Source organism: Pseudoalteromonas carrageenovora IAM 12662 (assembly GCF_900239935.1).
In the GTDB taxonomy this organism is placed as follows: Bacteria; Pseudomonadota; Gammaproteobacteria; order Enterobacterales; family Alteromonadaceae; genus Pseudoalteromonas; species Pseudoalteromonas carrageenovora.
The window spans coordinates 250001-296844 of record NZ_LT965928.1; the positions used below are offsets into that span (position 1 = coordinate 250001).

Consider the following 46844-nt stretch of genomic DNA (forward strand, 5'->3'; position numbering starts at 1 on the left):
CGTAACTATAACGGTCCTAAGGTAGCGAAATTCCTTGTCGGGTAAGTTCCGACCTGCACGAATGGTGTAACCATGGCCACGCTGTCTCCACCCGAGACTCAGTGAAATTGAAATCGCAGTGAAGATGCTGTGTACCCGCGGCTAGACGGAAAGACCCCGTGAACCTTTACTACAGCTTGGCACTGAACATTGAACCTACATGTGTAGGATAGGTGGGAGACTTTGAAGATGAGACGCTAGTTTTGTTGGAGTCGTCCTTGAAATACCACCCTTGTAGTTTTGATGTTCTAACGTTGGCCCCTGAATCGGGGTTACGGACAGTGCCTGGTGGGTAGTTTGACTGGGGCGGTCTCCTCCCAAAGAGTAACGGAGGAGCACGAAGGTTGGCTAAGTACGGTCGGACATCGTACGGTTAGTGTAATGGTAGAAGCCAGCTTAACTGCGAGACAGACACGTCGAGCAGGTACGAAAGTAGGTCATAGTGATCCGGTGGTTCTGAATGGAAGGGCCATCGCTCAACGGATAAAAGGTACTCCGGGGATAACAGGCTGATACCGCCCAAGAGTTCATATCGACGGCGGTGTTTGGCACCTCGATGTCGGCTCATCACATCCTGGGGCTGAAGTCGGTCCCAAGGGTATGGCTGTTCGCCATTTAAAGTGGTACGCGAGCTGGGTTTAGAACGTCGTGAGACAGTTCGGTCCCTATCTGCCGTGGGCGTTTGAGAATTGAGAGGGGTTGCTCCTAGTACGAGAGGACCGGAGTGAACGAACCGCTGGTGTTCGGGTTGTCATGCCAATGGCATTGCCCGGTAGCTACGTTCGGAACTGATAAGCGCTGAAAGCATCTAAGCGCGAAGCAGGCCTCGAGATGATTTCTCACTAGACTTTTAAAGTCTCTGAAGGGCCGTTGAAGACTACAACGTTGATAGGCAAGATGTGGAAGTGGTGTGAGCCATTAAGCTAACTTGTACTAATTACCCGTGAGGCTTAACCATACAACGCCAAACGCGTTTTGTGACAGTGAAAGCGACAGAAGTTAATAACTAAAGTAGATATTACTTAAAGAATTAAAAAATATTATCAGATATTTTCCAAATTTATGAGGTGACTCTTAGCGCGCAGCGTTAACATTGAGGCACCTTGCGTAAAGGAAAAAGAAGCACTACGTGCTTATCATTAATCCTTTGCACCAAATTTGCTTGGTGACAATAGCGTTTTGGACCCACCTGACTCCATGCCGAACTCAGTAGTGAAACGAAACAGCGCCGATGATAGTGTAGCATTTGCTATGTGAAAGTAGGACATTACCAGGCTTCAAATTGTAGAAAGCCCGACTAGCAATAGTCGGGCTTTTTTACGTCTGCAGAAAAGTAGAATACGCACAATTAATACACATTCATCCAGCATCAATTACGTAATTTGGGAGGGCCCGACGTTAAAAGCATATTTAAAGACGTCGATACTACTTAATATTTCAGTTAGTAATAGAGCAGTATTTCACTTTAACTATCCACCGCTTTGGCTTCATGACACCACAATAGTTCAGATAAGAGAAACCCGTTACAGTACTGTGATGCTTTTTTACTATAAATACTAGAAACCATGGCGAACTCAGTCATGGCCGCTTCTATGTACTTTTATTATAGATAATGTGGCATTAGTTATTTCTAACACGATATTAAGAAGTGTTAAAGTACAGTTAGAAAATCTTTGTCTATCGCCACAATAAGTGAATTAAAGTGACATCATTAGCTTGTTTTAATAAAGGTACTCAGAGTGTTGTTAAGGCTATTTTAGCTTGTATTACTTCGTTAAAATCATACAAGCTTTCATTACTGGCTGTAACTTCTTGTAAGGGTAATCCTATAAATTTATAACTTAGTTAATAGTTATTAATTCTTCTTGTTTTAAGTAGCCATCTATATAGTCCAAGGCTAAAAAGTAAGGCGTTTGCTATACCCGATAATACCCATAAAACTCTAAGGGGATGGTTTCCAATAGTCCCATCATGAAGAGGGTGTAGCCAATTTTTGACTTTAGTCGCTGGGCTTTTATTATCAACGTTAAATACACTTATGATTTCAGCTGAATTTGCATTTATTTCGACATAGCTGTGGGGAAAACGATGAGATGGGTCATTAGTTGTTTGTAATCTAAATCGATATACAGCGTTACTAGATGAAGGTGTTTCAATCCAAGCAAGCCTTGCGCTAGGCATAGCTTTTTGTGCTAATTCAATTGCATCGGATAGCAATATATAGTTTTTTGGTTTTATTACTGTTGTAGTAGGTTTTTCAATTTTACCTAATAATGCTGTGATTATCGGGTCGGTTTGATTTGGTATCGCTAGCATAATGCCAGTAATGGTTAAAACGAGTAGAGGTAGAATAAAGCATAACCCTATAAACTTATGCCAATCATATAATAGCCCAAGCTTAGTGCTACGGGCTTTGAATTTTAACGATCTAGCCCAGTAGCCTCTTTTTGGCCACCATGCCCACAATCCAGATAAAATAAGAATGAGAGTTCCTATTCCTATATAGCCAACAATTAATGTCCCAGTACTGCCTGTAAGTAATGAAAAGTGCAGGTTATATACCCAGGTTACAAAGTAATTTCCCCAAAAATCATCACGAATGATCTGTGTACCTATAGGGTTAAGCCAGACCATTAATGGAGCAAATGCTTGGCCTTTTGTCTCAATTGGTTTGTAGTATCGTGCAGGTATTACAGAGCCTGTAGCTGTATTTTCTAATCGCCAAGAGCCTAGTCTGCCTGGATACTTATATTTTAAAGTCGCGTAGGCTTCATCCCAGTTAATAGTATTACTGCTTTGAACACTTAATTTATTTAACTGTCCGTCAAGCTCTGGATAATAAACGAGTATAGAGCCTGACAAGGCGATTAATGTTAATAAGGCACCTATGGATATACCTAAATATAGATGTACTCTTCTAGCTATTTTTCGCCACGACAAGCTAAATATCATAAAACAACACCATATATGTACATGCTCAGAATAATTTAAATATTTGGCTATTTTATCGCGTTTTATGCGCATGAAGTGCGACATTATGTCGCAGTTTTTGATTGTATCTTAAAACAAAAACGCCAGCACTAGGCTGGCGTTTTAAAAGGCTTAAAGGCTAATTATGCTTTAGGGCCTGCATTTTTTATATCATCTGATACATCGTATTTAGCGAAGTTCTCAGTGAAGTCAGCCGCTAGTTTAGCTGCATATTCGTTATACTTTGCTTTATCTTCCCATGTATTAATTGGGTTAAGTAAGTTTGTATCAACACCTGGCACAGCTACAGGCACGTCTAAATTTAAAACATCAATATGCTGAGTTTCAACGCCAGCTAACTTTCCAGATACGATTGCATCGACTACTGCTCGTGTAGTTGGAATGTCAAAGCGCTTGCCTGTTCCGTAAGGACCACCGGTCCACCCTGTATTTACAAGGTATACTTTTGCGCCAAATTCACGAACTCGCTTCATAAGAAGCTCTGCGTATACACCTGCCGGGCGTGGGAAGAATGGTGCACCAAAACATGTAGAAAATGTTGATTCTATATCGCTTGTTGAACCGATTTCAGTAGAGCCTACCTTTGCTGTATATCCACTTAAAAAGTGAAAAGCTGCCGCTTCTTCTGATAATACAGATACAGGAGGTAATACACCGCTTACGTCACAGGTTAAAAATACGACTGCTTTAGGTTCGCCAGCGCGGTTTTCTACTTTACGTTTTTCTACGTGTTCAAGCGGGTAAGCTGCACGGCTATTTTGCGTTAAGCTAGTATCATTAAAATCTGGTATGCGTGACTCGTTCAATACTACATTTTCTAAAATAGTACCAAAGCGAATAGCATCCCAAATCACTGGCTCATTTTTTTGTGAGAGGTCGATACATTTTGCGTAACAGCCACCTTCAATATTAAACACGCTACCTGGTGCCCAGCCGTGTTCGTCATCACCAATTAAAAAGCGCGTTGGATCTGCTGAAAGTGTTGTTTTACCTGTACCAGATAAACCGAAGAATAATGCTGTATCACCAGCTTCGCCCACATTAGCCGAGCAGTGCATTGGTAATACACCTTTAGCTGGTAGTAGGAAGTTTTGAACAGAAAACATCGACTTTTTCATTTCACCGGCGTAGCGCATACCAGCTAATAAAACTTTACGCTGCGCAAAGTTAATAATAACGGTACCGTCGCTGTTTGTACCATCACGCTCTGGCTCACATACGAATGACGGTACGTTCATTACTTGCCATTGCGGTACATTAGAAGCGTTATAGTTTTGTGGTTCAATAAACATGTTTTTGGCAAAAATATGGTGCCACGCTGTTTCTGTAGTAACAACTACAGGTAGATAGTGTTCAGGGTCTGCGCCAACTTCTAGGTGAGAGGTGAAGTGGTCATTACTTTGAACGTGTGCTTCTACGCGAGCCCATAGAGCGTCAAATTTGTCTGCATCAAATGGGCGGTTTACGTTGCCCCATTGTATGTCATCTTGAGTAGATGCTTCTTGTACAATAAAACGATCTTTTGGTGAACGACCAGTTCGTTTTCCTGTAATTGCAACAAAAGCACCATTTGCGGCTAAAGTACCTTCGCCGCGGCGGATCGCATGCTCGACAAGTTCAGCTGCGGTTAAATCGACAAAACGTGTAGCGCCTGTAGTCATGTTTATACCTAACTATAATGTGTGAGAGTTTGAACGGGATAGCTCTGGGGTTATCAGTGCCCTTAAGCTGAAATTATAGTAACAGAAGGTTTTGAGATATTCGAGCCCGTAAAGCCCCTAAAAACACATATATTTGCTAAAAAACATGAATAATTTCAATGATACCGGTGTCAGTAAATTAACAAAATTCATGACACCGGTATCATCTTTTTATAATATAAAACCGCATATTTTTCGGCTTTGTATTTAGTTGTGGGATGAAACAGCTTATTTAGTTAAAAATATTTTTTACGTCTTGCTCATCAAAAATATATTCTTTTAAACAATAGTGACAGCTTATACTAACTGAGCCATTTTTAGCGACATCATCAAGTAGCGCTTGTTGCCCTACATTAACTAGCGCCGTAATTGTTTTTTCGCGGCTACAACCACATTTAAATGTAATTGCTTGAGGTTCGAATACACGAGGGTTGTCTTCATGATATAGACGCGTGAGTACTGTATTGGCATCAAGTTCTAATAACTCTTCATCTTTGATCGTGCTACTTAGTGCTTCTAAGTGGGCAAAGTCATCAATCGACTTTTGTTTATCTACTGGCAGTACCTGCAAAAATAAACCACACGCTTTAGCGTTACCTTCGCTAGTATCTGTTGCAAACCAAAGGCGCGTTTTTAGTTGCTCTGATTGCTCAAAGTAGCTTTCAATACACTCGCTTAAAGTATCATGCTCAAGAGGAACTATACCTTGATAACGCTCCCCATTTGTTGGAGTAATGGTAATGACCATATACCCTTTGCCTATCAATTCTTTTACCGTAGAGCCTGTTACTTCACTTTGCATACGGGCAATTCCGCGCATGTTTTGTTTATCGTCGCCATTAATTACTGCATATTTAACCGGGCCGTCACCTTGAAGTTGTACGGCTATCTCACCTTCAAACTTTAAGGTGGCTGTTAATAAACACGTTGCAACGAGTAACTCACCTAATAATGCCTTAACTGGCTGAGGGTAGTTATGATTGGCAATCATTTCGTTATAGGCGTTTTCGATTTGTACGAGTTCGCCACGAACATCGAGGTTGTCAAATAAATAACGGTGAAGTAGATCTTGTTGCATGAGCGGCTATACCTAACTTGATTTCATTTTTAAAAGTTCTCGCCTTTGCTTTTTATCTGGTTTTCTATCCGGATGAGGAGCAAAGAAGCTGTTATTTTTGCGAGCGATGGCGTTTTCTTCGCGTTTAGCAATACTTGCATCAGATTCTTGATACATGGTCTGTGCAATGGGGGCGCTTTGACGTTTTTCAAGCACAGAGAGTATAGTAATAAGCTTTTCATCTACGCCTTGAGCTAACTTTATTACTGCCCCAGGCTCAACTATTTTACTGGCCTTAGTACGTTGCCCATTATAATGTACTTTACCGCCTTGCACCATTTCGCGAGCAATAGCGCGTGTTTTATAAAATCGAGCGGCCCATAACCACTTATCTAATCGAACTTTTAGCACGTCAGTATGGTCTGAACCCGTATTAGCGTTACTTTTTTTACTCATAAGGTATTTTCCCACGTTTTTATAGCTTAAAATTTATCATGAAATCATCGTAGGATGAAGGTATTACACCACCCGTTTGTTTTTTGTACACTCTTGTAAACTAAATTTATTCTGTTTACAAAGTTTAATATTAGTGTGCTTGTTGAATGAAAAATGAAAGGGTACTATGGGTACGCGCTAACGCAGTAAATTAAAATAAGAACACTATATATGGAACAGCAACTCCAACAACTAAAACAATTTTTAACTCGTTTACCGCATGCTAAGTTAAGCGCATTGGTAACATTGTTAGTTGTTGTTTACCTTGCATTTTTATTATCAAAATTAGTTTGGCTTTTATGGCCTAGACCACCAGTCTCTCTGTTAACGCCTACTCATAATATTAATCAAACTTCGGGGACGAGCAACCGCTCAGTCCAGCATATTATTGAGCAATTTTTATTTGGTAAAAAAACTGTAACAAACAACAATAATACTGCGAAGCAATCGCAAGTGATCAACGATGCGCCAGAAACTCGCTTAAGTATAAACTTAACCGGTATTGTTGCTGTGAGTAACGATGATAAAGCGGGAGTCGCTATTATAGAGTCACAGGGTAAGCAAGTAAGTTACCTTGTGGAAGAGGTTATACTTGGTACGCGTGCAGAAGTAGCACAAATTTTGCCCGATCGCGTAATTTTAAGTGTGAGCGGTCGTTTTGAAACATTAATGTTAGACGGGCTCGATTTTACCAAAAAAGTGTCTATGCCAGTACTCGCTGCGCGCGAGGAGGCAGAAATGGGCCCGCAAAAAATACAGCCAAGTGAATTACAAATAGATGCTACTGCCGACCCTGAGGTAAAAGAAGCAATTATAGAAACACGTGAAGAGCTATTAGAAGAGCCAGGTAAGTTATTTGATTACATACGTGTTTCGCAAGCAATGAGCGACGGTGAGCTTATTGGTTATCGCTTAAGTCCAGGTAAAGAGCCTGAGCTATTTAAGCAAATGGGATTAAAAAATAACGATTTAGCTATTTCAATTAATGGCTACCAATTAACAGATTTAAAACAGGCCATGTCAGCCATTAATGAGCTGCGTAATAGCACAGATGCCAATATCACAATTGAACGTGATGGCGAACAAATAGATGTGCAATTTAGTCTGCAATAACTTAGCTTTGGAGTTTTAACATAATGGTTCAGGTGCTACACCTCAAAAAAATTAAAAAAGGGTTAGCTAAGTACGCAGCACTTTTTTTGGCGGCAAGTATTTCTTTGTCTGTTTCTGCTGTTGAATACGCTGCAAACTTTAAAGGTACAGATATCAACGAGTTTATTAATATTGTTGGTAAAAACCTAAATAAAACAGTGATCATTGACCCTAATGTACGTGGCAAAGTAAATGTACGTAGTTATGAGTTAATGGATGAGGCGCTTTATTATCAGTTCTTTTTAAATGTATTAGAAGTTTATGGCTATTCTGCTGTTGAAATGGACAACGGCATTATTAAAGTAGAAAAAAGTTCTGATGCTAAAAAATCAAATGTTCCCCTAATTACTGAAAATAGTGAAGCATCTGGCGATATGATGATCACCCGTGTTGTGCGCGTAAAAAATGTAAGCGTGCAAGAGCTAGGGCCATTAGTTCGTCAATTTAGTGATCAAAAAGATGGCGGCCATGTTGCTAACTTCAACGCGGCTAACGTAATGATGCTTACAGGGCATGCAGCGTCGGTAAATCGCTTAGTTGAAATTATTCGTTCAGTGGATCAAGCCGGTGACAAGCGCGTAGACATCGTTAAGCTTAAATATGCAACGGCAGATGATGTGGTTTCTGTTGTTGAAAACATCTACAAAGACAGTGGGAAAGGCAGCGTACCTGAATTCTTGATCCCTAAAGTAGTGGCTGATGGTCGAACCAATAGCGTAATTGTGAGTGGTGAAGGACAAGCTCGCACTCGTGCAATCGAGCTAATTAAGCGCCTAGATGGCGAACTTGAAAGCCAAGGTAATACAAAAGTATTTTACTTAAATTACGCAAAAGCCGAAGATTTAGTAAAAGTATTACAGGGCGTAAGTAAATCACTTGTTGATGATGCTCAAGGTGGAACAACTAAAACGCGCAGCCGTAATAGTAATGAAAGCAGCATAGAAGCACACCCAGATTCGAACTCACTTATTATTACTGCTCAGCCTGATGCAATGCGCTCATTAGAAAGCGTTATTGAAAGGCTTGATATTCGCCGTGCGCAAGTACTTGTTGAAGCCATTATTGTTGAAGTGATGGAGTCAGATGGTGTTAACTTAGGTACGCAGTGGATTTCTGAAGAAGGCGGTATGCTGCAGTTTAACAACGGCTCAACAGTACCTGTTGGGTCACTGGCGGTTGCCGCTGTTGAAGCGCAAGACACAACCACGACTCAAACAGTAATAGGCACAGAAAGTGGCTTAGTTACCAGTTACGATGAAACGTCAGAAGGTGATTATTCCGCACTTGCATCATTACTTAGTGGTGTAAATGGTTTGGCGTTTGGCTTAGTTAAAAACGACTGGGGCGCTATTATTCAAGCCGTATCGACAGATACTAACTCAAACATACTAGCGACTCCTTCAATTACGACCATGGATAACGAAGAAGCATCGATGATAGTAGGTCAAGAAGTACCTATTATTACAGGCTCTCAAACGGGTAGTAATAACGATAATCCATTTCAAACAATTGAACGCCAAGAAGTGGGTGTAAAACTTAAAGTCACTCCGCAAATAAATGATGGCTCAGCGGTACAATTATTAATTGAACAAGAAGTATCAAGTGTTAGTGGTGCAACTGCTGTTGATATTTCTGTTAATAAGCGTGCAATTACTACAACGGTTATGGCCGATGATGGCGGTATGGTTGTATTAGGTGGTCTAATTGATGAAGATGTACAAGAAAGTGTGTCTAAGGTGCCAATTTTAGGCGATATCCCAATTATAGGTCATTTATTTAAATCGACTAACACCACAAAACGTAAGCGTAACCTTATCGTATTTATTCGTCCGACAATCATTCGTGATGGCGTTAATATGAATAAGTTAAGCTTTAATAAGTATAATTTTATTCGCGGCGAGCAAATGAAAGAAAAAGAAGATGGCATAGAGCTTATGCCTAATTCAGATTCTCCTGTACTTCCGTCGTGGGATGATGAATTAATACTGCCGCCGACTTACGAAGAACATTTAAAAGCATTAAGTGCAAAAGAACGTGCAGAGCGTGAAGATGACTAGCGCGATAGAGCAAATAAACGAAGATGTGGTGCACCGTGTTCCAGAGCCACATTCTGACGAGTTATTAACAGCTAACGAATTAGTTGTGTTACCACCAAAGCGGTTACCGTTTTCATATGCCCGTCGGGCAGGTGTGCTACTGAGTAAAAATAACGAACACCCAGTGGTTTATTATCGTGGTGAGCTTGATGTTAACGTTTTATTAGAAGTGCGTCGTATAGCCGGAAGTGGTTTTACTTTAGAGCAGTTGCCAGATGATAAGTTTGAGCTTCTATTAGAGGCCGCCTATCAACGAGATAGCTCTGAAACTCAACAGATGATGGAAGACATTGGTAACGAAGTCGATTTATTTTCACTTGCCGATGAGCTCCCACAAACGGAAGACTTACTTGCAGGCGATGACGACGCGCCAATCATTAAGCTTATTAATGCCATGCTTAGTGAAGCAATTAAAGAAGGCGCCTCTGATATTCATATCGAAACCTTTGAGCAAGAGTTAGTGATTCGCTTTAGGGTCGATGGCGTATTAAAAGAGGTGCTTAAGCCAAACCGTAAACTTGCTTCGTTACTCGTCTCGCGTATTAAAGTAATGGCTAAGCTCGATATCGCTGAAAAGCGCATTCCGCAAGATGGTCGTATTAGCCTTCGTATTGCAGGACGTGCAGTTGATGTTCGTGTATCTACAATGCCATCGAGCTTTGGTGAGCGTGTAGTACTGCGTTTACTTGATAAAAACAACGCACGCTTAAATCTAGAAGATCTAGGCATGACGCCGCAAAATCGTGAATTGTTCGCCGATTTAATTAGTAAACCACACGGTATTATTTTGGTTACTGGCCCAACGGGTTCTGGTAAAAGTACCACTTTGTACGCCGGCATGAGCCAAATAAACTCGCGCGATCGCAATATTTTAACGGTTGAAGATCCAATCGAGTACGAAATTCCAGGTATTGGTCAAACACAAGTAAATACAAAAGTAGATATGACATTTGCACGTGGGTTACGTGCAATTTTACGTCAAGATCCCGATGTAGTAATGGTGGGTGAAATACGTGACCTTGAAACGGCTCAAATTGGTGTGCAAGCATCGCTTACTGGTCACTTAGTAATGTCTACGCTACATACAAATACAGCCTCAGGTGCAATTACTCGTATGGAAGATATGGGCGTTGAACCATTTTTACTTTCATCATCGTTACTTGGCGTACTTTCTCAGCGCTTAGTCCGTACCTTATGTAAATCGTGTAAGGAAGGACACATAGCTGACGAACGTGAATGCCAATTGCTAGGTGTACCGTTTGACAGTCAACCTACCATTTATCGTGCAGTAGGGTGTGAAGAGTGTAATTTCAATGGTTACAAAGGCCGTACAGGTATTCATGAGCTACTAGTTGTAGATGAAGCTATACGTGAAATGATCCACAGCGGTAAGGGCGAGCAAAGTGTAGAAAAATACATTCGCCAAAAAAGTCCAAGCATTCGTCAAGATGGCTGTAGCCGTGTACTTGCAGGTAAAACAACACTTGAAGAAGTACTGCGCGTTACCCGTGAGGAAGCCTAGTTATGGCGGCGTTTGAATACCGTGCGCTTGATAGTCGCGGAAAAGAAAAAAAAGGCATTTTAGAAGCCGATACAGCAAAGCAAATACGCCAAGTATTACGAGAGCAAAAGTTAACTCCGCTCGAAGTTGTACCCGCTGCGCAAAGCGATAAACAAGTTAAAGGCGAAAAAGCGCCACTACTTGGCAGCTTTTTTAAACCGACTATTTCAACGTCAGATCTTGCGCTTATTACTCGTCAATTAGCCACGCTTATTCAATCGGCATTGCCAGTTGAAGGCGCTGTTATGGCTGTTGCTGAGCAATGTGAAAAGCCGCGTTTAAAACGTATGCTCATGTCAGTACGTTCAAAAGTAGTAGAAGGTTATACGCTTGCTGATGGTATGAGCGAGTTTCCGCATGTATTTGACGATTTGTATCGTGCGATGGTAGCCGCAGGTGAAAAGTCTGGTCATCTCGATCAGGTACTTAACCGTCTTGCCGATTACACCGAACAGCGCCAACATATGCGTAGCCAAATAACGCAGGCCATGGTTTACCCCATTATTTTGGTAATATTTGCGATTGGTATTGTATCGGTATTACTTGGTACGGTTGTACCAAAAATATTAAAAACGTTTGAGAAAACCAAACAAGTACTGCCATGGACAACCGAGTGGGTAATGGCTGGCAGTCACTTTGTGCAAAATTATTGGTTTATTAGTTTAATCGCGATTACCGCAATTGCTATTGGTATTAAGCACGCGCTTAAACAGCCTAAAATACGCTTTTGGTGGGATGATAAAGTACTGCACATGCCAGGTATTGGTAAAGTGGCGCGTGGTATTAACACTGCTCGTTTTGCACGTACGTTAAGTATTTTGTCGTCAAGTTCTGTGCCGCTACTCGAAGGCATGCGTATATCAGGCGGCGTATTAGTTAACGAAAAAATTAAAAAAGCAGTCGGCGATGCCTCCGACAGAGTAAGTGAAGGCGCGAGTTTAAGAGCGGCTCTTCAACAAACTAAGTTGTTTCCACCAATGATGCTGCATATGATAGCCAGTGGTGAAAAATCAGGTGAGCTTGAACAAATGTTAGAGCGCGCCGCTAACAACCAAGACCGAGAATTTGAAAGTATGGTTAACGTATCGCTTAAATTACTTGAGCCTGCAATGATTGCCTCAATGGCTGTTATTGTATTGTTTATAGTAATGGCAATACTGCAACCAATAATGGCGATGAACAAAGCTGTAGGGCTTTAATAAGTTTTTATATATTAATGATTTTACCTAAATCATTTTTGCTTAGTGTTTTTAGAATAACGAGGTATTTACGTGAATAAACAATCAGGTTTTTCTTTATTAGAAGTAATGGTGGTACTAGTTATCATCGGGATGATTATGTCAATTGTTGCGCCTAATATTATGGGCCAGCAAGAAGAGGCTGCTATCGATAAAGCGCATTTAGATATTCAACAACTTGAAGATGCTATGAGCTTGTATAAGCTTAAAAATAAAAGCTACCCAAGTACAGAGCAAGGCTTAGAAGCGTTAGTTAATAAAACAAGCATTGAGCCAATTCCTAAACGCTTTCCTGATGGCGGCTTTATTAGCGAGCTTCCAGATGATCCGTGGGGTAATACGTATCAGTTAATTAGCCCAGGCGAAATTGGCAAGTTTGATATTTTTTCTATGGGCCCAGATGGCGAAGTAGGCACTGATGATGACATCGGTAACTGGGATGAAGACAAACAATAATGTCTAAATACGCTTTTATGTATAAATACCCAACTGCTCGAGGCTTGCTATGCAAGTAAGCCTTAAGCAGCTGCATACAAAAGGTAGAGGCTTTAGTTTAATAGAAATTTTAGTGGTATTAGTGATCATCGCTTTTGCCACAAAAATGGTGGTATACAGCTTAGAAGGTGGCGCCGAAGATGAGTTAGACACTCAAGCGCTTAGGCTGCATACCACCATTAATATGGCATCTGAATTTGCAATTTTAAACCAGGTTGAGCTTGGCTTTTTAGTTGAAGAGAATACGTTAGAGTATTTAGTTTTTGATGGCGAAAAATGGATAACTTTTGAACGTGAAGAGCTATTCAAGCCCATAGAGCTAGATGAACGATTAAAGCTCACTTTAAATTTAGAAGACTTAGCATGGGCGCAAGATAACTTATTAGAGCAGTCTAATTGGCGCGAGCTAATGAGCGGCGGCGATGAAGATAGCTTGTTAGAGCTTAAAAAAGTGAAAATCCCACAGGTGCTTATTTTATCATCGGGTGAGGTAAGTGCGTTCCAGCTAATTCTTGAATTAAAAGAGCAAAGTGAACCTGTTTATTACATTGAAGGCGAGTTTACTGCACCAGTTAATTTTCGCCGAGAGCCAGAATAATGAAGTTTAATAAAGGCTTTACGTTATTAGAAGTACTGGTTGCGCTAAGTATTTGTGCGATGGCAGGTATAGCGGCCATGCAAGCAACTGGCGAGCATATACATCACTTAACAACAATTGAAGAGCAAACGTATGCATCTTGGGTCGCTGAAAACGTACTTATTGAGCAGCGTACAAAAGGTGAACAGTGGCAAGGTAAAAACAATGCACGAGGTAGTGAAGTAATGGCGGGTGTTGAATGGTTTTGGCAGCAAGAGGTAGTAGCCACAGCCGATAAAAGCTTTGTTAAAGTAACAATCAATGTATTTACCGATGAAAAGTATGAGAACTCAGCGTATGAGCTTTCGACTTACCTTAACAAAGGCAGTAAGTAAGTGAAGCAGCGCGGGTTTACGTTGCTAGAAGTAATGGTGGCACTGGGTATTTTAGCTTTTGTAATTATTGCCACTCATCAAATACTAGATAGCACCACCAAAGCAAAAGATGCCTCGGACGAAACAATTGCTGAGTTAAACGCGTTACAAACTACCTTTAGGTTAATGGATCAAGACTTTAGCCAAATGACTAAGCGCGCAGTTCGCAATGAGTCGGGCGATGTGCAAGAGCAATACTTACTAGCAGGTCGCTATGTATTAGAAAGCCAATACGATGGCATTGCATTTGTACGCGACGGTTGGATAAACCCTATTAACTTATTACCTCGCTCTGAATTACAAGCCGTTGGTTACAGAGTGCTAGATGATAACCTTGAACGCGTTTACAGGGTATACGTGGACCAGCTTGATAATATGGAGCCGCGTGTACAGCGAATACTTGAAAATGTAGAAGAGCTCAAGTTTGAGTTTTTAGATGATAAAAACGCATGGCAAGAACAATGGGAAATTAAAGCGCTTCCTAAAGCCGTTGCTGTAACACTTCAGCAAATAGAGGCTGAACCTATTCGTCGAGTATTTTTAGTTCCAGGTCAGGGCAAAGTTGTTGCGCCACCAAGTACAACACAAAGTACGAGTGTGGATAATGGGTAAACAGCAAGCGTCACGTGGCGCAGCACTTGTTATTGTTTTATTTATTGTTGCATTAGCTGCTATTTTAGCGGTTGAAATGAGTGCTAATTTGATGGTTCAAGTACAAAAAAGCACTAACCTGCAAGGTCATCAACAAGCTAAGTGGTATGCATATGGGGCAGAAGAGTTAGCTATCAAAGGGCTTATACAAAGCAAGAAAGATGATGCAGATAAAACGTCGCTTGATCAAATTTGGGCAACTCAAGGTAATACTGCATACCCGGTTGATAATGGTACTTTGAGTGGTCAAATTACTGACTTACAAGCCTGTTTAAATTTAAATGCATTAGCACAAGAGCCTGATGTAAGCAGCACAAGTAAAACAAACCCTGCGCATAAAGCGTTATTTGCACTACTTGAAAATATTGAAGATTTACCTGCGGATGAGTCAGAAGAGGCGATGGCCGATAGTGTATTTGATTGGCTTGATGAGGACAGCATTACTTATCGTTCAGGCGCGGAGGAGGATGAGTATTTATCTCGTAAATTTCCGTATATGACTGCAAATAGCTTATTTGCGTCAACTTCGGAGCTGCGTTTAGTGAAAGGGTTTAACCCATTAGTAATGGAAAAAGTATTACCGTATGTATGTGTAATACCAGGCAGCCCCTTATTATTGATTAATGTAAATACACTACAGCCAGAACAAGCTCTTATCTTGAGCGCCATGATTGATGAACTGAGTTTATCTGCTGCTGAAGCTGTTATTGGGGCTCGCCCTGAAACAGGCTTTGACAGCATTGACGAGTTTTTCACTGAGGTGCAGCAACAAGGTGGAGCAAATATAGAATCTGTAAAAGACTTATTTAGTATTAATAGCGAATATTTTAAATTACAAACGCAGGCAAACTTTGTTGAATTGCGTTTTTCGATGACCACATTACTGCACGCTAAAGATGGCGACGTAACGATACTGGCGCGAAAATTTGGAGGCGTACAGTGACAGAAATACTGTTGATCCGCACGGGTCAAACCGAACAAGAACTGCTTAACTGGTTAATATACTTACCACAAGAACAAGAAATAATAGCCAGTGGTGAATTATCCAATGCAAGCCACTTAACTGAGTTAAGTGAAAAAGCACAAAGCAGAGAAGTTATTGTTTTACTACCAAGTGACCAAGTGCAATTAAAGACAGTTGCCTTACCCACAAAGTGGAACCGTAAACTTGAACAAGCATTGCCGTACATGCTTGAAGAAGATATAGCCTGTGATGTAGATGACTTATTTATAGCAGTAGGCGAGCCAACTATGCTTGGCGAGCAACATGCCATACGTGTAGCAATGACCGATCGTGAATGGTTTGAACAATGGCTTGCGTTATTTGCAGAGCATGATTTATCTGTTTATAAAATATTACCAGATGCACTGTTACTCCCTGTGGGAGATGAAGGTGAGGCCACTGCTATTGAACTTAATAACCAGTGGTTATTTAAACAAGGGCAATGGCATATAAGTGCGGTTGAACCAAGTTGGTTAAGTAATTATTTAACGGCTTTAGGCAATCCAAACATTAAGCATTTTAGCCCTGCGAATCATTTTCCTGAAAGTGTTAACCTACACGCACAAACCAATGAATACGACTTGCCTTTAGCTTTATTTGCAAAGCAATTAGATAGCGTTAAATTTAATTTGCGCCAAGGCCTTTATCAGCTTAAAAAGAAAAGCTCATTGTGGTGGGGGTACTGGAAAGGCGCAGCAATTATTGCAGGCGTTGCGCTAGTCTCTACGGTTGCAATTAAATCAATAGAACTGCACCAACTCAACTCGGAACTAGAAATAGCTAAAGCGCAAGTGGTTGATAGATATCAAAAAGCGTTTCCTGGCGTAAAAGTTCGCCCTAACTTAATTAAAAGCCAAATAAAAGGCGCACTTGATAGAGTGCAAGGTTCAAGTGAAGCTGGCTTTTTAGACTTAACCGCAAATTTGGTTGATGTGTTTTCTCAGGTGAGTGAATTTACCCTAGAAACTCTGCGCTACGATAAGCGTCGAAATGAGCTGCGTATTCGCGCTAGAGCAAAAGACTTTCAAACATTTGGTAAAGTTAAAACCATACTCGAAAAACAAGGTTTAACCGTTGAGCAAGGCTCTTTAAATAACGACGGTGATTATGTTGTGGGCGAAATTAAACTGCGAGGTGCGGTATGAAAAAGCAGTTAATGCAATATTGGCGCTCACTAAAAGAGCAAGAGCAGCAATTAGTTATGATCGCTGGTGGCGTATTTATTATTTTTGTTTTAGTTATGGGTATATTTAGACCATTAAATAACGCAATAGAAAAAGCGCAACAGTCACAGATAAAACAACAAGAGCTTCTTGTTTGGGTTGATGAAAGCATAGTAAAGCTAAAAGCGGCGGGTAATACTAACGTAGTGAGCAATACAAACTTAAGCCAAGTTGTTAACTCTACACGTGGTCGTTATCAAATAGATATTAGTAAAATGCAGCCTAGTACGGGGTCACTTCGTTTAACGCTCGACTCTGTAGAGTTTAATCAACTAATCGAATGGTTAGACGAATTGGTAAATCAGCATGGTTTAAAAATTGAAAATTTAGATTTAAGCCGTGACGACAAATCGGGTTATGTACGTGTAAGCCGCTTGGTATTAGAGAATTAATTAATGAAAAAAATAATAATGTTATCGGCTGTATTTTTAGTCAGTTTTATTGTGTTTTGTATTATTAAATTACCGGCGGTTATAGCGCTTGATATAGCAAAACCCTACTTGCCTAAACAGTTAGAAATTGGCCAAACTGTTGGTACTGTGTGGGAAGGGCAAATGATGCAAGTACGCTTTGAGGGCGAGCAACTAAATAATGTACGGTGGGATATAGCAGGCTGGCAATTATTTACTGGTAAGTTAAACGCAAATATTAAATTTGGTAATGCGCGTGAACGTAGTGATATTTCAGGATATGCCGACATAAGTTATGGGTTATTTAATAACAAAGTAAAAGTAACCGATGGTTTAGTTCGCTCAACGGTTGAGCGTGCGATGGGAAGAATACAGCTACCATTGCCAGTAACAGCTAAAGGTCGCGTAATATTAGAACTTGAAGAATATGGCTCGGGTGCACCTTATTGCGAATCGTTAAAGGGTGAGATCGCGAGCCCAAATATTGATGTGCAAGGGTTAAATGGCTGGTTTAATATAGGCCCTCTAGGAGGCAAGTTAAGCTGTAAGTCGGGTGATATAGCTATATTAATTGACCCAGATAATACGTTAGGCCTTGAAGCAGATGCTACACTTAAAGCTAATTTTGATTTTAGTGTCGCCGGTTATGTAAAACCAGATGCCAGCTTACCAAAAGATGTACATGATGCGGTTAAGTTTTTAGGCCGACCAGATAACCAAGGTCGCTACCCGCTCAATTTTTAATTGTTTCAATATAAAGAGTTTTAATGCAAATACCCCAATTTACTGAGTTGCATGCAAAGCAGCTCAGCACGTTTTTAAACACTCAGCCTCAAGCTATGACCCTTGAGCAAAGTGAAGGTTACTTATTTGGCGTTATTTGTTCGCCCAGCCCACTAGATGTGCACGAGTGGCTTGCACAAATACTACCAAACACAGCTAACGACTTAGACGAAGAGATGCTGTTTTTATTCATGGCGCTTTATCATAAAATTAGTGAGCAAGTGTTTGAAACTGGATACAAGTTACCAGTAGAGTTTAACCTTGAGTTTTGTAAGCCGTGGAGTGAAGGTTTTTTAGTGGCGACGAAAGCGTATGCTGAGCCTCTTTTAAATGCTCCCGAGTTAGATGCCGAATTTAAACAAGCACTAGAAAGTGCACTTAGTACGCTTAGCTTTTTTGCACTTGATCAGCAAGCCGTAACACAAATTGCAGCACAAAATAATATGACCTCAGACGCATTGTGCCAATATCAGTATGAATCTATGGGTGATTTTGCATTAGGTTTTGCAGAGCTTATTGAAGTTGTTGCTATTAATAGTGGTTTAATTACAGATGATAGTTGGGACGAGTAATTTGCTTTGCCTTTTAGGCGCTTAATCTAAGCGCCTAGTTCTAAAACAATATCAGTGCAGCCTTGCTTGCACTTTACTAAGCCTTTACCCGATTCGCTGGTGGCTAGATCAAGCGTTAAAACTCCATTACATTTTTCACACTTAAGCGTTTTACCTTGGGCTAATTGCTTGAGCATATTGCGTTGCTTATAAAACGAGTCGCTGGCTTTTTTATTTAGGTTAGAAAAATCCATTACTTAGCTCGCTTTTGCTCTAAAGCTTCAGAGACTATTTTACACACCGTGTTTAAGCGCTCATCGTAAAAATACAAGTTAAGATCGCGCTCACGACAGTAACGTAAATGAAAAAGCTGTACTGAATCATCAGTCGTAAATGTTTTTTCTATGTACTCTTGCTCAGATTCAGAAAGCTTTAACTGAGCGGCTACTCTATTTTTAGCCATGTTTGCAGCAGGGCTTCTGTTTACTTTGCTGGCATCACTTAAAAAACCAATGCCTTCTCCTAATAACTTTTCACGGGGTTCTTTTATTAAAGGATGGTCAATAGTGAAAAAGGCAAGGATCAGCACTACCAATATAATAAATTTTTTCATGGATACGTAAACCTTGATCTAAATAGGGTTAAATTACCATGCAGTGTAATAAACTGCATTTTAAAAGCAAGTAACTGAGATGAATAAATTATTAGCAATCTAAGTCAGTAATTCTAGCCAATATTGTTATAATAGCTAACAGCAGTCAGATATTTCTGAAATATCTGAAACTATTCAAGAGGCTATTTATTAACCTAAATATGCCAAGCATGTAACGTGCACGCTTTAGTTATAGAGTACTTGAGTATTGCTGAATTTTTATTTCCAAGCGGCGTTGAGGAACTTCGATGGACAAGCAAATTAAAGTAAAAAATATACCTGTAGAGGTAAAAATCCAAAAGCCGGATTTAAGCCGAGATGATGACAGGTTTAATCCCCGAAATCGTATTTATGTGCGTGCTGTAAAAGGCCTCCATCAGTTACTCAGGCAGCGTATTGGCTTTTTAGGCATGCTCGCTTTTATGGTATTACCCTGGATCAATTTTAACGGGCAACAAGCTGTATTGTTTGATTTGATTGGCCAAAAGTATAATATTTTTGGTTTAACGCTTTGGCCTCAAGATTTTACTATTCTTGCGTTTATATTTATGTTGGCAGCGTTTGCGCTATTTTTAGTTACCACTTTTTATGGCCGGGTGTGGTGTGGTTATACTTGCCCACAAACCGTATGGACCTTTATTTTTATCTGGTTTGAAGAAAAGTTTGAAGGAACGGCAAATCAGCGTAAAAAGCTCGATCAACGGCCAATGGATTTTGATAAGTTTTGGCGGAAAACAGCTAAGCATTCCAGCTGGATCTTGTTTTCTTTGTATACCGCAATCTCGTTTGTAGGCTACTTTACACCCATTAGAGAACTGCTCCCTGATTTCGTCACTTTTAGCGTCGGTGGTTATGCATTAATAAGTATTATCTTCTTTGCTGCATGTACTTATGCCAACGCTGGCTGGATGCGTGAAATTATGTGTTTACATATTTGTCCGTATTCACGCTTTCAATCTGCTATGTTTGATAAAGATACTTACACCGTAACGTACGATGAGCAAAGAGGCGAAAGCCGTGGTCCACGTTCGCGCAAAGTTGCTCATGAAGACCTAGAAATGGGCGACTGCATAGACTGTAATTTGTGTGTTCAAGTATGCCCAACAGGTATAGATATTCGTAATGGCCTACAAGCTGAATGTATTAACTGTGGTGCGTGTATTGATGCCTGTGATGGTGTGATGGACAAAATGGACTATCCGCGTGGGCTTATTTCATATACGACAGAGCGAAACCTAGAAACACCTGAAAATAAAACTAATCCACTACGAGCTAAAATCATAGGTTATACGGTCATACTTGTTGTACTTACGGGGGCGCTTGTCGCTAATATAGCACTGCGTAAAACCATGGACTTTGATATTATCCGTGATAGAAACCAATTATACCGTGTCGACTTTGATGGTTTGGTAGAAAACACTTACACGTTAAAAGTGATTAATAAAGCGCAATACGAGCAAACCTTTAACATTAAGGTCCAAGGACTTGATAACTTTAAATACTTAGGTAAGCAAACATTTACTGTGCAAGCTGGTCAGTCTCACAATGTACCACTTTCGCTTGTAATGGACCCTTATGATTTAAAAGCACCAATGACCGAGTTCAGCTTTGTGCTTTCGCCAGTCAGTGAACCTGACGAAACGATATCGCAGCCAAGTAACTTTTTTAAAGCACGGTAATATCGGCTTACCCAATAAGTAGTAAGTTATAGCAATTAACAAAAGCGGGTGAATAACCCGCTTTTATTTTATATAAGAAGAGTATGAGTAAATTTAGCTTTATTGACCTAACACCCGACCTAATACTCGATGCTATAGAAACGGTAGGCATTTATGCTGAGTCGGGTTTATTAGCACTTAACAGTTACGAAAACAGAGTTTATCAATTTAAGGCTGAAGATGGCCTGCGCTACGTAGTAAAGTTTTATCGCCCAGAACGCTGGAGCAAAGAGCAAATTCAAGAAGAACATGATTTTGCATTTGAACTAGCAGAGGCAGAAGTACCAGTAGTTGCACCGGTTAAATATAATGGAAAAAGCTTGTTTGAGCACCAAGGCTATTTGTTTGTGTTATTTCCAAGCGTAGGTGGACGCCTATTCGAGGTTGATAACCTAGATCAACTTGACGTGATGGGGCGATTAATTGGCCGTATGCATCAAGTTGCTAAAACCAAACCATTTACGCATAGACCAACACTTACCTGTGAAGAATACTTACATACAGCCAAAGTTCATCTTCAAAAAAGTAACTTGGTACCAATGGGAATAAGTACTGCTTTTTACACTATTTTAGATTTAGTAATAGAGCAGGCACAAACGCAGTATAAAGATACGCACAGTATTCGCTTACATGGAGATTGCCATGCAGGTAACATATTGTGGGCAGGTGATGCGTTAATGTTTGTTGATTTAGACGATAGCCGTCAAGGTCCTGCTATTCAAGATTTATGGATGATGCTCAGTGGCGATAGGGCTACGCAACTGTTACAGTTAGACACCCTTGTAAATGCGTATGAAGAGTTTTGTGATTTTGACCACACTCAACTCAAATTGATTGAACCGCTGCGAGCGATGCGTATTATTCATTACATGGGATGGGTAGCTAAACGATGGAGCGATCCTGCTTTTGTACGGAACTTTTCGTGGTTTGCAGATGACAAATACTGGGAGCAACAAATTTTAGCGCTAAAAGAGCAGCTTGCAGCACTGCAAGAAGCACCGCTTAAGTTATTGCCATAATATTTTATTTAAAGATAAGTACAACGAGATACCAATGCTTAAAAAATTGAAACTGAGTTTATTACTTTTATGTTTACCATTTGCAGCACTTGCTGCACAGTTTGAAGCCGATAACCAATACACAGTGATTGATGTAGATAAAAGCGCGGAGCCACAGGTAACCGAGTTTTTTTCTTACTATTGCCCGCACTGTTTTAAATTTGAGCCAGTTGCTAAAGCAATCGAAAAAAACCTACCTGAAGGTACAGAGTTCATTAAAAACCATGTGAACTTTTTAGGCGGCGTTTCGCCACAAGCACAAAGCAATTTGAGCTATGCCTACTTAATTGGCAAAAAACATGGGCAGGCGCAAAGCATTAGCGATCAAATATTCAAAAGCATTCATGTTCAACGTGCTCCTTTAACGCAAATGAAAGACGTTAAAAAGTTACTTGAAGTTAACGGTATTGATAGCGCGACATTCGATCAAGACATTGCAAGTATGCCAATTATTGCCGCTGAACGTGCAATGCAAGACAAACAAAATAAATACTCGAAAATTGGCGCACTTACAGGCGTGCCTACTTTTATAGTTAACGATAAATATAAAATAAATATTAACACCATCAATAATCAGCAAGAACTTGATGAGTTAGTTGCTTTTTTACTAACACTTTAATCTCGGAGAATAATAATAATGATCAAATTAGTTAAAGCAGGTTTACTTGCAGTATTACTGCCAATGGCAGCAACTAGTTTTGCAGCAACGTATGAAGAAGGCGTGCATTACGACGTGATATCTGAGCGTGCAACTAAAAAACCAGAGATTAAAGAGTTTTTCTCATTTTACTGCCCTGCATGTAATAACATGGAAGCATTAATTGGTGAGTTTAAACCTAAGCTTGATAAAAATGTTAAATTTAAAAAGAGCCATGTGGATTTTGTAGGTGTTCGTGACCCAGAAAATCAACAAATGATGAGCCAAGCGCTAGCGACAGCTGAAGTGCTTCCACAAAAAGATAAAATTGTTTCTGCAATTTTTAATCACATTCATACCAAGCGCGCTAAGTTTAATGAGCTTGCTGATGTAAAAGATATATTTGTAGCACAAGGTGTAGATGGCGATAAGTTTGATAAGCTTTTCAAAAGCTTCTCGGTACGTACGCTAAGCTCTAAAATGAAACGCGATCAAGACTACTTTAAAGAAAAAGGCGCACTACGTGGCGTACCTACATTTATTGTAAATGGTAAGTACAAATTAAACCTTGGCCGAGAGTCGGGTATTACTGAGCCAGAAGACATTGGTAAACTGATTAATTATCTAGCTAGCAAATAAATTTAGCTAAAACTAAAAAAGCTCCTCAGGGAGCTTTTTTGCTTTATAAGGATGTAGCAATGGAAAAAATATTAGTATCGAGTTGCTTGCTAGGGCAGCCTGTTCGTTATGATGGAAAAGGACAAACATTACAGCATCCACAATTACGGGTATGGCAAAGTAATAAGAAAATAGTATCCTTTTGTCCTGAAGTTGCAGGTGGGCTATCTACTCCTAGAGCTCCTGCTGAAATAATACAGGGGAGAGTAATTACTAATTCAGGAGAGGATGTTACAGAGCAATTTCAAACTGGGGCTAATATAGCGCTAGAAGTTTGTAAAAAGAATAAAGTTCGTTTTGCTCTACTTAAAGAATCGAGCCCTTCTTATGGACGAAATACAATATATGATGGAAAGCATCGCGGAGTATAAATCGAAGGTCTAGGTTTAACTGCAGCATTATTTATGAAGAATGGGATTCAAGTGTTTAGTGAAGAACAAATACCAGCACTTATAAAAGTACTGGCACTTTAATTTTGGTTGGCTATTTACGCTGTAAGAAAACACCTGATTCTATGTGATGCGTATAAGGGAACTGATCAAATATCGCAAAGCGCTTAACGTTATGCGTACGAGTTAAATGATCAAGATCACGCTCAAGGGTTTCTGGATTACACGATATATAAATTATATTTTCGTAATTAGCCACTAAATCACACGTTAACTCATCCATGCCTGCGCGCGGTGGATCAACTAATATGGTTTGGCAGTCGTAGCTTTTTAAATCTATGCCCTCTAAACGAGAGAAAGTACGCTCACCATTCATTGCTTGAGTAAACTCTTCGCTCGACATACGTATAATATCGAGATTATCTACATTGTTTTTGGCAATGTTATACTGAGCAGAGTGAACAGACGATTTAGATATTTCAGTTGCTAGTACTTTATTAAAAGAACCCGCCAGTGCAATAGAAAAGTTACCGTTACCGCAATAAAGCTCTAATAAATCATTTTTAAGTGGTTTACATAAGTCTTGCGCCCATTCAAGCATATTAATATTTACTTTAGCATTTGGCTGAGTAAAGCTGTTTTCAACTTGTTGGTAAATAAGCTCTTGGCCGTTAACAGTTAAACGCTCAGTAACAAAGTCATCACCAAGTACTTCTTTTTGTTTGCGGGCACGGCCAATAAAATCAATTTTGTACTTGCTGCTTAGTTTTTCTTTAAGTGCTTTTATTTCAGTTAGCCACTGCTCATCTAGTGGTTTGTGATAAAGCAGGCTCACTAAAATTTCACCGCTTAGGGTTGATAGGTAATCTATTTGAAATAGCTTGCGGCGTAAAATCTCACATGGTTTAAGATTTTCAATCATCACTTGCATGATTTCACCTACAAGAGGTGCCGCAGGATCAAATGTATCTACGCGAATTTTTTCTTTTGTTTGTTGATCAAACATAATATGGAACAGATCGTCGCCATCGTGCCATACTCTAAACTCTGCGCGTTGGCGGTAGTTAGTTGGCTCTGAGCTAAATACTTCTAGCTGCTCCACACCAAAACGTCGAAACTGTGCACTTATACGCTGCTCTTTTTCACTTAATTGCGCTTGGTACTGTGTGGTATCTATTTTAATAACTGCCATTAACGCTACTACCTTATCTAAGATCTGTTTATCGGCGTTATTGTAGGGTGCGCTGTGTATTTGTCTAGTTTTGGTTAGAGTTAATGGTGTTTTTTTGCTCGCTTAACTTTAGTTTTATTTGCGCTGGCCGATAAAGAGCTACGCACGCATAGGAGACAGTTTATGAAAATAGGTAACTATAACTTTACGCCAAACAGTAATGTCAATAAATTCAATAATAAGGCTGATATTCAGCAGCCTACAATTGAGTCTCCTCAAGATAACTATCAACAACGAGGTAGAGAGCTTGCTGCAAAAGTACTCGGCGATAAAATGGCTGAGCAACTAGGCTTACCCGTTCAAGAAAAAAAAGCAGAGAAATCACTATTTGATTTTGATGAAATAGTAAAAAATGTACTCGACTTTGTCAGTGGCGCCGTTAATAAGGCAAAAGCAAACGGCGCTGACGATGACAAGCTTAAGAATATGCTTGGCGAAGCGCGCAAAGGAGTACAAATGGGTATTGATGATGCCGTTGAAGAACTTAAAGGCACTGGTATTTTTAATGACGACATGGAAGAAGGCATTAAAAAATCACAAGAGGGTATCTTCGACGGTATAGATACATTGGAGGAATCGTTATTTAATCCTCAACCTGCCAGTGTAAGTATAAGCCAAGGCCAATATGTAAGTATGAGCAGTGATGCTCAGTACAAGTTTACAACTGCCGAAGGTGATGAAGTAAGCATAAGCTTTGCCGATGCATACGAGTCCCAATCAGCTAGCGGTTATAGCAGAACCAATGATAGCGAATCATATGTAAGTTCGTCATCGCAATCTCGCCAGGTGTCTTTTTCAATGTCGGTTAATGGTGAATTAAACGAACAAGAGCAAGATGCAATTAATGCGATGATGGAAGACTTACAAAATGTAAGCTCAACATTTTTTGGTGGCGATTTAGATAAAGCATTTGAACAAGCGCAAGAGTTAAGTTTAGGTAGTGAACAGCTGGTGGCTTTTTCTATGGATTTACGTCAAACAAAAACGGTCGCAACTGTTAAGAGCTACGAAGAGTATAAGCCTGCTCCAGAAAAAGAAGTGGCTGATACATTAGCACCTTTTAACGATGATCTAAAAAATGCTTTTGAAAAAGCAGGTGAGTTAGGCTTACAAAATCAACTTGCTGGGATCTTACAATGGTTAAACCAAGATCAACAAGAAATCGATAAGCTAGTTGATTACACTAAATCGATGTTTGAAAATTTAAATCAGTTAAACACAGCGGCAGACGATCTCGCTGATTTAGAAACTCAGCAAAGTTAAACTACTTTCTTTTATAAATACCTCATGGCAAACTGCCGTTCTTAACGTTTAGTGGGAACAGTTGTTTGTCAGCGCATATAATGGTTTTTGATTCAGGTATTGGTGGCACCACTGTACTTGAGCATATAAAGCAAAGCATTCCTGATGCTCAGTACAGTTATTTTATGGATAACGCACTACTTCCCTACGGAGCGCAGTCCCAACAAACAATCATTAATCGCTTATATTCATTAATCCATTTTATTAATAGCAATAAGTTGAGTGTTGATTTAATTGTTATAGCGTGTAATACGGCTTCAACTTCGGCACTGAGTGCTGTTCGTAAAATAACCTCTATTCCTATTGTGGGTGTAGTACCTGCAATAAAGCCTGCAGCAGAGCTTACTCGTACTAATCACATAGCGCTATTGGCAACACCTGCTACAGTCACAAGTCGATATACAAAAACTTTAATTACTGAACACGCACGTAATGTAACGGTTAACTTATATAGCAGCGTTAAGTTGGTTGCTTTAGCTGAGCAGTATTTTTACACACAAGCCTTAGACATGCTCAAACTCCATCAAGAGCTTGATAGCCTAAAAGTAGATAAAAATACTGACGTGCTTGTATTAGGCTGTACGCATTTCCCTATATTAGCCAACCCTATTAGGGAGTACTTCAAGGGAGATGTACAGTTGTTAGATTCAGGTCAAGCTATAGCAAATAGAGTTCATTTTTTATTGGCTCAATCAAACCTTCTAGCAAAAAAACCTTCAGACATAAAAAAGCCGCTGCATTACTATGCAACGGCTGATATTAATAGTGATAAACTAGCGATAAAACTAGTTACACTGATTGATCCGTCTCAGTGCGAAGAGCACTAGAATCATCTTCTTGTTTTTGTTTTGCTTCGCGTACTTTTAAAGTACGTTGCTGAAACTCACTGTCGTTAAGCTTAGCAATTGCATTATCTGCATCTGCCTGCGCCATTTCAACAAAACCAAAGCCACGACGCTTGCCTGTATTTTTATCCTTTAATAGGCGTACGTTAAACACTTTACCTTGTTCTTCAAACAAAGCACGAACCACACCTTCGTTTGCACGATAAGGTAGATTGCCAACATAAAGTGTTTTTGTTTTAACTTCGGTTTCTTCAACACCTTCAGATGACATTGCTGCAATAGCAATCGCACCTATTAATAAACCAGCACCAAATAGTAGTGCAGGGCTTAAAGCTAAGCTGCCTAAAGCAAATTCAACAATAACAAAACCAACTACAGCAAGAATAACAGAGAAGATAAAAGATTTTTGATCGGGTAATTTCATTTTAGATCTACCAATAAACAGGAAATAAACATTAATTTAACATTGTGAACTTGCTATCTTAACGTCTTAATTGAACATAGCAATGATATTTGTATTAAATAATAAAGAAGAGTGTAAAAAAGCATCAGCTTATGGCTGTTTTGATGAGGTTTTACCGTGTTTTGTTGTATTTTTGTTCGAACAGTAAAAAGATCTAAAAAAAGGGTTGATCTGTTTTTGGATCTCCCTATAATGCGACCCCACTGAGACGGGAAACGCCGATGCATAGCAAGGCAGCAGCGGCTCAGAGAGTTAAATAAAACTTCGTTTTTGAATCTTCTAAAAAGAAAGTTTAAAACAAAGTGTTGACTCGAAAAATAAAGGGTGTATTATTCGCATCCCTTGAGGCGCTAAAGCGACTCAAAACGTTCTTTAACAATATAAAGCAATCATCTGTGTGGGCACTCGTGCAGATTGAGTTCTAACAGCCAACCTACTTCGGTAGCGAGGCAAACAAATTAGAGTCTCAATTGAAACTGAGTGACCAACAGAATAATTACTTAGGTAGTTATTCAGCACAGTCAATTCAATATCGAAAGATATTAAATAAATTCAGAATTCATTGAGCTGTCGAAAGACATAAAACTTTTTAATTGAAGAGTTTGATCATGGCTCAGATTGAACGCTGGCGGCAGGCCTAACACATGCAAGTCGAGCGGTAACAGAAAGTAGCTTGCTACTTTGCTGACGAGCGGCGGACGGGTGAGTAATGCTTGGGAACATGCCTTGAGGTGGGGGACAACAGTTGGAAACGACTGCTAATACCGCATAATGTCTACGGACCAAAGGGGGCTTCGGCTCTCGCCTTTAGATTGGCCCAAGTGGGATTAGCTAGTTGGTGAGGTAATGGCTCACCAAGGCAACGATCCCTAGCTGGTTTGAGAGGATGATCAGCCACACTGGAACTGAGACACGGTCCAGACTCCTACGGGAGGCAGCAGTGGGGAATATTGCACAATGGGCGCAAGCCTGATGCAGCCATGCCGCGTGTGTGAAGAAGGCCTTCGGGTTGTAAAGCACTTTCAGTCAGGAGGAAAGGTTAGTAGTTAATACCTGCTAGCTGTGACGTTACTGACAGAAGAAGCACCGGCTAACTCCGTGCCAGCAGCCGCGGTAATACGGAGGGTGCGAGCGTTAATCGGAATTACTGGGCGTAAAGCGTACGCAGGCGGTTTGTTAAGCGAGATGTGAAAGCCCCGGGCTCAACCTGGGAACTGCATTTCGAACTGGCAAACTAGAGTGTGATAGAGGGTGGTAGAATTTCAGGTGTAGCGGTGAAATGCGTAGAGATCTGAAGGAATACCGATGGCGAAGGCAGCCACCTGGGTCAACACTGACGCTCATGTACGAAAGCGTGGGGAGCAAACAGGATTAGATACCCTGGTAGTCCACGCCGTAAACGATGTCTACTAGAAGCTCGGAACCTCGGTTCTGTTTTTCAAAGCTAACGCATTAAGTAGACCGCCTGGGGAGTACGGCCGCAAGGTTAAAACTCAAATGAATTGACGGGGGCCCGCACAAGCGGTGGAGCATGTGGTTTAATTCGATGCAACGCGAAGAACCTTACCTACACTTGACATACAGAGAACTTACCAGAGATGGTTTGGTGCCTTCGGGAACTCTGATACAGGTGCTGCATGGCTGTCGTCAGCTCGTGTTGTGAGATGTTGGGTTAAGTCCCGCAACGAGCGCAACCCCTATCCTTAGTTGCTAGCAGGTAATGCTGAGAACTCTAAGGAGACTGCCGGTGATAAACCGGAGGAAGGTGGGGACGACGTCAAGTCATCATGGCCCTTACGTGTAGGGCTACACACGTGCTACAATGGCGCATACAGAGTGCTGCGAACTCGCGAGAGTAAGCGAATCACTTAAAGTGCGTCGTAGTCCGGATTGGAGTCTGCAACTCGACTCCATGAAGTCGGAATCGCTAGTAATCGCGTATCAGAATGACGCGGTGAATACGTTCCCGGGCCTTGTACACACCGCCCGTCACACCATGGGAGTGGGTTGCTCCAGAAGTAGATAGTCTAACCCTCGGGAGGACGTTTACCACGGAGTGATTCATGACTGGGGTGAAGTCGTAACAAGGTAGCCCTAGGGGAACCTGGGGCTGGATCACCTCCTTATACGATTTAGAACTTATTTGTTCGTAGTGTCCACACAGATGATTGTTAATTGTAAAGAGAACAACACTTATTGTTTGGGTCTGTAGCTCAGCTGGTTAGAGCGCACCCCTGATAAGGGTGAGGTCGGTAGTTCAAATCTACTCAGACCCACCACTTCTTCTTAATCTTATCACTAAGCTTAAAATGAAGTCGGTATACAAACAGTAAGACCAGCATATGTGGGGCTATAGCTCAGCTGGGAGAGCGCCTGCCTTGCACGCAGGAGGTCAGCAGTTCGATCCTGCTTAGCTCCACCACTTTACTTCTTAAAAATAAATATTCTTTATCGGGCAGCAAAATCGCCTGAGAATAGAGTGTGTTTAATTTTGAGAAGTTTTTGATTCTCTGCTCTTTAAAAATTTGGAAAAGCTGATAATAAAATTCTGATAAATATTCGTATTTATCAAGAGTTTTCAAAAGTAAAAAAGAATGATAGCAGTATCATTCAGTGCCATTTAATCACTCTTTGAGTTGATTGATTGGTATCTACTTTAGTATTCAATATTAACTTCTGGCGAAGTTAAACTGTCACTAACAAAGACCCGTTTGGGTTGTATGGTTAAGTGACTAAGCGTACACGGTGGATGCCTTGGCAGTTGGAGGCGATGAAGGACGTATTAACTTGCGATAAGCCTAGTCAAGCTAGTAAAAAGCGCTTGAGACTAGGATTTCCGAATGGGGAAACCCACCTGCTTGCAGGTATCGTTAACTGAATACATAGGTTAACGAGGCGAACGCGGAGAACTGAAACATCTAAGTACCCGTAGGAAAAGAAATCAACCGAGATTCCGAAAGTAGCGGCGAGCGAAATCGGAACAGCCCTTAAGCTTATTATGTGTTAATGGAAGGCTCTGGAAAGTGCCACGATACAGGGTGATAGTCCCGTACATGAAAAGACATTTTAAGTGAAATCGAGTAGGTCGGAGCACGTGAAACTTTGACTGAATATAGGTGGACCATCATCTAAGGCTAAATACTCCCAACTGACCGATAGTGAACCAGTACCGTGAGGGAAAGGCGAAAAGAACCCCTGTGAGGGGAGTGAAATAGAACCTGAAACCGTGTACGTACAAGCAGTAGGAGCCTACTTGTTAGGTGACTGCGTACCTTTTGTATAATGGGTCAGCGACTTATATTTTGTAGCGAGGTTAACCGTATAGGGTAGCCGTAGGGAAACCGAGTCTTAACTGGGCGATTAGTTGCAAGGTATAGACCCGAAACCCGGTGATCTAGCCATGAGCAGGTTGAAGGTTGAGTAACATCAACTGGAGGACCGAACCCACTAACGTTGAAAAGTTAGGGGATGACTTGTGGCTAGGAGTGAAAGGCTAATCAAACCGGGAGATAGCTGGTTCTCCCCGAAATCTATTTAGGTAGAGCCTCGGACGAATACTTACGGGGGTAGAGCACTGTTAAGGCTAGGGGGTCATCCCGACTTACCAACCCTTTGCAAACTCCGAATACCGTAAAGTAATATCCGGGAGACACACGGCGGGTGCTAACGTCCGTCGTGAAGAGGGAAACAACCCAGACCGCCAGCTAAGGTCCCAAAGTCATAGTTAAGTGGGAAACGATGTGGAAAGGCCCAGACAGCCAGGAGGTTGGCTTAGAAGCAGCCATCCTTTAAAGAAAGCGTAATAGCTCACTGGTCGAGTCGGTCTGCGCGGAAGATGTAACGGGGCTAAACTATGCACCGAAGCTGCGGATTCAACGTTTACGTTGAGTGGTAGGGGAGCGTTCTGTAAGCCGTTGAAGGTGTGCCGGGAGGCATGCTGGAGGTATCAGAAGTGCGAATGCTGACATGAGTAACGATAATGCGGGTGAAAAACCCGCACGCCGGAAGACCAAGGGTTCCTATCCCATGTTAATCAGGGTAGGGTAAGTCGACCCCTAAGGCGAGGCCGAAAGGCGTAGTCGATGGGAAACGGATTAATATTTCCGTACTTGGTATAATTGCGATGGGGGGACGGAGAAGGCTAAGCAAGCATGGCGATGGTTGTCCATGTGAAAGTGAGTAGGGCGTTTGTTTAGGTAAATCCGGACGAACATTAAACCTGAGACACGAGACGAGTCACCAAGGTGATGAAGTTGTTGATGCCATACTTCCAGGAAAAGCCTCTAAGCTTCAGATTATACCGAATCGTACCCCAAACCGACACAGGTGGTCAGGTAGAGAATACTAAGGCGCTTGAGAGAACTCGGGTGAAGGAACTAGGCAAAATCGTACCGTAACTTCGGGAGAAGGTACGCTCCTATCTGTGATGAGACTTGCTCTCTAAGCGGACGGGAGCCGCAGTGACCAGGTGGCTGGGACTGTTTATTAAAAACACAGCACTGTGCAAAATCGCAAGATGACGTATACGGTGTGACACCTGCCCGGTGCCGGAAGGTTAATTGATGGGGTTATCCTTAGGGAGAAGCTCTTGATCGAAGCCCCGGTAAACGGCGGCCGTAACTATAACGGTCCTAAGGTAGCGAAATTCCTTGTCGGGTAAGTTCCGACCTGCACGAATGGTGTAACCATGGCCACGCTGTCTCCACCCGAGACTCAGTGAAATTGAAATCGCAGTGAAGATGCTGTGTACCCGCGGCTAGACGGAAAGACCCCGTGAACCTTTACTACAGCTTGGCACTGAACATTGAACCTACATGTGTAGGATAGGTGGGAGACTTTGAAGATGAGACGCTAGTTTTGTTGGAGTCGTCCTTGAAATACCACCCTTGTAGTTTTGATGTTCTAACGTTGGCCCCTGAATCGGGGTTACGGACAGTGCCTGGTGGGTAGTTTGACTGGGGCGGTCTCCTCCCAAAGAGTAACGGAGGAGCACGAAGGTTGGCTAAGTACGGTCGGACATCGTACGGTTAGTGTAATGGTAGAAGCCAGCTTAACTGCGAGACAGACACGTCGAGCAGGTACGAAAGTAGGTCATAGTGATCCGGTGGTTCTGAATGGAAGGGCCATCGCTCAACGGATAAAAGGTACTCCGGGGATAACAGGCTGATACCGCCCAAGAGTTCATATCGACGGCGGTGTTTGGCACCTCGATGTCGGCTCATCACATCCTGGGGCTGAAGTCGGTCCCAAGGGTATGGCTGTTCGCCATTTAAAGTGGTACGCGAGCTGGGTTTAGAACGTCGTGAGACAGTTCGGTCCCTATCTGCCGTGGGCGTTTGAGAATTGAGAGGGGTTGCTCCTAGTACGAGAGGACCGGAGTGAACGAACCGCTGGTGTTCGGGTTGTCATGCCAATGGCATTGCCCGGTAGCTACGTTCGGAACTGATAAGCGCTGAAAGCATCTAAGCGCGAAGCAGGCCTCGAGATGATTTCTCACTAGACTTTTAAAGTCTCTGAAGGGCCGTTGAAGACTACAACGTTGATAGGCAAGATGTGGAAGTGGTGTGAGCCATTAAGCTAACTTGTACTAATTACCCGTGAGGCTTAACCATACAACGCCAAACGCGTTTTGTGACAGTGAAGCGACAGAAGTTAATAACTAAAGTAGATATTACTTAAAGAATTAAAAAATATTATCAGATATTTTCCAAATTTATGAGGTGACTCTTAGCGCGTAGCGTTAAAGTAGAGGCACCTTGCGCAAAGGAAAAGCAGCACTACGTGCTTGTCATTAATCCTTTGCACCAAATTTGCTTGGTGACAATAGCGTTTTGGACCCACCTGACTCCATGCCGAACTCAGTAGTGAAACGAAACAGCGCCGATGATAGTGTAGCATTTGCTATGTGAAAGTAGGACATTACCAGGCTTCAAATAAGAGAAACCCGTTACAGCAATGTAACGGGTTTTTTGCTTTCTGGGGTTTAGTAAATAGCCAAGAGCCCATGCCAAACTCAGTAGTGGCCGCTCTCGTACATCCTGTACTCCACGGCATTTGTATTCCTATACATCAAACAAAACAGCTCGAAGGCGAGCCCCACGGAAGGCCGTCCCGACAGGAAGGTAGTGAAGCATTTGCTATGTGAAAGTAGGACATTACCAGGCTTCAAGTAAGACAAACTCAACTTGAAAGCGTCGATCTTTTTTATGCTTGAAGGAAAGAGAGTAATTAACTTTTATTAATTAGCTCCCAAGTACCTCCAGCCAGAAGGTGAGTTTCTACATTTAGTAAATTATATATTGTGTAGACTAATGCCTGAATGTGTATAGCGGGTTATGCTTGTGCATAGTTTGATTTATTGCCTAACCAACGTTGAATGAGTGGCTCTACTAAATTAGGGTGTTGTTTAAGCATTTGTTGAGCGATAGGTCTAACTTGGTTTAGTGTTTGTTTATCTCGTGTTAAATCTGCTATTTTAAATTCTGCTAAGCCTGTTTGTTTAGTGCTAAGTACTTCACCTGGGCCGCGTATCTCTAAATCGCGCTCTGCGATGACAAATCCGTCGTTACTATCTCTTAATACACCTAAGCGCTTTTGCGCAGTATAAGATAGAGGTGCGTGATATAAAAGGACGCAGTGCGATGCTGTGGCACCACGGCCTACTCGACCACGCAGTTGGTGCAATTGTGCTAAGCCTAAGCGTTCAGGGTTTTCTATTATAATTAAACTAGCGTTTGGCACATCTACGCCTACTTCAATAACTGTGGTAGCGACTAAAACGTGAATATTACCCGCTTTAAAATCACTCATAATGGCCTGCTTTTCCGCTGATTTCATGCGCCCGTGCACTAAACCTACATTTAATTCAGGTAGTGCCTCTTTTAATTGCAGAGCGCTATCTTCTGCTGCTTGACATTGTAGAGCTTCAGATTCGTCAATCAGTGTACAAACCCAATAAACTTGCCTGCCTTGTTCGTTACAGGCCAGTTTTACACGCGCAATTATATCGTCTCTACGAGTATCAGGAAGTGCTACTGTGGTTATGGGCGTACGCCCAGGTGGTAACTCGTCTATCACAGAGGTTTCTAAATCAGCATAAGCGGTCATGGCAAGCGTTCGTGGAATAGGTGTTGCTGTCATGACTAATTGATGAGGGTAGCAATCACCAAACTTGCCTTTTTCACGAAGAGATAGACGCTGATGCACACCAAAGCGATGTTGCTCATCAATGATTATAAGCACTAAGTTATTAAATTTAACTTCGTCTTGAAATAAAGCGTGAGTACCTACAATCATTTGGGCTTCACCAGAGGCTATTTTTTCAAGTGTTTCTACGCGCTCTTTACCCTTTGTTTTACCGCCAAGCCAAGCAACTGTTATACCTAGCTGATTAAACCAAGCCGTAAAATTAACACCATGTTGTTCTGACAGAATTTCTGTTGGTGCCATTAAAGCAACTTGAAACCCTTGAGCTATAGCTGTTAATGCACTAAGTGCTGCTACTAGAGTTTTACCTGAACCGACATCGCCTTGCACTAAACGCATCATGGGGTGAGCGTGTTGCATATCACCTTTGATTTCAGCCACTACACGGCTTTGTGCATTGGTTGGTGCAAAAGGAAGTTGTTCTAAAAATTGGCTTTCTAGAGTGTTTACTGGATTTAAAGCTACGGCTTTAACTTGTTGCCCTTGTTCGCGTACTTTTAATAAACTGAGGTTTTGCGCAAGTAATTCTTCAAATACGAGACGTTGCTGGGCAGGGTGAGTACCTTGCTCAAGTGCAGTTACATCAACATCATTTGGTGGGCGATGCAATAACAATAAAGCGTCGCTTAACGCCATACTTGATGGTTGCCATTTTGCAGGTAGTAGCTCTTCTACTGAGTACTTGCTTAGTAAATCAATAGCCTGTTCGCTTAAAGCCCTAATCGATAGCTGTTTTAAACCTTCAGTTGTTGAATAAACGGGCGTTAAGGTTGTGGCTACTGGTTGTTCGCTGGAGGTATCGCTGATGCTATATTCAGGATGGCTCATTTCAAAGCCAACGCGGCCACGGCGTATTTCACCAAAACAACGTATTATTTTACCAGCACCAAATGCGTTTTTTTGCGCTGCGGTAAAATTAAAAAAACGTAGTGTTAGCCTACCTGTACCATCGTTTATTTGAACAACTAACATACGTCTTTTTCCAAATGTAATTTGGCTAGTTTCAATGGTTGCTTCGACACTTACATGACTATGTAGTGCAAGTTCATTAATGGGGTAAAGGCGAGTTCTATCTTCGTATCTAAGAGGAAGGTGAAATAGCATGTCTTGTACTGTAATAATGCCTAGCTTTAACAAACGCTCAGCCATTTTTGGGCCGACCCCTTTGAGTTCTGTAATTGGGTATTGGTTTAAGCTAGGTTTAGACAAGTTTGATCTAATCTTATTATATGTGAGTGAGTTAAGTGTACTTACAGAGCCTTAGTCCATCAAGTATGTTTTAACGCTTGCCAAAATTGTTCACTCGCAATTATTTCACCATTTTCGTCAAGTGGCGGGTAAGGCAACTTTTTCATTCTGCATTGTTTGGCAATAACAGGGTGGTAGCCTTCAAAATACATAGGGTGCTTAATTTCATCACTTAACATATTACGGTTATACATACCGGCTTTTTGGCGTTGGTTTTGTGCTTCAAATAAAATAAGTGCTGCAGCAACAGATACATTAAGTGACTGCACCATACCTTGCATTGGAATAATAATATTTTGATCTGCATGTTTTAACGCATGCTCAGAAATTCCTGTTTTTTCTTGACCTACAATAATTGCTGTTGGTTTTGTGTAGTCGATTTCTGTGTAATTGACGGCATCTTCACTAAGGTGAGTTGCTAGTATTTGTACATCAGGGTTATGCTCACGCATTAAAGCAACAGCATCATCAATATTTTTGTGAAGGTGCGTATCTAACCAGTTTTTGCTGCCACCAGAGGTATTGTTAGTTAACCACTTTTGGTTTTCTGGCCACACAGCATGAACATGGTGGCAGCCAACAGCGTCGGCGCTTCGCACAATAGCAGATAAATTGTGGTGTTTATGTACGTCTTCTAAACATACGGTTAAGTCTGTTTGACGGCGTGAAAGTACACCCTCAATTCTTTGATAGCGAGTTTGCTGCATGGTTATCCTCTTTTTTCGGCAATTATACGAGATTTTTACGCTTAAGGCATTACCGTACGGCTAATTGGGTTTTGCAAAGAAATTAGGGTTTCTGTTGATTGAATTGCCTCTATTGCTTGTATTTTATTAATCAACACATCTTGCAGATGATCAATTGATTTGGTCATTACTTTTATGAATATACTGTAGTTGCCTGTCGTGTAATAAGCTTCTACTACTTCCTCTAGAGCTTCTAATTTAATAAGTGTTTGTGGGTAATCGCGTGCGTTACTTAAGTTAATACCTATAAAACAACATACATCGTAACCAAGCTGTTTAGTATCTATCATTAATTGAGTTCCGGTGATTATGCCTGCTTGCTTCATTTTTTCTATTCGCACGTGAATAGTGCCCGCACTAACGTTGAATTTTTTTGCTAATTCCGCATAAGCTGTACGGGCATTTGCCATTAATGCGTGAAGTATATGTTTATCGAGATTATCGATTAAATAATTATTCATTAGATTGTCTTACTTAAATTAGTGAATTCTCATTTTAAGAGGGGGTTAAATTAATTGATTTAATAAGATAAAGCTATTTTTATTAAAGGATATTGAATTAAATGTTCAAATCGTTACATTAACCTCATTAGAAGCATCTGTTGAGATGTTTTTTATCAATTAAACAAGTAACAATAACTGGGAATGAGGCCAATTATTATGAGTTCACACTATATGCAGCAACAGCAGCAAATAAGCAAAGTTAAGCAGTTTTTCTCGCAGCAATTAGAGCAGCAACTAGGGCTAATTGAAGTACAAGCCCCTATCTTGGCTAAAGTAGGTGATGGCACACAAGATAACCTTAGTGGCCACGAGAATGCAGTTGCAGTAAAAGTGAAAGCGATTACAGATAGCAGCTATGAAGTTATTCATTCACTTGCAAAATGGAAGCGTAAAACGCTCGCTACTTATGGTTTTAAAGTTGGAGAAGGTATTTATACGCAAATGAAGGCACTTCGCCCTGATGAAGACTCACTAAGCCCTATTCATTCTGTATATGTTGATCAGTGGGATTGGGAAAAAGTGATTTGCCAAACGAGCGAACGTTCGTTAAGTACATTACAAGAAACAGTTAAAGCTATTTATAAAGGCTTAAAGAAAACAGAGCAGTTTGTAAGTGACAGCTTTGGTATAAACACGTTTTTACCACGTGATATAACGTTTGTACATAGTGAAGATTTACGCAAAATGTATCCTGATTTTGATGCCAAGCAACGGGAAAAAGCGATTGCACAAGAGTATGGCGCAGTATTTTTAATCGGTATAGGTGGCGCATTAGGAGATGGCAAAATTCATGATGTAAGAGCGCCAGATTACGATGATTGGTCTACACCTACAGCTGATGAGTATAGAGGCTTGAACGGTGATATTTTAGTATGGAATCCTGTATTAGAGGATGCATTTGAAATATCATCAATGGGCATACGGGTTAGCCCTGATGCCTTAAAGGTACAACTGAGCATAACTAATGATGAAGATCGTTTAGAATTTGATTGGCATAAAGCGCTTCTACAAGGCGATTTTCCACAAACTATAGGTGGTGGAATAGGGCAATCGCGTGTAGCTATGTTATTGCTACAAAAGCAGCATATAGGGCAAGTACAAGTTGGTGTGTGGCCGCAGCATACACATGATGCGGTAGTTGGCTTATTGTAATAATGCAGTGAGTGCTCTGTGAGCACTCAATCCTTAATGTGTTTTAAATTCTACTTCAATTTTATTATTTATAAGTTTTACATTACATGGTGGGTAGTTGCGGGTAGTTTTAAGTACTTTATCAAAAATATGAATTTCTACCCCTGAGTGTAAAACTGAGTTCACGGCAAGGTTGGCATCGCTCAATAAGTCATGCAGGTCATGATCTAATGCCGATAGGCGTTTTTCTAATTGCTCTGCTTGCTGACAGTAATGTTGCTGGGTTGCACCAATTTTAGTAATTAACAGTTTCTTTTTTTCTGCATCTTTTACTAAATCTGTTTTTTCTAGTGCGGCTTGAAGTGTATCTAGTTGCTCATCTGTTTTTGCTAAGTCTTTAAAACAATTGTCTGTATCAGCTGTTATTTCTGCGCCTGATGCCGCCAAGTTAATAGTCATTTTAGCACCTGACTCATTACCAATCTCACCTGCTATTAGTGTTGTTGCATCAAGTATTTCACCACCAAATATTTTGCCTTTAGGCGCATCAGATTGGCCAACCTGCAATAGCCGCTTTGCCTTCATTACACAATGGCTTGTTTGACGGTCAATAAAAATATTGTGTGCCTCTAAATAGCAATATTGTGAGTGGGATACATGAATATCACCCTGCGCAATTAATTTACAAGAAAGCGTTTTATCATCAGCTTTTTGATGCCCAATAATAGCTTGTTTAACCGTAATGTTCCCGCCTGCGGTAAGCTCACCTGATTCTACTGTGCCAAAAATAGTGATATCACCTTTAGCGCTTACTTTCATCCCAGGCTCTATATTACGGGTAACAATAACGCTGCCTTCAAAATCAATATGGCCACTTTTCACTGTTACATCTGATATAGTAAAAATGTCATCTACGCGCATGCCATTATTAATTTCAACAGGTACGCCAGCAATAGTAGATACCAGTTCTAGTGGATTAACTTTTGATATTTCAGTGCCTTCACCGGCGACTAATTGCTTACTATCACCCGCTTTAGCCGGAAGTATATCGCCTAGTACAGTGAAACCTTCTTTGCCTGGGGTAGCAGGTTGTTGGCGAATAAGCACAGAGCCGGGCTCCACACTCGCCAGCTTACCAAAGTCACGCATATCAACACTGCCATCTTCTTTTAGCTTTGGTGCTTTTAAGCGATCTTTTAGGGTTTCTACAGTGGTTATGAGCTTCGTTGCTAAACCGTCACTTGGGAGCCTGCCTTTAGCTAAAATGCCTTTAACTAATGATCCTGCTTCGTTATCAAATTGCTTTTGTAATAACTGCTCCAAAAAAACCTGCTTATAACCACGAACAATACCTGCCTTTATAAGTTGTTTTTTAGCTTCTTCGAGGCTTAATAACTTGCCGCCCTGAGCAAGAGTCAGTTCGCCAATAGCTAGCATTTTATCGTCGCTAATAGTGACATTTAATACGGCGTTATGTTTACTTGCAACTACCAGTGTTTTATCAGCACTTTCATTTTTAAAAAAGTCATTAATTGAGTCATGCTCGATTTTGCAGTCGCAAAAAGTCGACTTTTCAAGCGCCTCAATAATAAATGCAGCGCTAGGAGGCACGTGCTCCCCTACATCAAGTAAAACATTTCCATTTTGGGCAAGCTTAAACACTAGTTGATCCTTTTCTACTACTTAAGTTAAATTTTTTATAAAAAACAATTACAGAGTGCTAGAAAATAGTATTTGAGTCAAGAAATGAGAGTGGACGAAATGTTAAGAGGGAAAAAAGGCTATGGAGCAGAGCCATAGCCTGTAAAGCTTAGTTAGTAGAGGGCAATTCCATAATACCGTCTATTTCAACTTGCGCACCTTTTGGTAGTGCTCTAACGCCTAACGCTGCACGTGCAGGGTAAGGCTGTTTAAAGTACTGACTCATTACTTCATTAACTGTAGCAAAGTTCGATAAATCAGTAAGGTAGATATTAATTTTTACCAAGTCTTGAATTTTTCCGCCAGCTTCTTCACATACTGCAGTAATATTTTTGAATACTTGATGTGTTTGTTCACTAAAATCTTCTGAGATCATTTCCATAGTCTCAGGCACTAATGGGATCTGACCTGATAAGTAAACAGCAGTGCCAACTTTAACTGCTTGGCTATATGTACCAATTGCTGCAGGTGCTTTGTCGGTAGAGATAAATGCTTTATTCATGTTTTTCCTATTTTACTTTTTACGATAGACTTTTTGCACATCAGGCATAACGCGAATGCGGCGCATAATGTTAGCAACATGGACACGGTTTTTAACGGTGACTCCTAGATCTATCACGTATAAATTACTTTCTTTTTCATCAGTGGCAATTTCTACAATATTGGCTTGGGTTGTAGCTACAACATTGGTTAATTTAGCTAATGCCCCTTGATGATTAATAATTTCAACTCTTAGAGCTGCAATGTATTCTTTTTCTGGGTTGTCGTCCCACTTTACAACTAGGTACTTAGAGCGCTCACTCTCCCAGCCTCGAATGTTTTTACATTCTTGACGGTGAACAGTGAGACCTTTACCTTGGCTAATATGCGCTGTAATAGCATCCCCAGGTACAGGTCGACAACATTTAGAGTAATTAACTAGCATGCCTTCTGTACCAATAATGGTCGCCTTGGCCTGGTTAGTTATATCAGTTAAATCGTCATTGTCGTTTTGCAATAAACGTTTAGCTATTAATACGCTCATTAAATTACCAGAGCCAATTTCAACAAGTAACTCAAGGACTGTAGATAGCTCATGCTCTTCAAGTACTCTGGCAATGTTTTCATCGGCAATACTATCGAGTTTGTTTTCGCCTAACGCAGAATCAAGTAAGCGACGGCCTAAAAGCATCGCTTCTTCGTGGTGTTGGCTTCTTAGGTAATTACGAACGCCCAAACGTGCTTTACCAGTAACAATAAAGTTTAACCAAGTCGCATTAGGGTGGGCGCCTGAGCTTGTTATTATCTCTATGGTTTGCCCAGTATCAAGCGGCTTACTTAATGGGTGTGGCTTACGGTTAACGCGTGCACCTACACAAGTGTTACCTACATCAGTATGTACAGCATAAGCAAAATCAACAGCAGTTGCGCCCATTGGTAGCTCTACTATGCGACCATCAGGCGTAAACACGTATATTTCTTCTGGGAATAACTCAGTTTTTACGTTTTCAACAAATTCAAATGATGAACCAGCGCTTTGCTGTAGCTCTAATAAACTTTGCATCCATTGGCGAGCACGTTGCTGAGCTGTATTTCCAGCACCATCACCTGCTTTTTTATACATCCAATGTGCAGCGACACCTTTATCGGCCATATGATCCATATCGTGGGTACGAATTTGAATTTCAACAGGTATACCGTGTGGGCCAACTAAAGAAGTATGTAAAGACTGATAGCCATTTGTTTTTGGCACTGCAATATAGTCTTTAAAGCGCGTTTCAATTGGCTTATAAAGGTTATGTGCAACACCTAATACGCGATAACACGTATCCATAGAATCAACGGCAATTCTGAACGCGTAAATATCCATAACTTCGTTAAATAGTAGCTCTTTATTAAGCATTTTTTTATAAATACTATATAGGTGCTTTTCACGTCCTGATACGGTGGCTTTAATTCCCGACTCTTCAAGACGTGCTTCTATTTCGCTTTGAATATTAGAAATAACTTCTTTACGATTACCACGCGCTTTTGCAACTTCTGATTTAAGCGCACGGTGTCTCATAGGGTATAAAGCCTGAAAACCTAAATCCTCAAGCTCATTTTTAATATCGTGAATACCTAAACGGTTGGCTATTGGTGCGTAAATCTCGAGCGTTTCGCGTGCTATACGTCGACGTTTATCTGGACGAAGGGCGCCCAATGTACGCATATTATGTGTTCTATCAGCAAGTTTGATTAATATAACCCTAATATCTTGGGTCATAGCCATAATCATTTTACGGTAGTTTTCAGCTTGAAATTCTTTTTTATCTTTAAAGCTAAGCTTATCGAGCTTACTTACACCTTCAACGAGTTCTGCCACTGTTTCACCAAAAATTTCAGCTAAATCTTGTTGGCTAAAATCGGTGTCTTCAATTACATCATGCATCAGCGCGGCCATGAGCGTTTCATGATCTAGGTGCATTCCTGCAAGAATTTGGCTTACTTCTACGGGGTGAGTAATGTAAGGTTCGCCGCTCGAGCGAGTTTGTCCTTCATGGGCCTCTCGGGCTACCACGTAAGATTTTTGAACCAGCTCTACATCAGCAGCGGGCAAGTATTCTGAGATTTTCTTTTTAAGACCTTCAAAAAGATACATTCACACTCCAATGTTCTCGTGAAGCAAATTAGGTAACGGTAAGTTAAGAATATACGATGAAAATAGAGGATTGCCAACGGCTATAGTAGAAATACTGCGCCGTTGGCTAAATCAGACCGGGAGGTCGATTACTGGTTGCCACCAACAATGGCAGCAACAGCAGCTAATTCTGCTGCTTCTTGGTGTTGTTGTTCTTCACGGTCAATTACGTCCATTGATGAACTATCAACTAAACCTAACTCAATTTCACGTAAAGCAACTACCGTTGGTTTATCGTTTTCAGGATCTACTAGTGGATCTTTACCACCAACAGCAATTTGGCGGGCACGACGAGCCGCAACTAAAATTAAGTCAAAACGATTACCAACTGCATCTACTGCATCTTCAACTGTTACGCGAGCCATCTCAGCACTCCAAAATATTTTAAAAGCAAAGGCGTAGTTTACTCCAAGGAGCAAGTTTCGCCAATAGCCAGTGGTTAATTTTTATCAGTTTTACATATCTAATACTGATTTAAACGCCGCTTAGTTATTTAAGTAAGCTGCTTAGTAAGTTTTGATGGCGGTTTTGCTGCGCTTTTAACGTTAAACGCTGAGCCATCACAATAGTTTCTATATCACTCAGAGCAGTATCAAATTCATCATTTACAACTACAAAGTCGTATTCATTATAATGCGAGGTTTCTGATTGTGCTTGTGCCATACGCCCAGCAATTACCTCAGCTGAGTCTTGTCCGCGGTTATTTAAACGTTGCTCAAGTTCTTCTTTTGAAGGCGGTAAAATAAAAATGGTCTGTACGCTTGGCATAATCTTACGAACTTGTTGCGCGCCTTGCCAATCAATATCTAAAAATACATCAATACCTGCATCTAGCTGCGATTCAATTGCTTGCTTTGATGTGCCGTAGTAGTTATCAAACACTTGTGCCCACTCAAAAAAATCATCTTTGGCAATTAACGCTTTAAATTCATCGGCGCTTACAAAGTGATAGTGAACCGCGTTTTCTTCACCAGGGCGAGGTGAGCGTGTAGTGTGCGATACCGATACTTTCATATCGTCATGCTTTTTTAGTAATGCCGTTATTAAGCTAGATTTACCCGCACCAGAAGGCGCAGATAGAATAAATAAGTTTCCGCGAGTTTGAGCCATGTTTTTCTCTACTTAAAAATAAACAGGCTTGAGTTACAAAAATAACCCAAGCCTTTAATGACACTATTGTACTTTATTTAGCTAATTGTGCTCAAGTGAGTCACAAAATTGAAATAGCATTATTCAATATTTTGAATCTGCTCTCTCATCTGCTCAATTAGCACTTTTAGCTCTACAGCTGCATTAGTAATATCACTATTGATAGACTTAGACGCTAGGGTGTTTGCTTCGCGGTTAAACTCTTGCATCATAAAATCTAAACGGCGGCCACATGCTCCGCCTTTTTTAAGAATTTTTCGTGTTTCTTTTACGTGCGATTTTAAGCGGTCTAGTTCTTCGGCAACATCTTGTTTTTGAGCAAGATAAATAAGCTCTTGTTCAAGGCGAGATTCGTCAATGTCTGTTTTTAAGTCTTCAAGCTTTTGGTTAAGCTTTTCACGCTGCCATTTTGCAATCTCTGGCATATGAGTTTCTACTACATCAACTTGCTCAAGTATTGCATCAAGGCGAGTTGCAATCATTTCTTCTAAATTTGCACCTTCATCACCACGAGCAGATTTAAAATCTTCTATTACTTGGTCAAATCCTGTAATAAGCGCTTTATTTACAGTATCTAAATCTATTTCTTGTGCTTCCATAACACCAGGCCAACGCAATATATCAACAGGGTTAATGTCGCCATTACTTTGTTGCTGCACCCATTTAGCACTATTTATTAATTGCTCAGCGAGTGATTCATTAATTGAAAGCTCGCCAACATGCGCTGGGTTTGCCACAAATTTTAAAAACACTTCAACTTTACCGCGTTGCAGATGCTTACGTAATCGTTCGCGAATCACTGGCTCCATGCCACGAAATTGCTCTGGTGCGCGAATAAATGTTTCAAGGTAGCGCTGGTTCACTGAGCGTACTTCCCAAGTGCCCGTGCCCCAGTCGCCTTTTACTTCGCGACGTGCATAAGCAGTCATACTGTGGATCATGGATAAGTTCCTAAAATTTGTAAATTCAATATTGCAGTGATTATACCGTAACACCACTTAACCTCTAGGGAAAATTTATTAGGCTGAATATTTTACAATCAGCATGGCATCTACCTTCACATGCACTTATAATGTCGCAAATTCAGAATAAAGGGGATCGTCCATGCGTCCAAGCGAAAGAACACCTAACCAAATTAGACCAGTTACATTTACACGTAATTACACTTTACATGCTGAAGGCTCCGTACTTGTTGAGTTTGGTAACACCAAAGTACTTTGTACTGCAACGGTTGAAGCGGGTGTACCTCGTTTCATGAAAGGCCAAGGCAAGGGTTGGGTTAATGCTGAATATGGCATGTTACCTCGCGCAACGCATACTCGTAATGCTCGTGAAGCAGCACGTGGAAAACAAGGTGGTCGTACTATGGAAATTCAACGCTTAATTGCTCGCGCATTAAGAGCTGCAGTAGATTTAAAAGCGCTTGGCGAAAATACGATTACTATCGACTGTGACGTGATCCAAGCCGACGGCGGAACACGTACAGCTTCTATTAGCGGTGCATGTGTTGCTTTAGTTGACGCACTTACCCACATGCGCGCAAAAGGGATGATCAATTCAAACCCCCTCAAACACATGATTGCTGCTATTTCGGTTGGTATCTACAACGGCCAAGCAATTAGTGATTTAGAGTATATTGAGGACTCTGCTGCTGAGACTGACATGAACGTAATTTTAACCGAAACAGGTAAAATTATTGAAATACAAGGTACTGCAGAGGGCGAACCATTCTCGTTCGACGAATTAGATGAGCTACTTACGTTAGCTAAACATTCAATCCGTGAGATTATTGACGTTCAAAAACAAGCGTTAGCATAAGCGAGTACCCCAATGAAAGATTATCAAAAAGAGTTTATTGAATTTGCTTTAGAAAAGCAGGTTTTAAAATTTGGCGAGTTTACACTTAAATCAGGCCGCACTAGCCCATACTTTTTTAATGCAGGACTTTTTAATACAGGTCGTGATTTAGCGCGTTTAGGTCGCTTTTACGCATCGGCCCTTGAAGATGCCGCAATAGAGTACGATGTTTTATTTGGCCCAGCCTATAAAGGTATCCCTATTGCGACTACAACTGCAGTTGCCTTAGCTGATCATCACGATAAAGACGTGCCTTATTGCTTTAACCGCAAAGAGAAAAAAGCACATGGTGAAGGCGGTACATTAGTAGGCTCTGAATTAACGGGCAAAATTATGCTGGTGGATGATGTGATCACCGCGGGTACTGCTATTCGTGAATCAATGGAAATCATCGCAGATAACGGTGCAGACTTAAGTGGTGTATTAATAGCACTTGATCGCCAAGAAAAAGGTAAAGCAGAGCTTTCAGCTATTCAAGAGGTTGAGCGCGACTTTAATACCAAGGTGATCTCTATTGTAAAATTAGCTGATCTTATTAGCTACCTTGAGAGCCAAGGTACAATGGACGAGCATTTAGCATCAGTTAAAGCATACCGAGATCAATACGGTATTGCCTAACTAAAAAAGCCTCGCAATTGCGGGGCTTTATTTTGACCACAGTTTATAGAGCTAATAATGAAAGATGTATTTAAACCTAATGGCTTTGGTATAAAGCGTATATTTAAAGCAACGTATTGTTCATACCTCGGCTTCAAAGCGGCCTTTATAGAAGAAGCGGCTTTCAGACAAGAGTTGCTACTTAGCATTATTTTGCTACCCATTTCTTTTTGGCTAGCTTCATCAGTATTACATTGGGCATTGTTAGTAAGTACATTACTGATCATATTAATTGTAGAACTACTTAATTCAGCAATCGAAGCATTAACAGATCGCGTTAGTACTGAACGCCATGTGTTATCAGGGCGTGCAAAAGATATGGGATCTGCAGCGGTAACCCTCTCATTAATGATCCTTATGATCGTGTGGGGCGCAAGTTTCTATATAAAGCTGTTTCAGTAAACCCTCTAGATAAACCAATTAATACACCTAGAATGTTAATAAAGTGCTAGTTATGTTGTGTTTTTAGCATGTTTAGCTCAAATACTCAGCGAACAGTCATTTATTTCACGTTTTCTTCAAAAAAGGGTTGATCTGTTTTCGGATCTCCCTATAATG

General features: G+C 40.9%; 40 protein-coding genes, 2 tRNA genes, 5 rRNA genes and 1 pseudogene (1 of these 48 cut by a window edge). 31 read left to right on the top strand and 17 right to left on the bottom strand.

Annotation, left to right across the window (positions count from 1 at the left end; translation table 11 throughout):
• Both ALFOR1_RS01240 and rrf (ALFOR1_RS01245) read left to right on the top strand, forming a co-directional pair.
• Nucleotides 1–997, top strand: a 23S ribosomal RNA gene (locus ALFOR1_RS01240); it begins 1893 nt to the left of the window's first position.
• Between the two features lie 203 nt (nucleotides 998–1200).
• Nucleotides 1201–1315, top strand: a 5S ribosomal RNA gene (gene rrf / locus ALFOR1_RS01245).
• Nucleotides 1316–1884: 569 nt separating this feature from the next.
• Here the strand turns inward: rrf (ALFOR1_RS01245) and ALFOR1_RS01250 are convergent.
• The 4 genes from ALFOR1_RS01250 to hslR all read right to left on the bottom strand — a co-directional run bounded on the left by ALFOR1_RS01250 (nucleotide 1885) and on the right by hslR (nucleotide 6243).
• Nucleotides 1885–3063 (bottom strand): PepSY-associated TM helix domain-containing protein, encoded by a 1179-nt coding sequence (locus ALFOR1_RS01250; RefSeq protein WP_227006956.1) that lies wholly within the window; start codon nucleotides 3061–3063, stop codon nucleotides 1885–1887.
• A gap of 89 nt (nucleotides 3064–3152) precedes the next feature.
• Nucleotides 3153–4691, bottom strand: a complete 1539-nt coding sequence (locus ALFOR1_RS01255; RefSeq protein WP_058548238.1) for a phosphoenolpyruvate carboxykinase — start codon at nucleotides 4689–4691, stop codon at nucleotides 3153–3155.
• A 271-nt stretch (nucleotides 4692–4962) separates the two neighbouring features.
• Nucleotides 4963–5808, bottom strand: coding sequence for an Hsp33 family molecular chaperone HslO (gene hslO, locus ALFOR1_RS01260; RefSeq protein WP_058548237.1), 846 nt, complete (start codon nucleotides 5806–5808; stop codon nucleotides 4963–4965).
• Nucleotides 5809–5820: 12 nt separating this feature from the next.
• A complete protein-coding gene (hslR, locus tag ALFOR1_RS01265; protein ID WP_058548236.1) occupies nucleotides 5821–6243 on the bottom strand; it encodes a ribosome-associated heat shock protein Hsp15 in 423 nt (140 codons plus the stop codon).
• A 210-nt stretch (nucleotides 6244–6453) separates the two neighbouring features.
• On the opposite strand from hslR, the gene gspC reads away from it, so the two are divergent.
• The 13 genes from gspC to ALFOR1_RS01330 all read left to right on the top strand — a co-directional run bounded on the left by gspC (nucleotide 6454) and on the right by ALFOR1_RS01330 (nucleotide 18477).
• Nucleotides 6454–7395 carry a type II secretion system protein GspC gene (gspC, locus tag ALFOR1_RS01270; protein ID WP_058548235.1) on the top strand — a complete coding sequence of 314 codons (942 nt, stop codon included), beginning with the start codon at nucleotides 6454–6456 and terminating at the stop codon, nucleotides 7393–7395.
• A gap of 23 nt (nucleotides 7396–7418) precedes the next feature.
• On the top strand, nucleotides 7419–9491 hold the full coding sequence (gene gspD, locus ALFOR1_RS01275; protein ID WP_058548234.1) for a type II secretion system secretin GspD: 2073 nt from the start codon (nucleotides 7419–7421) through the stop codon (nucleotides 9489–9491).
• Nucleotides 9484–11052 carry a type II secretion system ATPase GspE gene (gene gspE / locus ALFOR1_RS01280; protein WP_058548233.1) on the top strand — a complete coding sequence of 523 codons (1569 nt, stop codon included), beginning with the start codon at nucleotides 9484–9486 and terminating at the stop codon, nucleotides 11050–11052. The genes gspD and gspE overlap by 8 nt, the downstream gene beginning before the upstream one ends.
• A gap of 2 nt (nucleotides 11053–11054) precedes the next feature.
• Complete coding sequence (gene gspF, locus ALFOR1_RS01285; protein ID WP_104641806.1) at nucleotides 11055–12290, top strand: type II secretion system inner membrane protein GspF; 1236 nt, start codon at nucleotides 11055–11057, stop codon at nucleotides 12288–12290.
• Between the two features lie 72 nt (nucleotides 12291–12362).
• On the top strand, nucleotides 12363–12785 hold the full coding sequence (gene gspG / locus ALFOR1_RS01290; RefSeq protein ID WP_058548231.1) for a type II secretion system major pseudopilin GspG: 423 nt from the start codon (nucleotides 12363–12365) through the stop codon (nucleotides 12783–12785).
• Between the two features lie 49 nt (nucleotides 12786–12834).
• Nucleotides 12835–13422, top strand: coding sequence for a pilus assembly FimT family protein (locus ALFOR1_RS01295; RefSeq protein WP_058548230.1), 588 nt, complete (start codon nucleotides 12835–12837; stop codon nucleotides 13420–13422).
• Nucleotides 13422–13796, top strand: coding sequence for a type II secretion system minor pseudopilin GspI (gene gspI, locus ALFOR1_RS01300; protein WP_058548229.1), 375 nt, complete (start codon nucleotides 13422–13424; stop codon nucleotides 13794–13796). Before ALFOR1_RS01295 ends, gspI begins: the two co-directional genes overlap by 1 nt.
• A complete protein-coding gene (gene gspJ / locus ALFOR1_RS01305) occupies nucleotides 13797–14447 on the top strand; it encodes a type II secretion system minor pseudopilin GspJ (RefSeq protein ID WP_104641807.1) in 651 nt (216 codons plus the stop codon).
• On the top strand, nucleotides 14440–15429 hold the full coding sequence (gspK, locus tag ALFOR1_RS01310) for a type II secretion system minor pseudopilin GspK (protein ID WP_104641808.1): 990 nt from the start codon (nucleotides 14440–14442) through the stop codon (nucleotides 15427–15429). The genes gspJ and gspK overlap by 8 nt, the downstream gene beginning before the upstream one ends.
• On the top strand, nucleotides 15426–16634 hold the full coding sequence (gene gspL, locus ALFOR1_RS01315) for a type II secretion system protein GspL (RefSeq protein WP_104641809.1): 1209 nt from the start codon (nucleotides 15426–15428) through the stop codon (nucleotides 16632–16634). The genes gspK and gspL overlap by 4 nt, the downstream gene beginning before the upstream one ends.
• On the top strand, nucleotides 16631–17104 hold the full coding sequence (gene gspM / locus ALFOR1_RS01320; protein ID WP_104641810.1) for a type II secretion system protein GspM: 474 nt from the start codon (nucleotides 16631–16633) through the stop codon (nucleotides 17102–17104). Before gspL ends, gspM begins: the two co-directional genes overlap by 4 nt.
• A 3-nt stretch (nucleotides 17105–17107) precedes the next feature.
• The gene (locus tag ALFOR1_RS01325; protein ID WP_104641811.1) at nucleotides 17108–17866 is read left to right on the top strand and encodes a type II secretion system protein N; all 759 of its coding nucleotides are present in this window, start codon (nucleotides 17108–17110) and stop codon (nucleotides 17864–17866) included.
• Between the two features lie 23 nt (nucleotides 17867–17889).
• Entirely contained in the window at nucleotides 17890–18477 is a 588-nt protein-coding gene (locus tag ALFOR1_RS01330; protein WP_104641812.1) for a UPF0149 family protein, read from the top strand.
• 26 nt (nucleotides 18478–18503) lie between these two features.
• Here the strand turns inward: ALFOR1_RS01330 and ALFOR1_RS01335 are convergent, their stop codons facing one another.
• Together ALFOR1_RS01335 and ALFOR1_RS01340 are read right to left on the bottom strand one after the other, a co-directional pair.
• Nucleotides 18504–18710, bottom strand: a complete 207-nt coding sequence (locus ALFOR1_RS01335) for a hypothetical protein (protein WP_058548222.1) — start codon at nucleotides 18708–18710, stop codon at nucleotides 18504–18506.
• On the bottom strand, nucleotides 18710–19069 hold the full coding sequence (locus tag ALFOR1_RS01340; RefSeq protein WP_104641813.1) for a hypothetical protein: 360 nt from the start codon (nucleotides 19067–19069) through the stop codon (nucleotides 18710–18712). Before ALFOR1_RS01340 ends, ALFOR1_RS01335 begins: the two co-directional genes overlap by 1 nt.
• Nucleotides 19070–19356: 287 nt before the next feature.
• Here ALFOR1_RS01340 and ccoG point away from each other — a divergent pair, with 287 nt between their 5' ends.
• The 5 genes and pseudogenes from ccoG to ALFOR1_RS01365 all read left to right on the top strand — a co-directional run bounded on the left by ccoG (nucleotide 19357) and on the right by ALFOR1_RS01365 (nucleotide 23672).
• On the top strand, nucleotides 19357–20787 hold the full coding sequence (gene ccoG, locus ALFOR1_RS01345) for a cytochrome c oxidase accessory protein CcoG (RefSeq protein WP_104641814.1): 1431 nt from the start codon (nucleotides 19357–19359) through the stop codon (nucleotides 20785–20787).
• Between the two features lie 83 nt (nucleotides 20788–20870).
• Entirely contained in the window at nucleotides 20871–21845 is a 975-nt protein-coding gene (locus tag ALFOR1_RS01350; protein ID WP_058548219.1) for a serine/threonine protein kinase, read from the top strand.
• A gap of 34 nt (nucleotides 21846–21879) precedes the next feature.
• Entirely contained in the window at nucleotides 21880–22503 is a 624-nt protein-coding gene (locus ALFOR1_RS01355) for a thiol:disulfide interchange protein DsbA/DsbL (protein ID WP_058548218.1), read from the top strand.
• Nucleotides 22504–22521: 18 nt separating this feature from the next.
• Nucleotides 22522–23160, top strand: a complete 639-nt coding sequence (locus ALFOR1_RS01360; RefSeq protein WP_104641815.1) for a thiol:disulfide interchange protein DsbA/DsbL — start codon at nucleotides 22522–22524, stop codon at nucleotides 23158–23160.
• 59 nt (nucleotides 23161–23219) lie between these two features.
• Nucleotides 23220–23672, top strand: a pseudogene (locus tag ALFOR1_RS01365) (DUF523 domain-containing protein).
• A gap of 10 nt (nucleotides 23673–23682) precedes the next feature.
• Here ALFOR1_RS01365 and trmA read toward each other — a convergent pair.
• Nucleotides 23683–24780: a tRNA (uridine(54)-C5)-methyltransferase TrmA gene (gene trmA / locus ALFOR1_RS01370; RefSeq protein WP_104641816.1), complete on the bottom strand. Its 1098-nt coding sequence runs from the start codon at nucleotides 24778–24780 to the stop codon at nucleotides 23683–23685.
• A 162-nt stretch (nucleotides 24781–24942) separates the two neighbouring features.
• On the opposite strand from trmA, the gene ALFOR1_RS01375 reads away from it, so the two are divergent.
• Both ALFOR1_RS01375 and murI read left to right on the top strand, forming a co-directional pair.
• Nucleotides 24943–26082 (top strand): DUF5610 domain-containing protein, encoded by a 1140-nt coding sequence (locus tag ALFOR1_RS01375; RefSeq protein ID WP_104641817.1) that lies wholly within the window; start codon nucleotides 24943–24945, stop codon nucleotides 26080–26082.
• Between the two features lie 65 nt (nucleotides 26083–26147).
• On the top strand, nucleotides 26148–26948 hold the full coding sequence (murI, locus tag ALFOR1_RS01380) for a glutamate racemase (protein WP_104641818.1): 801 nt from the start codon (nucleotides 26148–26150) through the stop codon (nucleotides 26946–26948).
• Here murI and ALFOR1_RS01385 read toward each other — a convergent pair.
• Nucleotides 26911–27390, bottom strand: coding sequence for an RNA recognition motif domain-containing protein (locus tag ALFOR1_RS01385; protein ID WP_058548212.1), 480 nt, complete (start codon nucleotides 27388–27390; stop codon nucleotides 26911–26913). The genes murI and ALFOR1_RS01385 overlap by 38 nt on opposite strands.
• A gap of 629 nt (nucleotides 27391–28019) precedes the next feature.
• Between ALFOR1_RS01385 and ALFOR1_RS01390 the strand changes: the two genes are divergently transcribed.
• The 5 genes from ALFOR1_RS01390 to rrf (ALFOR1_RS01410) all read left to right on the top strand — a co-directional run bounded on the left by ALFOR1_RS01390 (nucleotide 28020) and on the right by rrf (ALFOR1_RS01410) (nucleotide 33357).
• Nucleotides 28020–29555 (top strand): 16S ribosomal RNA (locus ALFOR1_RS01390).
• 76 nt (nucleotides 29556–29631) lie between these two features.
• Nucleotides 29632–29708, top strand: a tRNA-Ile gene (locus ALFOR1_RS01395).
• 67 nt (nucleotides 29709–29775) lie between these two features.
• Nucleotides 29776–29851, top strand: a tRNA-Ala gene (locus ALFOR1_RS01400).
• Between the two features lie 300 nt (nucleotides 29852–30151).
• Nucleotides 30152–33041, top strand: a 23S ribosomal RNA gene (locus ALFOR1_RS01405).
• Between the two features lie 201 nt (nucleotides 33042–33242).
• A 5S ribosomal RNA gene (rrf, locus tag ALFOR1_RS01410) occupies nucleotides 33243–33357 on the top strand.
• Together the 16S, 23S and 5S rRNA genes with 2 tRNA genes alongside form the textbook arrangement of a ribosomal RNA operon.
• 405 nt (nucleotides 33358–33762) lie before the next feature.
• Here the strand turns inward: rrf (ALFOR1_RS01410) and recG are convergent.
• The 3 genes from recG to asnC are packed head-to-tail and all read right to left on the bottom strand — an operon-like array spanning nucleotide 33763 to nucleotide 37090.
• Complete coding sequence (recG, locus tag ALFOR1_RS01415) at nucleotides 33763–35844, bottom strand: ATP-dependent DNA helicase RecG (protein ID WP_104641819.1); 2082 nt, start codon at nucleotides 35842–35844, stop codon at nucleotides 33763–33765.
• A gap of 59 nt (nucleotides 35845–35903) precedes the next feature.
• On the bottom strand, nucleotides 35904–36590 hold the full coding sequence (trmH, locus tag ALFOR1_RS01420) for a tRNA (guanosine(18)-2'-O)-methyltransferase TrmH (protein WP_058548752.1): 687 nt from the start codon (nucleotides 36588–36590) through the stop codon (nucleotides 35904–35906).
• A 41-nt stretch (nucleotides 36591–36631) separates the two neighbouring features.
• Nucleotides 36632–37090, bottom strand: coding sequence for a transcriptional regulator AsnC (asnC, locus tag ALFOR1_RS01425; protein ID WP_104641820.1), 459 nt, complete (start codon nucleotides 37088–37090; stop codon nucleotides 36632–36634).
• Nucleotides 37091–37288: 198 nt separating this feature from the next.
• Between asnC and asnA the strand changes: the two genes are divergently transcribed.
• On the top strand, nucleotides 37289–38284 hold the full coding sequence (gene asnA / locus ALFOR1_RS01430; RefSeq protein ID WP_104641821.1) for an aspartate--ammonia ligase: 996 nt from the start codon (nucleotides 37289–37291) through the stop codon (nucleotides 38282–38284).
• 33 nt (nucleotides 38285–38317) lie between these two features.
• Here asnA and ALFOR1_RS01435 read toward each other — a convergent pair whose 3' ends face one another.
• From ALFOR1_RS01435 to ALFOR1_RS01460, 6 genes are all read right to left on the bottom strand, one after another.
• On the bottom strand, nucleotides 38318–39925 hold the full coding sequence (locus ALFOR1_RS01435) for a DUF342 domain-containing protein (protein WP_104641822.1): 1608 nt from the start codon (nucleotides 39923–39925) through the stop codon (nucleotides 38318–38320).
• A gap of 148 nt (nucleotides 39926–40073) precedes the next feature.
• Entirely contained in the window at nucleotides 40074–40466 is a 393-nt protein-coding gene (locus ALFOR1_RS01440) for a RidA family protein (protein ID WP_024600049.1), read from the bottom strand.
• A 12-nt stretch (nucleotides 40467–40478) separates the two neighbouring features.
• A complete protein-coding gene (spoT, locus tag ALFOR1_RS01445) occupies nucleotides 40479–42584 on the bottom strand; it encodes a bifunctional GTP diphosphokinase/guanosine-3',5'-bis pyrophosphate 3'-pyrophosphohydrolase (RefSeq protein WP_058548748.1) in 2106 nt (701 codons plus the stop codon).
• Between the two features lie 128 nt (nucleotides 42585–42712).
• Nucleotides 42713–42988, bottom strand: a complete 276-nt coding sequence (gene rpoZ / locus ALFOR1_RS01450) for a DNA-directed RNA polymerase subunit omega (protein ID WP_058548747.1) — start codon at nucleotides 42986–42988, stop codon at nucleotides 42713–42715.
• Nucleotides 42989–43112: 124 nt separating this feature from the next.
• Nucleotides 43113–43733, bottom strand: coding sequence for a guanylate kinase (gmk, locus tag ALFOR1_RS01455; protein ID WP_104641823.1), 621 nt, complete (start codon nucleotides 43731–43733; stop codon nucleotides 43113–43115).
• Between the two features lie 119 nt (nucleotides 43734–43852).
• The gene (locus ALFOR1_RS01460) at nucleotides 43853–44713 is read right to left on the bottom strand and encodes a YicC/YloC family endoribonuclease (RefSeq protein WP_058548745.1); all 861 of its coding nucleotides are present in this window, start codon (nucleotides 44711–44713) and stop codon (nucleotides 43853–43855) included.
• Nucleotides 44714–44876: 163 nt separating this feature from the next.
• Here ALFOR1_RS01460 and rph point away from each other — a divergent pair, with 163 nt between their 5' ends.
• Genes rph through ALFOR1_RS01475 form a run of 3 tightly spaced genes read left to right on the top strand, consistent with a single transcriptional unit; the run spans nucleotide 44877 to nucleotide 46688 of the window.
• Nucleotides 44877–45590, top strand: a complete 714-nt coding sequence (gene rph / locus ALFOR1_RS01465) for a ribonuclease PH (RefSeq protein ID WP_104641824.1) — start codon at nucleotides 44877–44879, stop codon at nucleotides 45588–45590.
• 12 nt (nucleotides 45591–45602) lie between these two features.
• Nucleotides 45603–46247: an orotate phosphoribosyltransferase gene (gene pyrE / locus ALFOR1_RS01470; protein ID WP_089348836.1), complete on the top strand. Its 645-nt coding sequence runs from the start codon at nucleotides 45603–45605 to the stop codon at nucleotides 46245–46247.
• Nucleotides 46248–46304: 57 nt separating this feature from the next.
• On the top strand, nucleotides 46305–46688 hold the full coding sequence (locus ALFOR1_RS01475; protein ID WP_104641825.1) for a diacylglycerol kinase: 384 nt from the start codon (nucleotides 46305–46307) through the stop codon (nucleotides 46686–46688).
• The last annotated feature ends 156 nt before the right edge of the window (nucleotides 46689–46844 follow it).

Coding starts and splice junctions, on each gene's coding strand:
- ALFOR1_RS01385 (WP_058548212.1), bottom strand. CDS start 27,390: ATGAAATTACCCGATCAAAAATCTTTTATCTTCTCTGTTATTCTTGCT.
- asnC (WP_104641820.1), bottom strand. CDS start 37,090: ATGAATAATTATTTAATCGATAATCTCGATAAACATATACTTCACGCA.
- trmA (WP_104641816.1), bottom strand. CDS start 24,780: ATGGCAGTTATTAAAATAGATACCACACAGTACCAAGCGCAATTAAGT.
- ALFOR1_RS01375 (WP_104641817.1), top strand. CDS start 24,943: ATGAAAATAGGTAACTATAACTTTACGCCAAACAGTAATGTCAATAAA.
- ALFOR1_RS01460 (WP_058548745.1), bottom strand. CDS start 44,713: ATGATCCACAGTATGACTGCTTATGCACGTCGCGAAGTAAAAGGCGAC.
- gspK (WP_104641808.1), top strand. CDS start 14,440: ATGGGTAAACAGCAAGCGTCACGTGGCGCAGCACTTGTTATTGTTTTA.
- gspD (WP_058548234.1), top strand. CDS start 7,419: ATGGTTCAGGTGCTACACCTCAAAAAAATTAAAAAAGGGTTAGCTAAG.
- hslR (WP_058548236.1), bottom strand. CDS start 6,243: ATGAGTAAAAAAAGTAACGCTAATACGGGTTCAGACCATACTGACGTG.
- ALFOR1_RS01355 (WP_058548218.1), top strand. CDS start 21,880: ATGCTTAAAAAATTGAAACTGAGTTTATTACTTTTATGTTTACCATTT.
- spoT (WP_058548748.1), bottom strand. CDS start 42,584: ATGTATCTTTTTGAAGGTCTTAAAAAGAAAATCTCAGAATACTTGCCC.
- ALFOR1_RS01475 (WP_104641825.1), top strand. CDS start 46,305: ATGAAAGATGTATTTAAACCTAATGGCTTTGGTATAAAGCGTATATTT.
- ALFOR1_RS01335 (WP_058548222.1), bottom strand. CDS start 18,710: ATGGATTTTTCTAACCTAAATAAAAAAGCCAGCGACTCGTTTTATAAG.
- asnA (WP_104641821.1), top strand. CDS start 37,289: ATGAGTTCACACTATATGCAGCAACAGCAGCAAATAAGCAAAGTTAAG.
- ALFOR1_RS01360 (WP_104641815.1), top strand. CDS start 22,522: ATGATCAAATTAGTTAAAGCAGGTTTACTTGCAGTATTACTGCCAATG.
- ALFOR1_RS01340 (WP_104641813.1), bottom strand. CDS start 19,069: ATGAAAAAATTTATTATATTGGTAGTGCTGATCCTTGCCTTTTTCACT.
- gspF (WP_104641806.1), top strand. CDS start 11,055: ATGGCGGCGTTTGAATACCGTGCGCTTGATAGTCGCGGAAAAGAAAAA.
- gmk (WP_104641823.1), bottom strand. CDS start 43,733: ATGGCTCAAACTCGCGGAAACTTATTTATTCTATCTGCGCCTTCTGGT.
- pyrE (WP_089348836.1), top strand. CDS start 45,603: ATGAAAGATTATCAAAAAGAGTTTATTGAATTTGCTTTAGAAAAGCAG.
- ALFOR1_RS01325 (WP_104641811.1), top strand. CDS start 17,108: ATGAAAAAAATAATAATGTTATCGGCTGTATTTTTAGTCAGTTTTATT.
- ALFOR1_RS01250 (WP_227006956.1), bottom strand. CDS start 3,063: ATGCGCATAAAACGCGATAAAATAGCCAAATATTTAAATTATTCTGAG.
- ALFOR1_RS01255 (WP_058548238.1), bottom strand. CDS start 4,691: ATGACTACAGGCGCTACACGTTTTGTCGATTTAACCGCAGCTGAACTT.
- trmH (WP_058548752.1), bottom strand. CDS start 36,590: ATGCAGCAAACTCGCTATCAAAGAATTGAGGGTGTACTTTCACGCCGT.
- ALFOR1_RS01330 (WP_104641812.1), top strand. CDS start 17,890: ATGCAAATACCCCAATTTACTGAGTTGCATGCAAAGCAGCTCAGCACG.
- gspM (WP_104641810.1), top strand. CDS start 16,631: ATGAAAAAGCAGTTAATGCAATATTGGCGCTCACTAAAAGAGCAAGAG.
- gspE (WP_058548233.1), top strand. CDS start 9,484: ATGACTAGCGCGATAGAGCAAATAAACGAAGATGTGGTGCACCGTGTT.
- ALFOR1_RS01440 (WP_024600049.1), bottom strand. CDS start 40,466: ATGAATAAAGCATTTATCTCTACCGACAAAGCACCTGCAGCAATTGGT.
- rpoZ (WP_058548747.1), bottom strand. CDS start 42,988: ATGGCTCGCGTAACAGTTGAAGATGCAGTAGATGCAGTTGGTAATCGT.
- ccoG (WP_104641814.1), top strand. CDS start 19,357: ATGGACAAGCAAATTAAAGTAAAAAATATACCTGTAGAGGTAAAAATC.
- hslO (WP_058548237.1), bottom strand. CDS start 5,808: ATGCAACAAGATCTACTTCACCGTTATTTATTTGACAACCTCGATGTT.
- gspC (WP_058548235.1), top strand. CDS start 6,454: ATGGAACAGCAACTCCAACAACTAAAACAATTTTTAACTCGTTTACCG.
- ALFOR1_RS01295 (WP_058548230.1), top strand. CDS start 12,835: ATGCAAGTAAGCCTTAAGCAGCTGCATACAAAAGGTAGAGGCTTTAGT.
- ALFOR1_RS01350 (WP_058548219.1), top strand. CDS start 20,871: ATGAGTAAATTTAGCTTTATTGACCTAACACCCGACCTAATACTCGAT.
- rph (WP_104641824.1), top strand. CDS start 44,877: ATGCGTCCAAGCGAAAGAACACCTAACCAAATTAGACCAGTTACATTT.
- gspI (WP_058548229.1), top strand. CDS start 13,422: ATGAAGTTTAATAAAGGCTTTACGTTATTAGAAGTACTGGTTGCGCTA.